Source organism: Amycolatopsis sp., from assembly GCF_036008905.1.
Lineage (GTDB): Bacteria > Actinomycetota > Actinomycetes > Mycobacteriales > Pseudonocardiaceae > Amycolatopsis.
Genome location: NZ_DASYMU010000225.1, coordinates 1 through 56655, shown reverse-complemented (window position 1 = coordinate 56655; position 56655 = coordinate 1). Strand labels below are relative to the sequence as shown.

57 protein-coding genes and 2 pseudogenes (1 of these 59 only partly in view) are annotated in these 56655 nt (G+C 68.2%); 24 read left to right on the top strand and 35 right to left on the bottom strand.

What is annotated here, in order from left to right; all coding sequences use genetic code 11:
• The 5 genes and pseudogenes from VGP60_RS36575 to VGP60_RS36555 all read right to left on the bottom strand — a co-directional run.
• Positions 1-225: the beginning of a GNAT family N-acetyltransferase gene (locus tag VGP60_RS36575; protein ID WP_327552779.1), read on the bottom strand. 288 nt of this gene lie to the left of the window's left edge; only the first 225 of its 513 coding nucleotides appear in the window; the start codon lies at positions 223-225; the stop codon falls past the left edge of the window.
• Positions 222-311, bottom strand: a pseudogene (locus VGP60_RS36570) (type I methionyl aminopeptidase); the annotation flags it as partial. The gene VGP60_RS36575 and the pseudogene VGP60_RS36570, both read right to left, overlap by 4 nt.
• 198 nt (positions 312-509) lie before the next feature.
• Complete coding sequence (locus VGP60_RS36565; RefSeq protein WP_327552778.1) at positions 510-1889, bottom strand: IS1380 family transposase; 1380 nt, start codon at positions 1887-1889, stop codon at positions 510-512.
• 169 nt (positions 1890-2058) lie between these two features.
• The gene (locus VGP60_RS36560) at positions 2059-3483 is read right to left on the bottom strand and encodes a S8 family peptidase (RefSeq protein ID WP_327552777.1); all 1425 of its coding nucleotides are present in this window, start codon (positions 3481-3483) and stop codon (positions 2059-2061) included.
• Positions 3484-3673: 190 nt separating this feature from the next.
• Positions 3674-3928 (bottom strand): SCO4848 family membrane protein, encoded by a 255-nt coding sequence (locus tag VGP60_RS36555; protein ID WP_327552776.1) that lies wholly within the window; start codon positions 3926-3928, stop codon positions 3674-3676.
• A gap of 43 nt (positions 3929-3971) precedes the next feature.
• On the opposite strand from VGP60_RS36555, the gene VGP60_RS36550 reads away from it, so the two are divergent.
• The gene (locus VGP60_RS36550) at positions 3972-5273 is read left to right on the top strand and encodes a peptidase M15 (RefSeq protein ID WP_327552775.1); all 1302 of its coding nucleotides are present in this window, start codon (positions 3972-3974) and stop codon (positions 5271-5273) included.
• On the opposite strand, the gene yhjD is transcribed toward VGP60_RS36550, so the two are convergent.
• The 4 genes from yhjD to VGP60_RS36530 all read right to left on the bottom strand — a co-directional run bounded on the left by yhjD (position 5227) and on the right by VGP60_RS36530 (position 8452).
• Positions 5227-6252 (bottom strand): inner membrane protein YhjD, encoded by a 1026-nt coding sequence (yhjD, locus tag VGP60_RS36545; protein WP_327552774.1) that lies wholly within the window; start codon positions 6250-6252, stop codon positions 5227-5229. The genes VGP60_RS36550 and yhjD overlap by 47 nt on opposite strands.
• A gap of 64 nt (positions 6253-6316) precedes the next feature.
• Entirely contained in the window at positions 6317-6832 is a 516-nt protein-coding gene (locus VGP60_RS36540) for a hypothetical protein (protein WP_327552773.1), read from the bottom strand.
• Position 6833: 1 nt separating this feature from the next.
• Complete coding sequence (trpS, locus tag VGP60_RS36535; RefSeq protein ID WP_327552772.1) at positions 6834-7868, bottom strand: tryptophan--tRNA ligase; 1035 nt, start codon at positions 7866-7868, stop codon at positions 6834-6836.
• A 116-nt stretch (positions 7869-7984) separates the two neighbouring features.
• On the bottom strand, positions 7985-8452 hold the full coding sequence (locus VGP60_RS36530) for a hypothetical protein (protein ID WP_327552771.1): 468 nt from the start codon (positions 8450-8452) through the stop codon (positions 7985-7987).
• A gap of 282 nt (positions 8453-8734) precedes the next feature.
• Between VGP60_RS36530 and VGP60_RS36525 the strand changes: the two genes are divergently transcribed.
• Complete coding sequence (locus tag VGP60_RS36525) at positions 8735-9487, top strand: serine protease (protein WP_327552770.1); 753 nt, start codon at positions 8735-8737, stop codon at positions 9485-9487.
• Between the two features lie 426 nt (positions 9488-9913).
• On the opposite strand, the gene VGP60_RS36520 is transcribed toward VGP60_RS36525, so the two are convergent.
• A complete protein-coding gene (locus VGP60_RS36520) occupies positions 9914-12469 on the bottom strand; it encodes a bifunctional FO biosynthesis protein CofGH (RefSeq protein ID WP_327552769.1) in 2556 nt (851 codons plus the stop codon).
• A 170-nt stretch (positions 12470-12639) separates the two neighbouring features.
• On the bottom strand, positions 12640-12975 hold the full coding sequence (locus VGP60_RS36515; RefSeq protein ID WP_327552768.1) for a hypothetical protein: 336 nt from the start codon (positions 12973-12975) through the stop codon (positions 12640-12642).
• A 236-nt stretch (positions 12976-13211) separates the two neighbouring features.
• Between VGP60_RS36515 and kynU the strand changes: the two genes are divergently transcribed.
• Positions 13212-14429: a kynureninase gene (kynU, locus tag VGP60_RS36510; RefSeq protein ID WP_327552767.1), complete on the top strand. Its 1218-nt coding sequence runs from the start codon at positions 13212-13214 to the stop codon at positions 14427-14429.
• Here kynU and VGP60_RS36505 read toward each other — a convergent pair.
• Positions 14426-15532 (bottom strand): MFS transporter, encoded by a 1107-nt coding sequence (locus VGP60_RS36505; RefSeq protein ID WP_327552841.1) that lies wholly within the window; start codon positions 15530-15532, stop codon positions 14426-14428. The genes kynU and VGP60_RS36505 overlap by 4 nt on opposite strands.
• 301 nt (positions 15533-15833) lie before the next feature.
• Between VGP60_RS36505 and VGP60_RS36500 the strand changes: the two genes are divergently transcribed.
• The 4 genes from VGP60_RS36500 (at position 15834) to VGP60_RS36485 (ending at position 19021) form a co-directional block, all read left to right on the top strand.
• Positions 15834-16904, top strand: a complete 1071-nt coding sequence (locus VGP60_RS36500; RefSeq protein WP_327552766.1) for a glycoside hydrolase family 19 protein — start codon at positions 15834-15836, stop codon at positions 16902-16904.
• Positions 16905-16981: 77 nt separating this feature from the next.
• A complete protein-coding gene (locus VGP60_RS36495; protein ID WP_327552765.1) occupies positions 16982-18034 on the top strand; it encodes an amidohydrolase family protein in 1053 nt (350 codons plus the stop codon).
• Positions 18035-18070: 36 nt separating this feature from the next.
• Positions 18071-18358, top strand: coding sequence for an alpha/beta hydrolase (locus VGP60_RS36490; protein WP_327552840.1), 288 nt, complete (start codon positions 18071-18073; stop codon positions 18356-18358).
• Between the two features lie 141 nt (positions 18359-18499).
• Entirely contained in the window at positions 18500-19021 is a 522-nt protein-coding gene (locus tag VGP60_RS36485; RefSeq protein ID WP_327552764.1) for a hypothetical protein, read from the top strand.
• Positions 19022-19162: 141 nt separating this feature from the next.
• On the opposite strand, the gene xth is transcribed toward VGP60_RS36485, so the two are convergent.
• Positions 19163-19981 carry an exodeoxyribonuclease III gene (gene xth / locus VGP60_RS36480; protein ID WP_327552763.1) on the bottom strand — a complete coding sequence of 273 codons (819 nt, stop codon included), beginning with the start codon at positions 19979-19981 and terminating at the stop codon, positions 19163-19165.
• A 39-nt stretch (positions 19982-20020) separates the two neighbouring features.
• Entirely contained in the window at positions 20021-20455 is a 435-nt protein-coding gene (locus VGP60_RS36475; protein WP_327552762.1) for an SRPBCC family protein, read from the bottom strand.
• A gap of 85 nt (positions 20456-20540) precedes the next feature.
• Here VGP60_RS36475 and VGP60_RS36470 point away from each other — a divergent pair, with 85 nt between their 5' ends.
• Positions 20541-21275: an MBL fold metallo-hydrolase gene (locus VGP60_RS36470; protein ID WP_327552761.1), complete on the top strand. Its 735-nt coding sequence runs from the start codon at positions 20541-20543 to the stop codon at positions 21273-21275.
• 12 nt (positions 21276-21287) lie between these two features.
• Here VGP60_RS36470 and VGP60_RS36465 read toward each other — a convergent pair whose 3' ends face one another.
• Entirely contained in the window at positions 21288-21605 is a 318-nt protein-coding gene (locus tag VGP60_RS36465) for an SH3 domain-containing protein (protein WP_327552760.1), read from the bottom strand.
• A gap of 193 nt (positions 21606-21798) precedes the next feature.
• Positions 21799-23022 carry an NADP-dependent isocitrate dehydrogenase gene (locus VGP60_RS36460; protein WP_327552759.1) on the bottom strand — a complete coding sequence of 408 codons (1224 nt, stop codon included), beginning with the start codon at positions 23020-23022 and terminating at the stop codon, positions 21799-21801.
• 197 nt (positions 23023-23219) lie between these two features.
• On the opposite strand from VGP60_RS36460, the gene VGP60_RS36455 reads away from it, so the two are divergent.
• Both VGP60_RS36455 and VGP60_RS36450 read left to right on the top strand, forming a co-directional pair.
• A complete protein-coding gene (locus VGP60_RS36455) occupies positions 23220-23672 on the top strand; it encodes a hypothetical protein (protein ID WP_327552758.1) in 453 nt (150 codons plus the stop codon).
• A 25-nt stretch (positions 23673-23697) separates the two neighbouring features.
• Positions 23698-24060 carry a DUF2203 domain-containing protein gene (locus VGP60_RS36450; protein ID WP_327552757.1) on the top strand — a complete coding sequence of 121 codons (363 nt, stop codon included), beginning with the start codon at positions 23698-23700 and terminating at the stop codon, positions 24058-24060.
• 6 nt (positions 24061-24066) lie between these two features.
• On the opposite strand, the gene VGP60_RS36445 is transcribed toward VGP60_RS36450, so the two are convergent.
• Entirely contained in the window at positions 24067-24588 is a 522-nt protein-coding gene (locus VGP60_RS36445) for a hypothetical protein (RefSeq protein WP_327552756.1), read from the bottom strand.
• A gap of 166 nt (positions 24589-24754) precedes the next feature.
• On the opposite strand from VGP60_RS36445, the gene VGP60_RS36440 reads away from it, so the two are divergent.
• A complete protein-coding gene (locus tag VGP60_RS36440; RefSeq protein ID WP_327552755.1) occupies positions 24755-25336 on the top strand; it encodes an HhH-GPD-type base excision DNA repair protein in 582 nt (193 codons plus the stop codon).
• On the opposite strand, the gene VGP60_RS36435 is transcribed toward VGP60_RS36440, so the two are convergent.
• Positions 25333-28398: a BTAD domain-containing putative transcriptional regulator gene (locus VGP60_RS36435; RefSeq protein ID WP_327552754.1), complete on the bottom strand. Its 3066-nt coding sequence runs from the start codon at positions 28396-28398 to the stop codon at positions 25333-25335. The genes VGP60_RS36440 and VGP60_RS36435 overlap by 4 nt on opposite strands.
• Before the next feature lie 98 nt (positions 28399-28496).
• Between VGP60_RS36435 and VGP60_RS36430 the strand changes: the two genes are divergently transcribed.
• The gene (locus VGP60_RS36430; RefSeq protein ID WP_327552753.1) at positions 28497-29363 is read left to right on the top strand and encodes an alpha/beta hydrolase; all 867 of its coding nucleotides are present in this window, start codon (positions 28497-28499) and stop codon (positions 29361-29363) included.
• A 104-nt stretch (positions 29364-29467) separates the two neighbouring features.
• On the opposite strand, the gene VGP60_RS36425 is transcribed toward VGP60_RS36430, so the two are convergent.
• Positions 29468-30112, bottom strand: a complete 645-nt coding sequence (locus tag VGP60_RS36425; RefSeq protein WP_327552752.1) for a spermidine synthase — start codon at positions 30110-30112, stop codon at positions 29468-29470.
• A 93-nt stretch (positions 30113-30205) separates the two neighbouring features.
• Between VGP60_RS36425 and VGP60_RS36420 the strand changes: the two genes are divergently transcribed.
• Positions 30206-30394 carry a DUF1918 domain-containing protein gene (locus VGP60_RS36420; RefSeq protein ID WP_327552751.1) on the top strand — a complete coding sequence of 63 codons (189 nt, stop codon included), beginning with the start codon at positions 30206-30208 and terminating at the stop codon, positions 30392-30394.
• A 1-nt stretch (position 30395) separates the two neighbouring features.
• Here VGP60_RS36420 and VGP60_RS36415 read toward each other — a convergent pair whose 3' ends face one another.
• Positions 30396-30914 (bottom strand): TrmH family RNA methyltransferase, encoded by a 519-nt coding sequence (locus VGP60_RS36415; protein WP_327552750.1) that lies wholly within the window; start codon positions 30912-30914, stop codon positions 30396-30398.
• A gap of 271 nt (positions 30915-31185) precedes the next feature.
• Between VGP60_RS36415 and VGP60_RS36410 the strand changes: the two genes are divergently transcribed.
• The gene (locus VGP60_RS36410) at positions 31186-32370 is read left to right on the top strand and encodes an MFS transporter (RefSeq protein WP_327552749.1); all 1185 of its coding nucleotides are present in this window, start codon (positions 31186-31188) and stop codon (positions 32368-32370) included.
• Here the strand turns inward: VGP60_RS36410 and VGP60_RS36405 are convergent.
• The 3 genes from VGP60_RS36405 to VGP60_RS36395 form a co-directional block, all read right to left on the bottom strand.
• Positions 32365-32670 carry a DUF3017 domain-containing protein gene (locus VGP60_RS36405; RefSeq protein ID WP_327552748.1) on the bottom strand — a complete coding sequence of 102 codons (306 nt, stop codon included), beginning with the start codon at positions 32668-32670 and terminating at the stop codon, positions 32365-32367. The genes VGP60_RS36410 and VGP60_RS36405 overlap by 6 nt on opposite strands.
• The gene (locus VGP60_RS36400) at positions 32667-33524 is read right to left on the bottom strand and encodes a bifunctional methylenetetrahydrofolate dehydrogenase/methenyltetrahydrofolate cyclohydrolase (RefSeq protein WP_327552747.1); all 858 of its coding nucleotides are present in this window, start codon (positions 33522-33524) and stop codon (positions 32667-32669) included. The genes VGP60_RS36405 and VGP60_RS36400 overlap by 4 nt, the downstream gene beginning before the upstream one ends.
• A 182-nt stretch (positions 33525-33706) precedes the next feature.
• A complete protein-coding gene (locus VGP60_RS36395) occupies positions 33707-34699 on the bottom strand; it encodes a DMT family transporter (protein ID WP_327552746.1) in 993 nt (330 codons plus the stop codon).
• A gap of 124 nt (positions 34700-34823) precedes the next feature.
• On the opposite strand from VGP60_RS36395, the gene VGP60_RS36390 reads away from it, so the two are divergent.
• Both VGP60_RS36390 and VGP60_RS36385 read left to right on the top strand, forming a co-directional pair.
• Complete coding sequence (locus tag VGP60_RS36390) at positions 34824-37349, top strand: TNT domain-containing protein (RefSeq protein WP_327552745.1); 2526 nt, start codon at positions 34824-34826, stop codon at positions 37347-37349.
• A 101-nt stretch (positions 37350-37450) separates the two neighbouring features.
• Positions 37451-38821 (top strand): M28 family peptidase, encoded by a 1371-nt coding sequence (locus VGP60_RS36385; RefSeq protein ID WP_327552744.1) that lies wholly within the window; start codon positions 37451-37453, stop codon positions 38819-38821.
• Here VGP60_RS36385 and VGP60_RS36380 read toward each other — a convergent pair.
• Positions 38818-39402: a pentapeptide repeat-containing protein gene (locus VGP60_RS36380; RefSeq protein WP_327552839.1), complete on the bottom strand. Its 585-nt coding sequence runs from the start codon at positions 39400-39402 to the stop codon at positions 38818-38820. The genes VGP60_RS36385 and VGP60_RS36380 overlap by 4 nt on opposite strands.
• A 112-nt stretch (positions 39403-39514) precedes the next feature.
• Here VGP60_RS36380 and VGP60_RS36375 point away from each other — a divergent pair, with 112 nt between their 5' ends.
• A complete protein-coding gene (locus VGP60_RS36375) occupies positions 39515-39871 on the top strand; it encodes an ArsR/SmtB family transcription factor (protein ID WP_327552743.1) in 357 nt (118 codons plus the stop codon).
• Here the strand turns inward: VGP60_RS36375 and VGP60_RS36370 are convergent.
• The 5 genes from VGP60_RS36370 to VGP60_RS36350 all read right to left on the bottom strand — a co-directional run bounded on the left by VGP60_RS36370 (position 39868) and on the right by VGP60_RS36350 (position 46240).
• A complete protein-coding gene (locus VGP60_RS36370; protein WP_327552742.1) occupies positions 39868-40371 on the bottom strand; it encodes a hemerythrin domain-containing protein in 504 nt (167 codons plus the stop codon). The two genes, VGP60_RS36375 and VGP60_RS36370, sit on opposite strands and share 4 nt — an antisense overlap.
• Positions 40372-40452: 81 nt before the next feature.
• Positions 40453-43797 (bottom strand): error-prone DNA polymerase, encoded by a 3345-nt coding sequence (locus VGP60_RS36365; RefSeq protein ID WP_327552741.1) that lies wholly within the window; start codon positions 43795-43797, stop codon positions 40453-40455.
• Positions 43798-43953 carry a hypothetical protein gene (locus VGP60_RS36360; RefSeq protein ID WP_327552740.1) on the bottom strand — a complete coding sequence of 52 codons (156 nt, stop codon included), beginning with the start codon at positions 43951-43953 and terminating at the stop codon, positions 43798-43800.
• Positions 43950-45539, bottom strand: coding sequence for a DNA polymerase Y family protein (locus VGP60_RS36355; RefSeq protein ID WP_327552739.1), 1590 nt, complete (start codon positions 45537-45539; stop codon positions 43950-43952). Before VGP60_RS36355 ends, VGP60_RS36360 begins: the two co-directional genes overlap by 4 nt.
• The gene (locus VGP60_RS36350) at positions 45536-46240 is read right to left on the bottom strand and encodes a hypothetical protein (protein ID WP_327552738.1); all 705 of its coding nucleotides are present in this window, start codon (positions 46238-46240) and stop codon (positions 45536-45538) included. The genes VGP60_RS36355 and VGP60_RS36350 overlap by 4 nt, the downstream gene beginning before the upstream one ends.
• A gap of 146 nt (positions 46241-46386) precedes the next feature.
• On the opposite strand from VGP60_RS36350, the gene VGP60_RS36345 reads away from it, so the two are divergent.
• The 6 genes from VGP60_RS36345 (at position 46387) to VGP60_RS36320 (ending at position 49598) form a co-directional block, all read left to right on the top strand.
• Entirely contained in the window at positions 46387-47205 is an 819-nt protein-coding gene (locus VGP60_RS36345; protein ID WP_327552737.1) for a transglutaminase domain-containing protein, read from the top strand.
• Between the two features lie 9 nt (positions 47206-47214).
• Positions 47215-47394 carry a hypothetical protein gene (locus VGP60_RS36340; protein ID WP_327552736.1) on the top strand — a complete coding sequence of 60 codons (180 nt, stop codon included), beginning with the start codon at positions 47215-47217 and terminating at the stop codon, positions 47392-47394.
• Positions 47395-47410: 16 nt separating this feature from the next.
• Positions 47411-47764 (top strand): hypothetical protein, encoded by a 354-nt coding sequence (locus VGP60_RS36335; RefSeq protein WP_327552735.1) that lies wholly within the window; start codon positions 47411-47413, stop codon positions 47762-47764.
• Between the two features lie 109 nt (positions 47765-47873).
• Positions 47874-48377, top strand: a complete 504-nt coding sequence (locus VGP60_RS36330) for a Fic family protein (RefSeq protein ID WP_327552734.1) — start codon at positions 47874-47876, stop codon at positions 48375-48377.
• A gap of 47 nt (positions 48378-48424) precedes the next feature.
• Positions 48425-49003, top strand: coding sequence for an ATP-dependent Clp protease proteolytic subunit (locus VGP60_RS36325; protein ID WP_327552733.1), 579 nt, complete (start codon positions 48425-48427; stop codon positions 49001-49003).
• Positions 49004-49016: 13 nt separating this feature from the next.
• On the top strand, positions 49017-49598 hold the full coding sequence (locus tag VGP60_RS36320; RefSeq protein ID WP_327552732.1) for an HD domain-containing protein: 582 nt from the start codon (positions 49017-49019) through the stop codon (positions 49596-49598).
• A gap of 497 nt (positions 49599-50095) precedes the next feature.
• Here the strand turns inward: VGP60_RS36320 and VGP60_RS36315 are convergent, their stop codons facing one another.
• Entirely contained in the window at positions 50096-50740 is a 645-nt protein-coding gene (locus VGP60_RS36315) for a GNAT family N-acetyltransferase (RefSeq protein ID WP_327552731.1), read from the bottom strand.
• Between the two features lie 136 nt (positions 50741-50876).
• Between VGP60_RS36315 and VGP60_RS36310 the strand changes: the two genes are divergently transcribed.
• A complete protein-coding gene (locus VGP60_RS36310) occupies positions 50877-51359 on the top strand; it encodes an NUDIX domain-containing protein (protein WP_327552730.1) in 483 nt (160 codons plus the stop codon).
• 120 nt (positions 51360-51479) lie between these two features.
• Here VGP60_RS36310 and purH read toward each other — a convergent pair whose 3' ends face one another.
• The 5 genes and pseudogenes from purH to VGP60_RS36285 form a co-directional block, all read right to left on the bottom strand.
• On the bottom strand, positions 51480-53042 hold the full coding sequence (purH, locus tag VGP60_RS36305) for a bifunctional phosphoribosylaminoimidazolecarboxamide formyltransferase/IMP cyclohydrolase (RefSeq protein ID WP_327552729.1): 1563 nt from the start codon (positions 53040-53042) through the stop codon (positions 51480-51482).
• Positions 53032-53655 (bottom strand): phosphoribosylglycinamide formyltransferase, encoded by a 624-nt coding sequence (gene purN, locus VGP60_RS36300; RefSeq protein WP_327552728.1) that lies wholly within the window; start codon positions 53653-53655, stop codon positions 53032-53034. Before purN ends, purH begins: the two co-directional genes overlap by 11 nt.
• A gap of 76 nt (positions 53656-53731) precedes the next feature.
• A complete protein-coding gene (locus VGP60_RS36295) occupies positions 53732-55267 on the bottom strand; it encodes a DUF6350 family protein (RefSeq protein WP_327552727.1) in 1536 nt (511 codons plus the stop codon).
• Between the two features lie 154 nt (positions 55268-55421).
• Positions 55422-56249 (bottom strand): DUF5336 domain-containing protein, encoded by an 828-nt coding sequence (locus VGP60_RS36290; protein WP_327552726.1) that lies wholly within the window; start codon positions 56247-56249, stop codon positions 55422-55424.
• 244 nt (positions 56250-56493) lie between these two features.
• Positions 56494-56655 (bottom strand): annotated as a pseudogene (locus tag VGP60_RS36285) (succinate--CoA ligase subunit alpha); the annotation flags it as partial.

Sequence of the window (56655 nt, the reverse complement as noted above, 5' to 3'; positions counted from 1 at the left end):
GACGAGCGCTCCGGCCGGTTCGCCGTCGATCTCGGCGACCCGGATGCCGGGGTTCCCCGCCATCAACCGCACCTGCTCGACCCGTCCGGACATCTTCGACCACGGCACGGAACCCCATTGCGCCTCGCTGCCGCGTGCGCTCAGCCAAGCGACGGCGTCGTCGAACATCTGGAGCAACGCGTCGTGGTCGCCGGGACCGCCCTGCCGGATTTGGATCTCGCTCATAAGGCTGTGAGGATACGAGGTCCTTCCGCGGTGATCGCGATGGTGTGCTCGACATGCGCGGCGCGGCTGCCGTCCGCGGTGTGCAGCTTCGTTCGACACCCACGAAAAATCCATGAAGGCCACGTTGAGGGACTCTGACCTGGATCCACCGAGTCGACATTCTGCGTGGTTTCGTTGATTTTGTGGATGGGTTGTTGATCTTGTTGTGTGGTGAGGACGTGCTGGTGCGGCTGGCGTCGCACCAGCACGTCCTCTGCCTCGGTCGGGGTTGGTCGCTCGCAGTGTCAGGTCGTGGCGGGTGGGTGGTGGGTAGAGGTGAACAGGCCGGTGTAGCTGTCGGCCCAAGGCCAGTTTCGGGGTAGATGGATCACGATGACGCGGGCGGAACGGGCGATGCGGGCGGCGATGGTCACGAGGTGACGGCGCAAGGTCGCGGTGCGGGCGGTGGCGTGGGCTCGACTGGTGAGGCAGCCGGTGGCGCGCAACAGGTTGTGGGTCAGCGCGGCGAGGGTGAGCCAGGCGGCGTTAGCGGCGAACCGGCCGCTGGGGAAGTGGGCCAGCGCCGAGTCGTTGAGGTCGGCGAAGACCTGTTCGATGGCGCCGGCGCGGTCACGGTGCTGAGCTTCGGCGGTGACCATGTCGAAGGCACTGTTGGTGAACACCGCCTGATGGCGGTAGGTGGGAAACAACGCGGCAGTGGTGTCACCGGTGGGTTGCAGGACACGGCGGACGAGGAGACGGGCGGTGATGTACTGGCCGTTGCGGGTGGTGTTGGTGAACGCGGTGTAGGTGGTTTCGGCGATCTCGGCGGTGTGAACCCACTGTTGGGTGTCGTTGTCGTAGACCGATTTTCCGTAGGTGATCTTCTGCCAGGCGTCCTCGGGGATGGTGGTGATCGCGGCGCGGACCGAGGGGTTCTGGGGCGCGGTGACCGAAAACAAGGCGCCTTCCTCGAGGATCGTGGCCAGGATGTCCCCGCTGTAGTAGCCGGAATCCATTCTCACCAGCAGGGTTCCGGTCGCGCCGCAGTTCTGTCGGGCGGTGGTGAGGTTCTTGCGGACGAACGACGTCGCGGCTCGGCGGGTGTTGGCGTTGCCGCCGCGTAGCCGGGTCCCGGTGATCACCGGTGCGCTGATCGGTGAGGACAGGGTCGCTGCGAGGAAGTCCAGGCCACGTATCCCGGTGTGACCGACCGCGGCGCCGTCTTTGCCGGGCCCGAACACCTCGGTGGTTTTCGAGTCGATGTCGAGGAACGCCAGCGTGGTGATTCCGGGTAGCAGCGGGGTCAGTGTTCGCAGGTTCGCCAGGACCTGGTTGGCCATGTTCTCCAGTTGCGCGACGTGGCCGAGGGTGAAGTCCCGCAGGAATGTGCCCAGTGTTGAGGGTGCCCGGATCCCGCGGAACAGCACCGGCAGTGCGCCGTGGCGCACCACGTCGAGGTCGTCGATCGAGTCCGCGCCGGCGACCATTCCGGCCACGATCGAGGATACTTTCGCTGCGGGGTTGGCTCCCGCTGTGGTTCCCAGCTTCACCAGTTCGTCGGTCAGTTCGGGTAGTCCGGCGTTCTGGGCCAGTCGCATCACTGGCACGAGTCCGGCGTGCGACACGAGGTTCGGGTCGTCGAACGTCGCTGAGACCGCGGCGGTGCTATGAGATAGTCGCATCTAGCAGATGCCCTCTTTCTTCAGGTGATCGTTTCCTTCGCAAGAACAATCATCCGAGGTCAGAGGGCATCTGCGTGTCACGACACGGCTTATATCAACACATCACACCGGTGGATCCAGGTCAGAGTCCCTCAATGTGGCCTTCACGGACCTACAACTAGCGGTGGGGCTAGCTGACTGCGTCCAGGGCGTTGACGAGGCCGTGGCCGTAGTAGGAGTTGTCGCGGTCCGGGCCGGAGCAGGTCGGTGCGGCGGTGCCGCAGGCGACGGGGTCTGCCTGGCCTTCGAGCAACGCTGTCAGCAGCCACGGACCGGCGAACCGGTACTTGCTCGCCAGCAGCGCGACGACACCGGCGGCGTGCGGGGACGCCATGGAGGTGCCGCACTTGGTGCCGTAGCCGCCGTTGAAGATGGTCGACAGCGGGCAGCCCGCACCCTGGCCGGCGGGCGGACGCTGGGTGCTGTCACCGCCGGGGGCGGTCACCTCGATGTCACCGAGACCGTAGTTGCTGTAGTACGACTTCGTGCCGTTGTAGCCGACAGCCGACACGGTCACGACGCCGTCCAAGCCCTTGGGCAGGATCGCGCAGCTGGAGTCGACGGCGTGCGGGCGGTTCGGGTCGGTGGTCTGCGCGGGGACGTCGAAACCGCTGTTGCCGGCGGCGGCGATGTTGAGCACGCCACGACCGGTGGAGTACGCGACGGCGCGACGGACGGCTTCGTAGGCGGCCGCGTCACCCGGCTCCTTCGAGCAGTAGAACATGCCAGGGTCGATGTAGTAGCTGTTGTTGGTCAGCTGGAACCCGTGCTGGCCCGCCCACATGAACCCGCAGACGGCCGACTCCGGGAAGATGTACCCGGCGTCGCTGACGACCTTGACCGACGCGAGCTTCACGCCCGGCGCGATGCCGGTGAAGCCACGGGCGGTGTCCTTGCCCGCGATGGTGCCCGCCACGTGCGTGCCGTGGTCGGACGTCGTCGGGACCCAGGACGCCTGGCTGGTGTCGGGGGCGCCGGTGAGGCAGCCCGCCGAGGCCTTCTTGTCGACGGCCGCGGTCAGCGCGGGGTGCGCCGGGTCGATGCCCGAGTCGAGCACACCGACGGTGACGGACTTGCTGCCCGGGTTGATCTTGTTCGCTTCGGGGGCGTGGATGGCCCGCATGTCCCACTGCTGGGCGCTGAGGTCGTCGGCGACGACGACTTCGGCGGTCTCCTCCAGCTGGCGCTGGGTCACCGCGGCGGAGCGGCGGCTCGCGGCGGCCGTCGGCGGGATCGCGACCTCACGGTCACCCGAGTAAGCGCGGTAGACGCCGATCAACTGCGCGAAGTTCGCGTTGCGCGAGGTGGCGACGGCGACCCCGATCTCGGAGTAGTAGGTCACCTTCGTCCCGCACTTGGCCTTCAGTTCCTTGTCCACCACGAACTGCGGGGTGTGGGGGTTGTAGAGCACCACGTAGCTGTACGCGTCACTGGTCGTGTCGCAAACGGCCTGCGCGGCCTCGGCCGGTGCGGCGTTCGCCACCGGGGCGGCCAGCAAACCGGCCGTGGCCACTGCGGCGACCGTCGGGGCCAGCCATCGTCGGATCCGGGACATTCCACCTCCACAAAGAGCGGGCTGCGTGCCCATGAGCGGTCCGCTCACGGGCACGCAGCCCGAAAAACCTGTATGAGGTGAACGTTAGGCAGTCGAACGACTCAGCGATGTCCCCCATTTGGGGGAATAGTCGTCTTTGGCGCCCAACGAAAGTAGGTGCGAGGTACATCCGAAAAGGTGAAGTTTTCCCCTATGGAGTCGGTTGCTTCTCGACGGCGCCACGAGCCGCCCGGAGCCCGCGCCAGCCGATCACGCCGATGATCGTGCCGAGCACGAACGACACCACGGTCAGCACCGCGTGGACGACGAAGTACGCCGTGGGCGTGCCATCCGGCGCCCAGGCGTTGTCGCTTTCCCACAAATTCTTGGCGAAGGTCACCCAGATAATCCATGACCAGACGCCGAACGCGGCGAGGAACAAAGAGGTACGACGAGACATCCGCATGACCCCGAGTATGCGATAAACCTCCAGGATCTACATTCAGCGGGTGCACAGCGCTATTCGCCGGTCGCTCCGGGTACTGGTTCCGCTCCTGTTGTCCGGTTCGTTCGCCCTCGCGGCGCTCCCGGCCTCCGCGACGAACGAGCCGTCGACAACTCCGAACGCACCCGTCGCCACCTGCGGGGTCCGCAACGCGCCACCGCCCCCGGTCGACACCTCCGAGAAACCGGCGCCGGGCAAGCTCGCCCCGGCTCCGCTGCCCGTCCCGGCGCTGCCGGTCGGCGGGCCCCGGATGGCCGAATGCGGAGACGTGCTGCCCGCCAACGCGCTGAACCCACCCGCGGGCACCACCGCGGCTTCCTGGGTGCTGCAGGACCTCGACACCGGCAACGTGATCGCGGCGAAGGATCCGCACGCGCGGCAGCGGCCCGCGTCGCTGATCAAAACGCTGCTGGCGCTGGTCGTCGTCACCGAGCTCAAACCGGCCGACATCATCGTCCCCACCAAGGAAGACGCCACCCAGGAGTGCACCTGTGTCGGCATCGCCGAGGGCGGGCAGTACACAGTGGACCAGCTGCTGCACGGCCTGCTGATGCACTCCGGCAACGACGTGGCCCACGCCTTCGCCACGAAGCTCGGCGGCGTGGATGTCGCGCTGGGCAAGATGAACGCGCTCGCCGCGAAGATCGGCGCGATGGACACCCGCGCCGCGACGCCGTCCGGGCTGGACGGCCCCGGCATGTCGACGTCGGCCTACGACCTGAGCCTGATCTTCCACGCCGCGATGGCGCAGCCGGAGTTCGCGGCCGCCGTCGGGACGAAGCAGTACCAGTTCCCCGGCTGGGCCGACAAGCCCGCTTTCCCGATCTACAACGACAATAAGCTGCTCGGCGTCTACCCCGGTTTCCTCGGCGGCAAAACGGGATTCACCGACGACGCCCGGCACACTTACGTCGGCGCGGCGCAGCGCGGCGGCAAGCGCGTGGCCATCGTGCTGATGCGCGGCGAGCAGAAGCCGACGAAGCTGATCGACCAGGCTTCGAAGCTGCTCGACTACGGTTTCGCGCTGCAGGCCGACAAAGCGGAGCCGGTCGGCGTGCTCGACTACCGGCCTGACAAGGTCGACGAGGCGAACCCGCCACCCGCCGACGGCTCCGCCGACAACGCCGCGCCGAACGAAGCAGCCAAACAGCCAGAGGACCCGTTCGGCACCACCGGCTGGATCATCACCCTCGTGGTGTCACTGCTGGTCATCGGCGGTTTCGTGCTCGGTCACCAGCGCAAGAAGGCCGAAGCGGCGGTCAACGACGACGACGCCCGAACCAGCCCAGGAGTGCGCCGGCGCTGAACGCCCCGGCGGTCGCGCTGAACGGGAACCGCGGCCGTTCGACGGCGATCCGCGGCCGGATGATCGCGGGCGGCGGCGGTTCGACGACGGTCACCATGTTCTCCTTCGCCGTCGCTGTCCAAGCGGTGACGAAAAGCAGGAACCGCGAAACCAGGTTCGCGAAGAACAGCAGCCCGAGGATCGGGCCGAACAGCACGGTGCTGGGCGAGTTGGTCACGAAGCCGAGGTAGACCGTGGTGACCTGCTTGAGCACCTCGAAGCCGATCGCGGCCATGATCGCGCCCTTGATGGCACTGCGCGCGCTGACCTTCTCCCGCGGCAGCCGCGCGATGACCCACAGGAACACCAGCGTGTTCGCGAGCAGGCCCAGCACGATCGTCGCCAGCCGCAGCAGGAACACCGCCCAGCTCTCGTGTTCCAGGCCGACCAGTTCGAGCAGGAGCTGGCCGATCCCGCTGCCGGCGGCGGCGAGCCCGAACGAAATGGCCAGCGCGAGCCCGAGCCCGGCGAGCCGGAGCAAGTCCTTGAGCGTGGTCGAAACCAGCGGCAGCTGCTGCTTTTCCTGACCCCACTGCGCGGTCAGCGCGTCGCGGAGATTGGTCATCCAGCCGATACCGGAGTACAGCGCCAGCACCAGACCGAGGATCCCGGTCCCGGCCCCGGCGCTCAGCGCGGCGTTGACGATGCTGTTGAGGAAGTCGCTGAGACCCGCGGGCGCGGAACTGGTGATGCCGTCCCGGATCTGATCCAGCACCACGGTGTTGCCGCGCAGGACCATCGCGGTGATCGAGAACCCGACCATCATCAGCGGGAACAGCGAAAGCACGCTGAAGTAAGTGATCGCGGCGGCGTAGTGGTTGCCGTAGCGCTCGGTGAAGGCGTCATTCGCGCGGACCAGATGATCGAGCCACGCGTACTTCCGCCTCAGTCGCGGGAGCAGCTTCTCTTTTTCGGGGCCCTTCGCGTCTTCCGTTGCCACTCACAAACGTTAACCAGCCAGGCACGACTTCGCAGCGCGAGCAAGGCGGAACGCCGAGTGATCCTTACAGCGAGTCGAAAAAGGCGTCCCTGACCGGCCGGAGCAGGCCGCGTTCCGGGCCCGAGAGCCAAGTGCCGTTTTCGTGGTACTCGATCAGCTCACCGACCAGCCGCTTGGCTTCGTCGTCCAGCTCGGAGTAGACCTCGTTGAACGCGCCGACCGAGCCCGCGCCGGTCTGGCAGCAGCCGAACAGCACTTCACCGCTGAACTTCTTCGGAATCGACACGAGCTCGCGCCACGCCAATGCCGCGCCCCGGCCCAGTTCGGCGTCCGGGAAATACTCCAGCGCCTCCATGGTGTCCTCGTAGGCGCCTTCGTCCTCCTCGGCCCGCATCGAACCGATCAGGGCGACGACGGCGTCGACCCCGCCCTTGCCGCGGATCTGCTTGACCAGGCCGATGTAGCGGAACATCTGCTGGTTGGCCAGTTCCTCGGCCTCCGGGTCGTCGGGGACGTCGTGGAACAGGTTCCCGGTTTCGTAAAGCTCGGCGCGCCACGAGTCGAAGTCTTGGATGGCCATGTCAACGCGCCGGGGGGAGGAATCCGACCCGGTCGTAGACCTGGGTGAGGGTCTCGGAGGCGACCTCGCGGGCGCGCTCGGCACCGCGGGCGAGGACCTTGTCCAGCTCGGCCACGTCGTCCATGTAGGACCTCACGCTTTCCTGGAACGGGGTGACGAACTCGACGAGGATGCCGGCGAGGTCGACTTTCAGGTCACCGTAGCCTTTGCCCTCGTACGCCGTCTCGAGCTCGGGGATGGAACGTTCGGTCAATGCGGAGTAGATAGTCAGCAGGTTCGCCACGCCCGCCTTGTTCTCCGCGTCGAAAACGACCTCGTGGCCGGTGTCGGTGACCGCGGAGCGGATCTTCTTCGCCGAGCGCTTCGGGTCTTCCAGCAGCTCGATCAGCCCGTTCGCCACGGACGCGGACTTGCTCATCTTCGACGTCGGGTCCTGCAGGTCGTAGATCTTCGCGGTGTCCTTGACGATATGCGGCTCCGGTACGACGAACGTCTTGCCGAAGCGGTTGTTGAAGCGCTGCGCGAGGTTGCGGGTGAGCTCCAGGTGCTGGCGCTGGTCCTCGCCGACCGGTACCGCGTGCGCCTGGTAGAGCAGGATGTCCGCGGCCTGGAGCACCGGGTAGGTGAACAGCCCGACGCTCGCCCGGTCGGTGCCCTGCTTGCTGGCCTTGTCCTTGAACTGCGTCATCCGGCCGGCCTCACCGAAACCGGTCTGGCATTCGAGAACCCAGCTGAGCTGGGCGTGCTCGGGCACATGGCTCTGCACGAACAGTGCCGAACGCGCCGGGTCGACGCCGATCGCGAGCAACTGGGCGGCCGAAAGCCGGGTCCGCTCACGCAGCACCTTCGGGTCCTGCTCGACGGTGATCGCGTGCAGGTCGACCACGCAGTAGAACGTCTCGTGCGTGTCCTGCAGCTTCACCCACTGGCGCAGCGCGCCGAGATAGTTGCCCAGGTGGAACGAGTCGGCCGTCGGCTGAATGCCGGACAGCACACGTAACCGGGTGGCGCTGGCTTCCGCAGCTTCTTCAGACACGTAAGGATTGTTTCAGGCGGCTCGGGCGGTGGTGGCGGCGAGGTCCCACCAAGAGCCCAGGAAGAGACCGACCGGTCCACCGGACGAACCCGTCATCGGGGTGCAGGTCCTCGCGACTACGCACGGGTCGCGGTCTTGCGGTGCGCCCGCAGCGCTAACAAGAGCCCCTTGTACGTGAACACGAGAGCGCCCGTGGCCAACACTACTGTCACGAGCCGGAGCAGCACTTCGAGGACGCCGGGCACACCGATTTCGAAATACATAACGACGGTGAAATACACACCAGGGTCCACCAAGTCGTACACAGCGGAAAGCACCTGCAATGTGCTGATGCCGCAGACTATGGCTGGCGCCCACGGCCGGCCTGCTCGCACCTTCCAGGCGGAGAACACCCAGAGCACGACCAGCAGCAGGGCGAGAATCACCGAGCCGACGCCATCCGCGATGCGCCGCCCGAGTTCCAGGCTGACGTCGAGCCGCGCTGCGGTCTTGGCAACGATCGCGTTGGTGTTCACCACGCTCAAAATGACGCGCAGCAAGAGAACCGCGGCAGCAACGACACAAAGCTTGACGGACAGGTCCATCGACTTCGACGCCTGTGCCGAGAAAGCCGGGCCATACCTCGACGGCGAAACTGGGCTCGGATTCGTCGCCATAGCGCCCGAACGTACTCGGCGAACGCCCTGCGGCGGGAGGGAAATGCCGAACCGTTAGGAGACCGGCCGTTACGCCGAACGGCCCCCATAGGCCAAAGGGACTAAACGGTTAAACAGCCCATACTTCCGTGGGTTCTGCCGGTCCGCCGAAGTTCCTAGCGTTTTGCCTGTCCGGATGACTCCTCCGGGTTACGCAAAGGAGACAACGTTATGAAGGCAAAGTCCCTGCTCACGGGCTTGTTCATCGCGGCGGTCACCGCACTTTCCGGGTTGGCCATGCCCGGCGCGGCGGTCGCGGCACCCGAGCCGACCGGTGTCCAGCCGAACATCGTCGGCGGCGGGAACGCCAGCCAGGTCTACTCGTTCATGGCCTCCCTGCAGTCGAGCAGCGGCGGTCACTCCTGTGGTGGCACGCTGATCAAGGCGAACTGGGTCGTCACCGCGAAACACTGTGGGACGCCTTATCAGGTGCGGGTCGGCACCACGAACCGGTCGAGCGGCGGCACTGTCGCCAGGGTCGCGGCCCGGGTCGCGCACCCGACGGCCGACCTCGCCCTGCTGCGGCTGTCCACCTCCGTGAGCCAGGCGCCCGCCGCGATCGCCGCCTCTTCGGGTGCGGTCGGCACCGCGACCCGGATCATCGGCTGGGGCCAGACCTGTGCCCCGGCGGGCGGTTGCGGCGCACCGACCACCTTGCAGCAGCTCGACACCTCGATCGTGACCGACAGCCGGTGCCTCGGGATCAGCGGCGCCAGCGAGATCTGCACCAACAACCCCGGCGGCGACAAGGGCGCTTGCTACGGCGACTCCGGCGGCCCGCAGATCAAGCAGGTCAACGGTGTCTGGCAGCTGATCGGCGCCACCAGCCGCGCGGGGAACAACAACTCAACCTGCGCGACCGGCCCGTCGATCTACGTCGACGTCTCGTACTTCAGCAGCTGGATCGCCCAGAACAGCCAGTGAGGCCCTGGCCCGGCCCGGGTCGCCCCACCTCCCCCGGGGCCGGCGCGGGCCGAGCAATGAGGTCAGGGAACCGGGCTGAAGTTCGAACAGTTCCTCGAGGATCCGCACCGCGCGGAGCGAATCAGTTCGCTCCGGGCGGCTGCGGCCGCTACGCCAATAGCTCAGCGTCGCGATGCTGACTCGCACGCCGTGGCGGGCGAGCCGGGCCCGCACCCGGTCGAGGCTCAACCCGCTCGACGCGATCGCGTGGTCCAGCGCTCGGGGAAAAGGGGTTTCCGTTCGGGTCGCCATACCGTCGACCTTCGCGTTTCCGCTCAGCGGAAACAATCAGGGCGGCACTAGGTATCGGCACCCAATCAACCCCGGAAACATGTCGACACTTTCCCCGTGAGCCCGGGAAAGTGTCGACATGTTCCGGCGGTTGGGCTACAGCGTGGGCGCGAGAGTCCGGCCGTAGGTGGTGGTCCGCTGGCGCGAGGGACGCCCGGCCAGCGACGCGAGGTGGTCGAGCTCCGCGGTGGTCCGCGAGGAACCGTGCTCGGACCCGGCCATCCGCGAGATGGTCTCCTCCATCAACGTGCCGCCGATGTCGTTGACGCCGCCGCGCAGCACCTGCGCGGTGCCCTCGTCACCGAGCTTGACCCACGAGCACTGCACGTTGTCGATCCGGCCGTGCAGCGACAGCCGCGCAAACGCGTGCACCGCCCTGTTGTCCCGCACGGACGGCCCCGGACGCGCGACGCCCGCGAGGTAGATCGGCGCGTTGTTGTGGATGAACGGCAGCCCGACGAACTCGGTGAACCCGCCGGTGTCCGCCGCGATCCGCGACAGCACCCGGAAGTGCCCGACCCAGTGGCCCGGATGGTCCACATGGCCGTACATCATCGTGCTCGACGACTGGATGCCGAGCCGGTGCGCGGTGGACACGACGTCGATCCACGTCTGCGCCGGCAGCTTGCCCTTGGTGAGGACCCAGCGGACCTCGTCGTCGAGGATCTCCGCCGCGGTGCCCGGGATCGAGCCGAGCCCGGCGTCGCGCAGCTCGGTGAGCCACTCCTCGACGCTGACGCCCGCCTTCGACGCCGCGGACACGATCTCCATCGGCGAGAACGCGTGGACGTGCATATCCGGCACGGCCTTCTTGATGGCGCGCACGATGTCGGCGTAGTAACTGACGGGCAGCTTCGGGTCGATGCCGCCCTGCATGCAGACCTCGGTCGCCCCGGCCGCCGCCGCTTCGACGGCGCGCGTGGCGACCTCCTCGACCGAAAGCCGGAACGCGTCGGCGTCCTTCTCGCGCTGCGCGAAAGCACAGAACCGGCAGCCGACGTAACAGACGTTGGAGAAGTTGATGTTCCGGTTGACGACATAGGTGATGTCGTCGCCGACGACGTCCTTGCGGAGTTCGTCGGCGAGCCTGGCCATCGTCTCCAGCGCTTCGCCGTCCGACGTGATCAGCGCGAGCGCGGCGGCGGCGTTGGACTCGTGCAGCAGCGCGGCCGGGTCGGTGGAGGCGAGCCGCAGGCCCTCTCGCACATCGCTGTCGAGCCGTTCGGGCGCCTTCGCACCCGACCGGCCGCCCTCGGGCACCTGGTCCTTCAGCATCTCCCAGTCGCCGTAGACGCTGTCGAAGTCACCACGCCGGTCCGAAGTGCGGCCCTCGGTGTCGATCGTGGTGTTGAGGTCGGCGCGGCCCACGGTCTCCAGGCCGCCGTCCGGCTCCTGCCACGGGTGGCCGACCACGGGCGCGTCTTCGTTCGCCAGCCCGGTTTCGACGTCGACGAGCGCGTCGATATGCGGCTTGAGCCGGATGTCGAGCCACTTCTCGGCGGCCTTGACGTACTTCGGGTACACCGCGAGCCGCTCGCGCAGCACGAAGCCCGCTTCGGCGGTGACCTCGCGGAGCTGGTCGATCTTCGGCCACGGGCGCTCGGGGTTGACGTGGTCCGGGGTGACCGGCGAAACGCCGCCCCAGTCGTCGATCCCGGCGCGCAGCAGCAACGCGTGCTCGTCACCGACGAGGTTCGGCGGCGCCTGGACGCTGACCCCCGGCGGCATCAGCAGGCGGCCGACGGCGACTGTCGCGGCGAGGTCCTCGATGTCGGCGTCCGGGGCCGAGCGCATCGCGGTGTCCGGCTTCGCGCGGAAGTTCTGGACGATGATCTCCTGGATGGACCGGAACTGCCGGGCCCGCGAGCGGATCGCGTGCAGCGACTCGGCGCGCTCCGTCAGCGTCTCGCCGATACCGACCAGGATGCCGGTGGTGAACGGGACACCGACGCGCCCGGCGTCGTCGAGCACCCGCAGGCGGACGGCGGGCTCCTTGTCGGGGCTGCCGTAATGCGGGCCGCCCTTCTCCGACCAGAGCCGCGTCGCGGTGGTCTCCAGCATCATCCCCATGCTCGGGGCGACGGGCTTGAGGCGCTGCATCTCCTCCCAGCTCATCACGCCGGGGTTGAGATGCGGCAGCAGGCCGGTCTCCTCCAGCACCGCGATCGCGCAGGCGCGGACGTAATCCAAAGTGGAGTCGTAGCCGCGCGCGTCGAGCCATTCCTTCGCCTCGGGCCAGCGGTCCTCCGGCCGGTCCCCGAGGGTGAACAGCGCTTCCTTACAACCCTGCGCGGCGCCCGCGCGGGCGATCTCGAGGACCTCGTCGCGTTCGAGGAACATCGAGTGCAGTTTGCCGGGGACGGTCACGAAGGTGCAGTAATGACATCGGTCCCGGCAGAGTCTCGTCAGCGGGATGAACACGCTGCTGCTGTAGGTCACGACACCACTGCGGCCTTGATCCGCGAGGTGGGCGTCGCGGACCTTGCGGGCAGCGGTCAGGAGTTTTTCCAGATCTTCACCACGAGCATGCAACAGCACCGCGGCCTCGGAGACATCCAAGGCCACACCGTCGGCGGCACGGCGTAACGCCCTGCTCATCGCGGAGGGGCTGGGCTTCGGCTCGGGCGGGGTGATCAGCACACGGTCAGCCATGAACAGAGCCTACGGCCGCTCAGCAGGTTCCGGCCGCCGATACCGCTGTGAGGGATTCCTCCTCCACGCGGGAATAAAACCGACCCTGACCTCGGCGGCGAAGTTTAGCCCGCCCGTCACCCACCGCCGCCCTCAACGGCGACGCTGTTTTTGATCCCGAAAACGCATTTTCAGGGGCGACGCGGGGTCAGCATGGGGTGGGTGGGCTCTTCGGGCCGGACGGGGATGGGGGCTGTGTCTGCGGCGGCCGAGCGGGCCTTGCGGCGCTGGCGGAAGACACCGGCCGTCATCCCGACGATGCCGAGTGCGACGGCGACGAGCCCGACCGGGCCCAGCAGCCCGAAGGTGACCGCGTCCGGTTCCGCGTGGACGGTCGTCCCGGCGCTCTGCGCGAAAGCCGCGCCCGAGCCGACGACCAGCAGCCCGGCCGGAACCGTGACGAGCACTGCCGAGGCACGCGCCACGCGCATCGTGGTCCGCACCAAGAAACCTACTGGGTTGTGCACCGGAGTGCCTCCCGCGCCGTTTATTGCCCTGCACGAAGCCTGTCACCCGAAAGGGGGATCGTCTTCATGTTGATGGTGAAAAAGCTACCGAGCGTGTCAAGACCGAGGACCTGAACTGACTCGGGTGAACAGGGTAGCGGCCGGAGGAGTACCCACTTCGACGGGCTTGGGCCTGCTGCGTAACCCATGGTCAGCGGCCCGCGGCTAGATTGGGGCCGCCGGCTGACGAAAGGGCCATGGTGACCCCCATCACTCGCGCTCATTTGGAGCACTGGGACGAGACCGACGAACTGGGCGTGCTGCGCGAAGAATTCGTGCTCCCCGACGGCTTGATCTACCTCTGCGGCAACTCGCTGGGCGTGCTTCCCCGCGCCGCGAGCGAGCGTGTGCGGACGACCGTCGACGCCGAATGGGGTCAGGGCCTGGTGGGCAGCTGGAACACCGCGGGCTGGTTCGACAAGCCGGTGACGGTCGGAGATCGTCTCGCCCGCCTTGTCGGCGCCGACTCGGGCGAGGTGCTCGCCGCCGACTCGACTTCGGTCAACCTCTTCAAGGTGCTCTCGGCCGCGCTCGCCCTGCACCCGGATCGCAAGACCGTGGTCGCCGAAGCGGACAGCTTCCCGACAGACCTCTACCTGCTCGACGGCGTCACGGAGATGCTCGGCGGCTACGAGCACCGACTCGTCGAGAACGTGGAAGGCGCATTGGACGACCAGGTCGCCGTCCTCCTGGTCAACCACGTCAACTACCGCACCGGCCGCCTGCGGGACATGGCCGCGCTGACCGAACTCGCGCACCGCCACGGCGTACTCACGGTCTGGGACCTCTGCCACAGCGCGGGCGCGCTCCCGGTGCACCTGAACGCCTGCGAAGCGGACTTCGCCGTCGGCTGCACCTACAAGTACCTCAACGGCGGCCCCGGCTCCCCCGCCTTCGTCTACGTCGCCCGGCGCCACCAAGAACGGGCGCGCCAACCGCTTTCCGGTTGGATGGGGCACGCGTCGCCGTTCACCTTCGACGTCGGCTACACGCCGTCCGACGGTATTCGGCGGTTCAGCGCCGGCACCCCGCCGATCGTGTCCTATGCGCCCCTCGAAGCGAGCTTGGACATCTGGGATCGCGTGGACCTCGACGACGTCCGCGCCAAGAGCGTGAAACTGACCGGCCTGTTCATCGAACTCGCGGCCGGCCTCGACGTGGTTTCGCCCACCGATTCCACGCTCCGGGGGAGCCAGGTTTCCTTACGCCATCCGGAAAGCTACGCCGTCATGCGCGCGCTCGTCGACCGCGGCGTGGTCGGCGACTTCCGGGCGCCGGACATGATGCGGTTCGGTTTCACGCCGTTGTACACGCGCTACACCGACGTCTGGGACGCCCTCGAAATCCTGCGCGAAATCCTCGCCACGGAAAGCTGGCGCGATCCGAAATACGCCGTCCGCGCGAAGGTGACCTAGGCCGTGAAATGCCTACTTATCCCGAGCCACAACGCGATCACGAGGTACGGCACGGCAAATAGCGCGTAAATCGTGCTGTTGGCGAAACCCGCGGAGCCGGCGGCATACGCGCCGTAGACACCGACCGTCGCCAAATCCGTGCCCAGCCCCGCCAACGACGTCACGGTCGCCCGGCTCGGGCCGGAGATCGTCCCCTGGAGCCGGGCGTCGGCCACCACGGTCGCCATCTGGAACGCGCAGTACGCCGCCGCGAGCAGGACGAAGCCCAGCGGGTGGCCACTGAGCGCCCCGGCCGCCAAGGCGAGCGCGGCGGCCGCGACCGTCCCGGCGAACACCTTCCCCGGCATCCGCTCCCCGACCGGCGCGAGCAGGCCACCGGCCGTGACACCCGCCCACAGCAGCAACATCAGCCACGGCACGGCTTCGACCGTCACGCCGGTGTCGATGGCCAGGAGGGCGTCGTACTCCTCGAGCGCGCCCCAGATCGCCGTCAGCGCGGGGATGATCAGCAACAGCCGCCGGACCGAACGACTTTCGCGGGCTTCGGTGAGTCCGGCCTTGAGCGTCTCGAAATAGCCGAGCTCGTTTTCTTCGCCGGATTCCGCCGCGCCGTGCTCGGTGAACCGCAGCCCGATGACCGCGCCCGCCACGCAGGCCAGGACGCTGGCGATACCCAGCGCGACATAACCGCCGACGGCGAACACCGGCCCGGCCGCGGCTGTCGACGCCATCACGGCGACGAACCCGCAGGACCGCGCGCGCCCCATGATCCTGGCGTACTTGTCCGAGGCCTTTTCGTGCTCGAGTTCTTCGTAGACAAGCGCTTCCAGCGCTCCGGACTGCAGCGCGCTCGTCGCGCCCCACAACACGAAACCGGCCGCGAACGCCCAGTACGAAGGTGCGAAGACCCACAGCGCGAAGCCCGCGCCCTTGAGCAGCGGCGCGCCCGCTAGAAGCAGCCGCCGCGAGACCGCGTCCGCCCAGACGCCGGAGGGGACCTCCAGCACGATGCCCGTGACCGCCCAGATGACGAACAGTGACGAGATCTCGGCGACGGACAGCCCGGAGTCCGTGAACAGCACGACATACACCGGGTAGAGCAGCGCGAAGTCATCGAAGAACGAGTAGCCGTAAAGGGTGACGGCCAGCCGTTTGGTGCGTGCGGCGGGCGCGGGACTGGAAGGTCAATGTCGCCAGGTCATAGCTCGATACTAGTGCTAGCCCGCGCGTCAACCGTTTTGTCCGATCTTCACCGGACGCCGGGCAACCCTGACAAATTCGGCCAACCCTGCCGCCGGCCCTTGGCTTCCGGGGCAAATTGGTCTATACCTGACTGGTATAGACCAATCGATTTCCGCTCTCCGCGTCACCGCCGACGATCTGCGCATCACGAGGAGTAAATCAGTGTCGATACAACGCATAATGGCATCTCTCTTGGCCATCGTGGCCGCGGGAGCGATGGCCATCCTGATCCCGTCGTCCGCCGCGACCGCCTCGGTAGCCGCGGCCTGCGCGGGCGGATGGAATTCCTCCGCGGTCTACACCGGCGGCAACGTCGCCTCGTACAACGGCCACAACTGGTCCGCCAAGTGGTGGACCCAGGGCGAAACCCCCGGCACCGTCGACGTCTGGGCCGACCAAGGCACCTGTAGCGGCGGCTCGACCCCGCCCGGAACCAGCTGTTCGTACCCCAACTGGGTGGCGGGCCAGAACTACGTCGTCGGCAACATCGTCAAGTACACCAACGGCCAGTACTACCGGGCCAAGAACGACAACCCGGGCTACGACCCGGTCATCAGCACCTGGTTCTGGGAACCGTTCACCTGCGGCGGCCCCACCGACCCGCCCAGCACCTCCGGCTTCGTCGTCAGCGAGTCGCAGTTCAACCAGATGTTCCCGAGCCGGAACTCCTTCTACACCTACAGCGGCCTGACCGCGGCGCTCTCGGCGTACCCCGGCTTCACGAACACCGGCAGCGACACCATCAAGAAGCAGGAAGCCGCCGCGTTCCTCGCCAACGTGAACCACGAGACCGGCGGCCTGGTCTACATCGTCGAGCAGAACACCGCGAACTACCCGCACTACTGCGACACCAGCCAGTCCTACGGCTGCCCCGCGGGCAACGCGATGTACTACGGCCGTGGCCCGATCCAGCTGAGCTGGAACTTCAACTACAAGGCCGCGGGTGACGCGCTCGGCATCAACCTGCTGAACAACCCGAACCTCGTGCAGACCGACTCGGCCGTCGCGTGGAAGACCGGTCTTTGGTACTGGAACACGCAGAACGGTCCCGGCACGATGACCCCGCACAACGCGATGGTCAACAGCCGCGGCTTCGGGGAAACCATCCGGAGCATCAACGGCAGCATCGAGTGCAACGGCGGCAACCCCGCCCAGGTCCAGAGCCGCATCGACGCCTACCAGCGTTTCGTGCAGATCCTGGGCACCACCCCCGGCGGCAATCTGTACTGCTAGTACCTCCAGGGAGACAACCGAGTGAGGGTGCGGCCGCGCGGGCCGCACCCTCACTCGGTTTTTGGCACGCTGAAGGCATGACAGTGCTTCGTGTACGTGGCCGCGCCCTTCCGGCGGGCGAGTACGTCGATCTTTATGCCGACGGCGACCGGTGGACCACCGATCCCGTCCCCGGCGCCGAACTGGTCGCCGAAGGCTGGCTGCTGCCCGGTCTGGTCGACGCCCACACGCATCCCGGCGCCAAGGAGCCCGGCGACCCGCTGGACGAAGACACGCTCCGCGCCGACCTGCACGAGCACGTCAACGCCGGGGTCACCGTGATCCGCTCGCCCGGCCTGGCCGGCGACCCGCCCGCTTGGTTCGGCAACGACCCCGACGTCCCACGCGCCACCCACGCGGGCCCGTGGATCGCGCAGCACGGCCAGTTCTTCGACGGCTGGGGCCGCCGCCCGGCGCACGACGAACTCCCCGCCGTCGCCGCCGCCCAAGCCGCGCGCACCGGCTGGGCCAAACTGATCGCCGACTGGGGCATCGACGACGACCCGATCCCCCTCGACGTCCTCACCGAAGTCGTCACCTTGGTCCACGCCGTCGGCGGCCGCGTCGCCGTGCACTCCCAGCAAGCCGCAGGCGGCGCGAATGCCGTCGCCGCCAAAGTGGACTCACTGGAACACGGCATGTGCCTGGCGCCGGACCTGCTCGCGCAGATGGCCGCCCAAGGCACCGCCCTGACCCCCACCCTCCAGGCGCTGACCGGGTCACTGGACGAAGCACGCGCGAAACCGTCCAGCCCCCGCCGAGACTGGTACGTCAACGGTGCCGGCGCGCACCACGCCCTCGTCGCCTCCGCCGCCGAAGCCGGCGTCACCCTCCTGGCCGGCACCGACTCCCACCCCCACGGCCGCGTCGCCGACGAAATCCGCGCTTTCGCCGCCGCGGGCATGACCCCGCACGACGCCCTCGGCGCCGCCTCCTGGACAGCGCGGGCCTACCTCGGCTACCCCGGCCTGATCCCCGGCGCCCCCGCCGACGTCGTCGTCTACGACGAAGACCCGAGAACCGACTTCGACCAGCTAGCCGTCCCCCGAGCCGTCATCCTCCGAGGCCTCCTCGCCCACCGCCGCCCCTAACTCCGCCAAACACCCGAAGGCCAGAAGTACTACCTACTGGGCGTCGACAGCAACGATGACGGGAAAGCCATTCTCGCCAAGGGAAATCCCGATACCGCCACGAACGTCGCGTCGTACGTACCCGGCACCACCTCCGACCTGGCCACGTTCGGCGACGAAGCCAGTCGGGGCGACATCATGCATGCCGCTGCGGAACGCGCCGGCTCGCCCTCTACTTCGGTCATCACTTGGCTCGAATACGACGCGCCTGACGGCCTGACCAATGCTGTCAGTTCCGGGTGTCGGTGGCGCGCTCGATCCGCTCGGCCCCGATCCCGCGGCTGAGGGATTCGGAGGACGAACCTTTCAGTCCGATCCAGGAACCAGCATGGGCGGACTACCCACCTCCGCGGCTCATGGTTAGTACTGGAACCGTAACAACCCGTCACTCGAAGGCATGGGACTAGTCATCTCAGGAAGCGCGCCGTGAAACACAAAGGAATGTCAAGCAACATCATCCACGCCCTGGCAGCGTTGTGGCTGACGGCTGTCGGCATGTTGACACTTGCCGGATGCGACTCGACCTCGGGAGATGCCATGTCACGGACCATCACACTCGCAGAAGCGAATATCAAGGTAGATGAGTACGCAGAGAACGCCCGGCAAGCAATAGCACCAAACCTCGAATTCCGAGTACAAGAGAAACAGACTGACGCGCCGTGTTCCAACTCCGACGGCAGTCCGGCACAAGACCGGCGAGACTCCAGCCTGAGCTACGAATTACAAGGCATATCGGCGGACCAAATACCTGGCTACTTCGAAGCACTCCGCACCTGGTGGGTCGCACATGGATTCACGATCACAGATGAAAATCCCGGAAACCGCTTCCTCCGAGGCGAAAAGAAGGACGATGGATTCAGCATGGCTATGCAATCCAACAATCTGGGGCAAGTTTATCTAACGGTCAACTCCCCATGCGTGTGGCGAAATGGGACACCGGAGCCATAGCGCGCCACTTTACCCAACGCCCAAGCACGTGGCTCATGTGTTTCGCGGGTTAGAGCACCGCGAAACACTCACGAGAGTGACCAACAGCGGCGCCGCACTTTCCCGCCAAAGTGCCCACCGTCAACACGTCCACCCTCGTACCTATCCCGGGAAGTCCCAGTCGAAGGTCGCCGTCACCGGTGCGTGGTCGGACCACCGCTCGGCGTACGTCTCCGCCCGCTCCACCACCACGGACTTCACCTTCTCCGCCAGCCCCGGCGTCGCGACCTGCAGGTCGATGCGCCAGCCGGCGTCGTTGTCGAACGCCTTCCCGCGGTAGGACCACCAGGTGTACGGGCCGGGGCCTTCCGGATCGAGTTTCCGCTGGACATCGACGTACCCGGCCTCGTCGTACACCCGGCCGAGCCAAGCGCGTTCTTCGGGCAGGAACCCGGACTTCTTCTGGTTCGTCTTCCAGCTCTTCAGGTCGACTTCGGCACGCGCGATGTTCCAGTCGCCCACCACCAGCACCTCACGCCCGGACGCCTCGGCCTTCGCGCGCAGCTCGACCAGGTACGGCAGGAACGCGGCCATGAAGCGCTCCTTCTCCTCCTGGCGCACGGTGCCGACATCCCCGCTCGGCAGGTACAGGCTCGCGACGATCACGCCCGGCAGCTGCACCTCGAGATACCGGCCGCTGCCCTCGAACTCGGCCTCGCCGAAGCCGATCCGCACGGCTTCCGGCTCCTGCCTGCTGTACACCGAGACGCCGTTACGGCCCTTCGCGAGCGAAGGCGCGTGGAAGCTGTACCAGCCTTCGGGGGCCGCGACCGCGGCCGGCAGCTCGGCCAGTTCGGCGCGCACCTCTTGGCAGGCGACGACGTCCGCGCCGGTGGCGCCGAGCCACTCGGCGAAGCCTTTTTTCGCGGCGGCACGGAGGCCGTTGACATTCACAGTGGAAACGGTCAGCACCCACCGCACGCTACCGGCACCCACCGACAATCTTCCCGACGCCCACGCTCAGGGGTTCAGCTTCTCCGACAGGGCGATCTCGTACTTCCTGGCGATCTTCCGCAGTTGCGGCCCCATCATGGGCTCGATCAGGCGCAACGGCCCGCGCGTCTCGATGGCGACGTCGCAGATCACTTCGGTGCCTTCGCCCGCGGGCCGGAGGTGCCAGGCGCCGGACACGGTGATCATGCCGGTGTCGAGCGTGCGAAACGCCACCTCGTCAGGGCTCTTCGCTTCGACGAGTTCGACTTCGCTCTGCTGTTCGTCGCGGCCGACCCGCACGAGCTGGCTGTACTTCGCGCCGACCACTCCGACATCGCCGGAGACGAGTTCGGAAGTGAGCACGTCGAAGCGCCAGTCGGCCTGGTTGGTGAAATCGACGAGATAGGCGTAGACCTCTTCGGCCGGTTTCGCGGTCACGACCCGGGTGTGGACTTTCTTCATCGTGCGCCTCCGAAGCCTGGGTGGTCACTGTAGAAGTCGTGGAAGGTCAGTGCCCGTTACCCGCCCGGTCTGAAACACTTCCGTGGTGAGCGAAATTACCGTGTTGGGAAGCTGCGGGGCGTGGCCGGAGCCCGGCCGGGCGTGTGCCGGATTCCTGGTGTCCCACAACGGTTATCGGGTGCTGCTGGACCTCGGTTACGCCGCGCTGCCCCGGTTGCTGGAGCACTGCCCGGACGGCGCCGTGGACGCGGTCGTGGTGACGCACGCCCATCCCGATCACTGCGTCGACGTCAGTGGGCTGGCCCGCGTCCGTCACTACGCCGGCGACACGTCGAAAACGCCGTTGTACTGCGCACCCGGGGTGCTCGACGTCCTCGCGATGCTCGAACCGAGGCCGCATCCGAGCACCGTTTTCGACGTCCACGACCTCGACGGGACTCGCGAACTCGGCCCGTTCCAGGTGAAAACCCACCGGTTGCCGCACCACGTGCCGAACTTCGGCGTCCGCCTCAGCGCGCCCGGATTCACTGTCGCCTATACCGGTGACAGCGGGCCGTCGCCGGTGCTCGCGGAGCTGGGCCGGGACGCCGACCTGCTCATCTCCGACGCGACGCTCCAGGGTCCGTCGCCCGAATCCGAACCGCGCTACGTCATGACGGCCGCGGAGGCGGGCTTCTGGGCCTCGAAGGCGGGTGCGAAACGCCTGCTGCTGACACATTTCTGGCCGGGTAGCGACCGCTCGGTGTCGGTCAAGGAGGCACGAGAGGTCTTCGGCGGCGAGGTCATCGCCGCCGAAGAAGGGCTCGTCATCACCCTTTGACCCAGCCGCGACCTAGCCGCACTTGGAGCCGGCGAGCGGCGTCAGGAACTCGGTCTTGGCCCACTTGTTGTCCGCGATCTTGCGGAAGCCGTCCTGAACCACCGGCTGCGCGTCGATCTGCGCGTCCTTGTTGTACTTCCCGACGATCCCGGCGTCGGCGGCCGGTGCCGAACGGGCGTTGAGGACGTCGGCCACCACGGTCACCTTGCAGCCCGTCGGGGAACTGCTGGCGTCCGCGGCCCGCTTGTCGGCGCCGGTCACGTAAATGATGCCGATACCGACGAGCACCACGACGATGATCAGCATGCGCTTCGGAATGCCCAGGATCACGTGCGCTCCTCAGAGGCAGAAGTTGTCCTCCACCAGGGTAGACACACAGTTGGCCGGACAACAGGTGCGACCGGGTCAACCACCCGTAGGCGCCAATACTGCCACCCTGCGATCACGTTGAGTAACCACTGTCGAGCAAGAAAAGAGGCGCGCGCCGGTCATCCGGTACGCGCCTCTTTCGAGAAACGACTACTCAGCCCTGCGCGATCTTCTTCGCGAGGTTGTCGTCCAGCGTCGCGAGGAAGTCCTCGGTGGTCTGGAACGGCTGGTCCTTGCTGATCAGCAGCGCGAGGTCCTTGGTCATCTTGCCGCTCTCGACGGTCTCGACGACGACCTCCTCCAGCTTGTTCGCGAACCCGATGAGCTCCTGGTTCGAGTCCAGCTTGCCGCGGTGATCGAGGCCCCGGGTCCACGCGTAGATCGACGCGATCGGGTTGGTCGAGGTCGGCTTGCCCTGCTGGTGCTGGCGGTAGTGCCGGGTGACCGTGCCGTGCGCGGCCTCGGCCTCGACGGTCTTGCCGTCCGGCGTGCGCAGCACCGACGTCATCAGGCCCAGCGAGCCGAAGCCCTGCGCGACGGTGTCGGACTGGACGTCACCGTCGTAGTTCTTGGTGGCCCAGACGTAGCCGCCCTCCCACTTCATCGCCGCGGCGACCATGTCGTCGATCAGGCGGTGCTCGTAGGAGATGCCCTTGGCCTCGAAGTCGGCCTTGAACTCGGCCTGGTAGATCTCCTCGAAGACGTCCTTGAACATGCCGTCGTAGGCCTTGAGGATCGTGTTCTTCGTGGAGAGGTAGACCGGGTACTCCCGGTCGAGGCCGTACTGCAGCGACGCGCGCGCGAAGTCCTCGATGGACTTCTTGTAGTTGTACATACCCATGAGGACACCGCCGCCCTCGGGGAACTGCGTGATCTCCATCTCGACCGGGGCGGAACCGTCGGCCGGGGTGTAGGTCAGCGTCGCGGTGCCGGGGCCGGGGACCTTGAAGTCGGTGGCCTTGTACTGGTCGCCGTGGGCGTGCCGGCCGATGATGATCGGCTTGGTCCAGCCCTGCACCAGGCGCGGGATGTTCGAGATGATGATCGGCTCGCGGAACACGACGCCGCCCAGGATGTTGCGGATGGTGCCGTTCGGGCTCCGCCACATCTTCTTCAGGCCGAACTCCTCGACGCGGGCCTCGTCCGGCGTGATGGTGGCGCACTTGACGCCCACACCGTGCTTGAGGATGGCGTTCGCGGAGTCGATGGTGATCTGGTCGTCGGTGCGGTCCCGCTCCTCGATGCCCAGGTCGTAGTACTCAAGGTTGAGGTCCAAGTAGGGGTGAACCAGCTTGTCCTTGATGAACTGCCAGATGATGCGGGTCATCTCATCACCGTCGAGCTCTACGACGGTGCCCTGGACCTTGATCTTGGTCATGAGCGGCGGTGCTCCTCTCTGCTTAAGGGTCGGACCCTGCAAGCAGGTCCTCACGCGGATCTTCGCGTCTGTCTTCAAGACTTCTGGTAGCGGTACAAGCGTACTGGTAAACGGTCCTGAATGCTTCCAGTGGTGGCCTGGATCAAGTCTCTCAGCAGGCGCTTGTGTGCGAAGTCACCGGGCAGGAGCATGGGGCGATGCGAACGCCCGGTGTCCGCGCGGTAGCCCTTCTCGCCCTCACGCTCTCGGCATGCACCGCGGACGAGACCCCGGCCCCCGCGGCCAGCCTGGCACCACACGTGGACTGCGACCACCCGCCGGCACCCGAAAGTACGGGCATCCAAGGTGAGGCGAGCAGCGGATCGGTCGTCGCCTGGGTCATGGCCGACAAGTCCCATGGCCTGCCCGTTGGCGAAACCCTCAAAATCGTCTGGCGGATGACCGGCGCCGGCGACGCCCGGTTCTCCGCCACCGGCCCCGGTTCGGCGACGGTCGCCCCTGCCTGGGGCCCGGAACCCCATGGCGGCTCGACGTTCCAGTACCCCGGCGACGAGTGGGGCACCGGCTTCGCCTTCCCCGCGCCGGGTTGCTGGACCATCCACGTCACACGGGACGACATGACCGGCACGCTGAGCCTGCCGATCACGTGAACACCCGGAGTGGCACCCTCGACCCATGGGACTGTTCACGGTTGAGGAAGCCAAAGCCGAGCTCGCACGACTCCTGCCGATGCTGGACGAACTGGTGTCCCTCCGCGCCGACGCCGCCGAACTGACGGCGTCCCTCGCGCCGGGAGGAACACCGACCACGCTCGGCGGGCTACCCGAGTTCAAGGCCGCGCAAGCCCGGCTCGACGAGCTGATGACGAACGTCCAGGAGACCGGCGCCCAGCTCAAGGGCTTCGCCCCGCTGCTCATCGACTTCCCCGCCGAACTCGACGGCGTCGACGTCCTGCTGTGCTGGATCGAGGGCGACGCGGAACTCTCCTGGTACCACCGCGCCGACCTCGGTTTCGCCGGGCGGCGACGCCTGCCCTAGGGCGTGTCAGGCCTCGAAGTGGACTTCGCCGCGCGACGCGGGCGCGGTGGCGCTGCCGCAGCGCTGCTCGAAATCGGCGTCCAACGCGGTGAGCTTGCCACCGGCGTCGCGTTCGATCCGGTCGATGGTGAACTCGGCGAAGTCGGTGCCGCAGCCGAATCCGCCGGACACCACCAGGATTCCCGGGCCACCCGGGTCCAGAAGGCGGTTGCGCACACCTTCGTAGGTCCCCACCCGCAACGGCACGAAGCCGGTCGCGTTCAACTCGACCCGGACGTAGTTCCGGCCGTCCATCGTCGAGGCGTCGACCTTCACGATGTTTTCGTTCTCCCAGACCATGAACTCGTCCGCGGGCGTTTCCCAGCGATGACTGTTCGACACCGGCCACGCGCCGGTCTCCGAAGAGATCTCGAGGCTCGCCGACTCCGTGGTGTCCGCCATCGCGACCGGCGCGACGGCACCGCTCATCGCCAGAACGACCGGCAGCACCAAGAGCGCACGCCGAAACCCACCCTGCACAACGGTCATTTCCATCTCCCCAGTTCGTCCGCCCGATCGGGCGCTCACATCACCTTGTCGGTCACGGCTCATCTAGTCAAGACTATTCGAGTGCTTGCTCGAATAGTCCGAGGAGTACTCCGACGTCGAGCAGGGATGAGGCCGCCGTATTCCGGCATTGTGTAAGACTGGTCACATGATGCGCGCGTTGTGCCTGACCGGCGATCCCGTCGCCGACAAGCTCCTCACCGACGACCCGTTCGCCCTGCTCACGGGCATGCTGCTGGACCAGCAGTTCGCGATGGAACTGGCCTTCGCCGGGCCGCAGAAGATCGCCACCCGGATGGACGGCTTCAGCATCACGAAGATCGCGGAGTCCGACATCGAGGAGTTCGTCGAGCTCTGTGTCACCAAGCCCGCGATCCACCGCTACGGCGGTTCGATGGGCCGTCGGGTGCACGAGCTCGCGTTGCACGTGGTCGAAAACTACGACGGTGACACCGAGGGGATCTGGACGGCGGGCCGTCCGAAGCCCGACGGTCCCGAGGTGTTGAAGCGGCTCAAGGCCCTGCCGGGCTTCGGGGAGCAAAAGGCGAAGATCTTCCTGGCGTTGCTGGGCAAGCAGCGCGGGGTCCAGCCGAAGGGCTGGCGTGAAGCCGCGGGTGCCTATGGCGACCGCGGCTCGCGCCGGTCCATCGCCGACGTCATCGACGCCAAGACGCTCGTCGAAGTCCGGGCGTTCAAGAAAGCCGCGAAAGCCGCCGCGAAGGCAGGCTAAAAACCCAGTGCTTCGCGGGCGGCCGCGGCCCAATGTGGCGCTCCGGCCTTGTCCGCGATCGCTTGTGCCCGCCGGTAATGGTCCGTGGCTTCGTCGCGCCGTCCGAGAGCGGTGGCGAGGTCGCCGAGGTACTGCGCCGCCGGGCCGAGGGTGAGCAGGCCACTGCCCGCACCGGCGAGTTCTCCGGACGCGGGGAGCAGCTGGACGTAGAGGCGTTCCATCGTCGGCCGGTCGTGGTTTTTCCGGGCTGCCACGGCATTCAGGCAGGTTCGGACTTCGAACAGCAGGTCGTGCGGGTAGTCCGGGCCAGGCAACGCATCAGCAGGGTCGAGAGAGCGCAAGGCGAGCGGGAGGATGCCGTCCTCCAGACCGGACATTCCGGTGCCGCTGAGCCGGGAAGCCGCCGCGCGGTAAGCGGTCCGGGCCTCGGCCAGACGACCGACCACGGCGAGCCGGAGCGCGGCGTACCAGTCGGTGAACACGCCGACCACGGGCAGTTCGTGGCGCTCGGCAAGCAGATCGGCGGCGGCCGCGTGCCTGTCCGCGGCCTCGAAATCGGCGAGCGCGGAACGGGCCTGGATGAGGATCAGGCGCGCGAGTACCTCGAAGGTCACCAAGCCGTGCCGGGTCGACAAGGCCAGCAGTTCTTCGCCGATCCGAGCGCGTCGCGGGGCGAGTCCGGCCCGGTGGAAGGTCTGCATGAACCGGCCGTTGAGCGCGTAGGCCAGCAGGAGCGGGTCGTCCAGGTCGCGGGCGAGTTTCTCGGCTTCGTGCGCCGCTTCGCTTCCCCGCGGCCCGGCGTCGGCACGCCGTTCCATCGCGATGGTGATCAAAAGCCGCGCGCGCTCGGTCTCGCGATCGGCGGGCAGGGTGATGAGCGTGCGTTCGGCAGCGGCCACGAGCACGGCGGACAACGCTTCGTCGTCGTTGACCGGCCAGATCGCGGGAACGTCGAAGGAACCGAGCACGCCCGCGGTCAGCAGCGGATCGCCGATCGCCTCGGCCGCGGCGACCGCCTCCGCGCGGTGACGCCGTGCCTGCCGCAGATCGCCGGTCACCGCCAGCGCCCGGACCAGGCCCATGACCGCTTCGAGGCGGGTCCTGGCGTCGACGTCGTCCGAGCGGTCCAGCGCCGCGACCGTTTCCCGCCACAGCCGGGCGGCTTCGTGCGAGGCGAACCGCCGCTCCGCTCGTTCGGCTGCCGCGCGGGCATAGTGCGCGGTCCGGCTCGCCGTGGCCCGGCTTCCGGCGCGCACCAAGTGGTGGGCGATCTGCTCGACGTCGTCAGGACGCGCCGCTTCGATGAGCTCAGCGGCCGTGGCATGCCACCGGGCCCGCCGCGCGTGCGTGATGTCTTCGTACAACGTGTCGCGTACCAGCGCGTGGGCGAACCGGAGGCGCTCGCTGTCCTGCTCGACCAGGAATCCTGTGAGTAGCGCGGCTTCGACGGAGTCCAGGACGTCGTTTTCGTTTCCCGCCAAGGGAATGAGGATGTCAAGGTCGACGTCCTGGCCGAGAACCGCGGCTTGCCGAAGATGGGTTCGCGTGGTCTCGCTGAGCTTGGCCAGCCGCTGCCGGATGACATCACGGACTCCGGCAGGCACGGCGTGGGCCACGTCGCCCTCGGTTTCCCAGAGCCGGATGAGCTCACGGACGAAGAACGGGTTGCCCCCGCTGCGGGCGTGAATCCGGCGACTATCCAGCTCGCGGTCGGTGATGGCCCCGACCAGTTCGTGGACCTGTGGTTCGGTCAGGCCGCCGAGATAGATCCGGGCCGGTTCGGTGCGGGCGGCACGGCCCAAGGCTTCGGTCAGCCCGGCGGAGATCTCGGTCGACCGATACGTGCCGACGATCAGCACCGCCCCCGCGCCGGGATCGGTGGCCAACGCCGTCAGCAGCGCGAGGGTCTCCTCGTCCGCCCAGTGCAGGTCGTCGAAGACCACCACGACCGGGCCGCGTTTGGAAGCCAGGTACGAACCGATCGCCCGCTGCCGGTGGAACCGCGCCGCGGCGGGATCACCACCGGGATCCGGGAGGCTCGAGGTCCACGGCCAAGCCACCGGAGCACCCGGGAGTTCAGGGCTGGCGCCCCACGCGATCGTCCAGCCGCCGGTTTCCAGGTGCCCGGTCAGGGTTCGGGCCAACGCCGTCTTGCCCGCGCCGGCCGCGCCCGACACCAGCGCGAGTCGCGGTCGGCCGGTCGCCACGGCAGCCGTCGAAGCGTCTGTCAGTTCGGCCAGTTCACGGACGCGGCCGACGAACGGCCGCGCGTGACTCGCCAGCTTTGGGGGCGGTGGAGCGCTGAGGTGCGGCGCCTGGGCGAGGATGTCCGACTCCAGCTGCCGCAGGCTCGGCCCGGGGTCGACGCCGAGTTCGGTGCGCAGGACGTCGCGCGCCCGGCGGAGCGTGGCCAGCGCGTCGCCCTGCCGTCCCGTTTTGTAGAACGCCAACGCGAGCAGCCGCCAGCCGTCCTCGCGCAGTGGATGGCTCTCGACCTGGGCTTGGAGGTCGGGCACCGATTCGGCGACCAGTCCCATGGCCAACGCCGCTTCGGCGCGACGTCCGATCGCGAGTAGCCGCAGCTCGGTCAGTCGAGCGGCCTCGCCGTGGGCCCAGTCGTGCTCGGCGAACTCGGCATACGCGGGTCCGCGCCAGAGCGCGAGCGCTTCGTCGAGCAGCGCGCGGGTTTCCCCGGCTTTGCCGGCGGCCAGCAACGTGGCTGAGTCCGCGACGGCGGCTTCGAAGCGCCAGGCGTCGACGTCCTCGGCACGCAATGCGTACCCGGGCGGTGTTGTGACCAGCAGCCGGGCGGGTGTCCGAGGCGGGCGATCGGGCTCAAGGGCTTTCCGCAGCGCGCCGACGAAAGTCTGGACCGTGCCGAGCGCGCCTTCGGGGGCTTCGTCCCAGAGGTCGTCGATCAGGCGGGTGACCGGCACGACCCGGCCTTTGGCGATCAACAGCCTGGCCAGGACGGCCCGGTGTCGCAGGCCCTTGAGGTTGACCGGCCCGTGCTCGTTCGCGGCCTCCAGCGGGCCCAGCACGCCAAAGCTCACCACCGGCACGCCGACAAATCTATCCCGCCCGGCTGAGTCGCCGCTGATCCAGCGCTGATCGGCGGCATTGACGATGGCCGGGTACGACCGACCAGGAGGAGAAACCCATGATCACCGGATTCACCCAGCGGCGCGTCACCGTTGCCGACGGGGTCGAACTCAACGTCGCTGTCGGCGGCTCGGGCAGCCCCATCGTGTTGCTCCACGGCTTCCCGCAGACACACCTGATGTGGCGGCACGTAGCCGCCGACCTGGCCGCCGATCACACGGTGATCTGCCCCGACCTGCGTGGCTACGGCGACAGCGACAAGCCTGCCGACGATGGCGAGACGTACTCGAAGCGCACCATGGGCGCCGACATCGTCGCTCTCGCCCAAGCTCTCGGCCACGACCGCTTCGCGCTGGTGGGCCACGACCGGGGCGCGCTCGTCGCCATCCGCGCCGCGCTCGACCACCCCGACACGATCACCCACTTCGCGTCGCTGGACGTCCTGCCGACGCTGGACATGTGGGACGTCATGCACGGCACCACCGCGGCCGTCGGTTTCCACCTCTACCTGATGGCCCAGCCGCCCGGACTGCCCGAACGCATGATCAGCGCCTCCGCGGACGCGTTCTTCGGGCACTTCCTCGACATCTGGGCCAACGACCCGAACGCGATCCCCGCCGACGTCCGCGCCGAGTACCTGAAGGCGTCGCGTGAGGCTGTTCCCTCGATCGTGGCGGACTACCGGGCCTCAGCGGGCATCGACGTCGAGCACGACCAGGCCGATCTTCGGGCGGGCACCAAGCTGCGGATGCCGGTGGCCGTGCTGCAACAGGACTGGGGCAGCGCGCTGGGCTTCGACGCCGCCGCCCGGTGGCAGGCCTGGGCACCCGACCTGGAGCACAACACGGTGACCTGCGGGCACTTCATGGCCGAAGAGTCGCCCGCCGAAATCGTCAAAGCCCTACGCGACCTGCTCACCCGGTAGCCCTGGTCACCAGGGTCGTGAGTGGCTACGAGTGTTAGAACACTCGTACGCACTCACGAGGGGCGCTGGGTCGGGAGTCGCCACCCACCCAGCCACACGCGGCTTCACAACCGCGCGAGCCAGACCACGTCCGGTTCGCCTTGCGGCACCGGCACTTCCAGCACCTGCACCTCGTTGAACCGCGCCCTCAGCCGTCGCGTGAACGCTGGGCTCGCCTCGGCGCTCCACACCGCGAGCACCCCGCCCGGGCGCAACCTTGTCGCGAGCCGCACCAGCCCCGCGGGCCCATACAACGAAGCGTTCCCGTTGGTAACAGTCCACAGTGGACCGTTGTCGATGTCCAGGCACAGCGCGTCGAACCGCTCGTCGGTCGTCGCCAGCCACTCCACCAGATCGGCTTGAACCACCGTGACGCGCTCGTCGGCAAGCGCGTCACCGTGGACGTCTCGCAAAGGACCGTTGCGGTTCCAGTCGATGACGGAAGGTTCGCGTTCCACCACGACGATTTCCCCGACGCCCGGGTGATCGAGTGCGGCGCGCAGGGAGTAGCCGACGCCGAGGCCGCCGATCAGCATGCGCGCCTTGCCCGGCACCATGTCCGCGGCGACCGACACCAGCAGCCGCTCCGACTCGCCGTTTCGGGTGTCCATCAGGAACACCCCGTTGGCGATCACCTCGAAATCGTCCCCCACGCGGCGCAGCAGCAGCCGTCCGCACACCCCGTCCACGTCTTCGAGCACCTCGGTCATCCGGACACTTTAAGGGAAAACGCTCGGTGAATCAGACATCTCGACGGGGGCGTCGGGGCGTTTTATCCTGGTATCGGCCAAAGGAGGTCAGCGATGTACGCGACCGTGGGAGACCGGATCCTCATGCACGGGCGGACCGTCGGCGCCGGCGAGCGGCACGGGGAAATCATCGAAGTGCGGGGCGGTGACGGCAAGCCGCCGTACCTTGTCAAATTCGCGGACGGCCAGGAGAACCTGATCTTCCCGGGGTCCGACTGCGAGATCGAACTGCACGCGCGCTGACTCACAGCAGCCCCGCGAGTTTGTAGAGCACGAGACTGCCTGCCACCGCGACGTTCAAACTCGAGCCGATGCCGACCATCGGGATTTCGACGACGGTGTCGAGCAGGTCGAGCGCGCCCGGCGGGATGCCCTGCTGCTCGTGCCCGAGGACGGCGATCGTGCGCCCGCGCGCCACGGGGAGGTCGGCGAGCCGGATGGATTCGTCGGCGAGTTCGACGCCGACGACGGCTGTGCCCGCCTGCCGTTCTCGCGCGAGCCAGCCGAGCGGGTCGTTGACCCAGTGCACGCACGCGGGCCGGCGCAGGGTGTTGCCGCGGCGCAAGGCCTCGGGCACCCACGGGAATTTCGGCACAGCCATGCACGCGCCGACGGCGTCACAGGTTCTGAGCAGGGTCCCGAGGTTCGCGCCGTGCAGTGGCCAGAGCGGCGCGACGACGAGATGTCCCCAGCAGGAATGTGCCTTGCGGCGCCGGGCCGACCGCAACTCGGACGGGGTGCGGACCCGGATCGACGGGCTCACCTGAGCTGAGGCGCGGAGCCTCCAAGTTCGATGGTCATGACCCCGATGATAGCCGCCGCGTGATCAAATCCACACTCCCTTGCCCGCCGACCCGTTGCGGCACAACGGCTCGGCCCATGGTGTCCATCCTCACTCCCGCCCGTGATAACGAAACACCCCCTCTTCTCGGTTGAATACCCGTAGGGACAGCTCAGCGACGCAGTTGCCGCTCTCGGCTGTCCTTTGTTTGTGTCAGCCATCTAGATCGATTCAGTACCTCGAAAGGAGAGCCGTGCCCGTCGCGTTAATCGCGCTCGCCATCGGTGCCTTCGGCATCGGCACCACCGAGTTCGTCATGATGGGCGTGCTGCCCCAGGCCGCCGCGGACTTCGGTGTCTCCATCCCCTCCGCCGGCTACCTGATCACCGGTTACGCGCTCGGCGTCGTCGTCGGCGCCCCACTGCTCACGGCGTTGGCCGTAAGACTTCCTCGCAAGACCATGTTGCTGGCGATGATGGGCCTGTTCACTCTCGGCAACGTCCTGTTCGCGATGTCGCCGAACCAGGAGATCGGGGTGGTGTTCCGCTTCATCGCCGGGCTCCCGCACGGCGCGTTCTTCGGCGCGGGCGCGGTCGTCGCGTCCAGCTTGGTCGAAAAAGGCAACCGGGCGAAGGCCGTCTCGATGATGTTCATGGGCCTCACACTGGCGAACGTCGTCGGCGTCCCGCTCGGCACGCTGCTCGGCCAGAAGGTCGGCTGGCGCGCGACGTTCCTCGTGGTCGCCGTGATCGGGCTCCTCGCGATCGGCGCCATCGCGAAACTCGTCCCGCACCAGGGCAGGCCCGTCTCTCCCTCGCTGCGTGGCGAACTGGGCGCGTTCCGGCGTCCGCAGGTGTGGCTCGCGCTCGCGATCGTCACGTTCGGCCTCGGCGGCGTGTTCGCTTGCCTGTCGTACATCGCACCGATGCTGACCGACGTCGCCGGCTACTCGCCGACCAACGTGACGCTGCTGCTTTCGCTGGCCGGTATCGGCATGACGATCGGCAACTTCCTCGGTGGCAGGCTCGCGGACAAGGCACTCATGCCCGGTCTGTACGCCTCGCTGCTCGCGCTGGCCGCGGTGCTGGGCATCTTCACCATCACCGCGCAGGGCAAGGTCGGCGCCGCGATCACGATCTTCTTCGTCGGCCTCGCCGGGTTCATGATCGGCCCGATGATGCAGGCACGGATCATGGAAAAGGCCGGCGGCACACCGTCGCTGGTCTCGGCCGCGGTGCAGTCGGCGTTCAACATCGCCAACTCGATCGGCGCCTACCTCGGCGGCCTGGTCATCGCCGGTGGGCTCGGCCTGCTCGCCCCGAACTGGGTCGGCGCCGTGCTGGCCGTGATCGGTCTCAGTATCGCCGTGGTTTCCGGCGGGATGGATCGCCGAGAGGACCGCGAAGCGAACCAGCGCGTGCCCGCCATGGCGTCATGACGAGGTGTCGAACGGTCCGCCCGTGATGGTGAACGTCAGGAACAGGATCAGCGCGGCGAGACCCGCGTAGCTGACGAAGTCGACGATCCGGCCCCGGATCGCCAGCAGACCGGCCCGATCCTCGGGCAGGACGATTCGCAGCACACTGGCGACGAGCAGGGCACCGCCGATCAGCGCGGTGCCCTGCCGCCAGTGGTACTGCCCGATGCGCAGCGCCGCGACGGCCACGATGAGCATGACCACCGCGAACGGCAGCTGGCTCAGCGTGAAACGGCCCTTCTGCGGGTGCGCGGCGCTCATCGGTTCTCGAGCGAACGCTCGGCGGCTTCGACGACCTGGCTGACCAGCATCGCCCGCGTCATCGGCCCGACCCCGCCCGGATTCGGCGAAAGCCAGCCGGCGACCTCGGCGACGCCGGGCGCGACATCCCCGGTCAGTTTGCCCTCGACATGCGAGACGCCGACGTCGAGCACGGCGGCACCGGGCTTGACCATGTCGGCGGTGATGATCCCCGGCACGCCGGCCGCGGCGATCACGACGTCGGCGCGGCGGACTTCACCGGCGAGGTCGACAGTGCCGGTGTGGCACAGGGTGACGGTCGAGTTCTCGCTGCGGCGCGTCAGCATCAGGCCGAGGGTGCGGCCGACGGTGATCCCGCGGCCCACGACGGTGACGTTCGCGCCGTTGAGCTCGACGCCGTGCCGTTTGAGCAGCTCGATGATCCCGTACGGCGTGCACGGCAGGAAGCCGACTTCACCGAGCACCAACCGGCCGAGGCTGACTGGCGCGAGACCGTCGGCGTCCTTCGCCGGGGCGATGCGCTCGAGGATCCGGCCCGCGTCGAGATGCTTCGGCAGCGGGAGCTGGACGATGTAGCCGTGGCACTCGGGGTCGGCGTTGAGGTCGTCGACGACGGCTTCGAGCTTTTCCTGGGTGATGTCGGCCGGCAGATCGCGGCGGATCGAGTTGACCCCGATCTTCGCGCTGTCGGAGTGCTTCATCTTCACGTACGAGTGCGAACCGGGATCGTCGCCGACCAGGACGGTGCCCAGCCCCGGCGTCACCCCCCGCGCGGCGAGGGCCGCGACCCGCGGCTTGAGCTCCGCGAAGATCGCGTCCTTTGTAGCCTTGCCATCCAGAGTCTGCGCCGTCACAGGCTCATTATCGCGCATCGCGAATGCGTAGCCAGACCGCGCCTTCCCGAATCAGCTGCGGACTGCGAGAGGGGCGGCCTGCCTCCTCATTAGCGGGCCTTCGGCCGTGGCGCGACCTTCAAGGGATCAAAAGATCGTGGGTCACCTTCGCCGTGGTCATTGTCAGCGGTGAGCTCAGCCCATCAACGTGGTGCGCGCGTCAGTGTCGGCACAAGAGCTATGCCGACGGCGACCAGCGCGATCGCCGCACCCACCAGCGTCGCCGTCGCGAGGTGTTCGCCATGAGCGGGCACGAAGACGTCCAGCAGGACAGCCCCGATCAGCTGACCGGCGATCGCCGAGAGCCCCAGCAGCAGCACGCCGATCCACTCGACCACGAACGAAGCCAGCGCGATGAACAGGATCCCGACCAGCCCGCCCAGGTAGAGCACCGGATTGTGCGGGAACGCCGTCGGCCCGCCGCGCAGCACCAGCGAAACCACCCAGCCGAGCAGCAACACGCTCAGCCCGGTGACGAAGTTGACCAGTGTCGCCGTCATCGCGCTGCCCGAAGTCGCCCCGACGCGGCCGTTGTACGCCTGCTGGACGGCCATCAGGACCCCGGCGACCAGCGGCAACGCGAGCAGCCAGAGCCCGGCGCCGTGGCTGCCGAATCCGCCGGACAGCGAACCGCCCACCGCGGCCAGCGTCAGCAGCGCGCCGAAGACGCGAAGCGGCGTCAACGGCTGTGGCCCGGCCGGGCCGAGACCCGCGCGGTCGACGAACAGCCCGCTCACCGTCTGACCGGCGACCGCACCGACGGTGAACATCGCGACGCCGAGGATCGGCACGGTGATCGACTGCCCGGCGACGAAGGTCGCGCCCGCGAACCCGCCGAGCAGATGCCACGGCCGCAGCGTCTGGTTCCTGACGGCGTCACGGAGCTTCCGGAGCCCGAGGCGCATCTTCGGGGAAAACGATAAAACGACCAGCAGTACGAGCAGTCCGCCGCCGAACGAAATGACCGCGGCGAGCATCGAATCGTGGAGTTCGCTGCCGAGTTGACCGTTCACCCGGCCCTGTACCGCCATCGCCAAACCGGACACGACCGCGAGGCCGACGCCGAGTGCCTTGTTCGCTTTGGGTGATCTTTCGGTCGCACCCTGTGGTGCCGAGGCGGTACTTGCGGTAGCCATCACCGTGATTGTCCGCCAGACGGCGGGTCGACCGCCTCCCCGGTGTGGTGATCTATGACCTTTAGCACCCTGAGTAGAGCGAGGTCAGAGGCATTCACCCGGGGTTTCGAGCCGTAATACTCACATGCGGGGTGCACACCGGCGATTAAGCAGTCAAAATGTTCACGTGGCACAACCGACGACCCAGCTGAACGCGACCGAGCAGGACACCCTGGTCAAGCAGATCGGCCTCGCGCTGCTCCGTGCTGCCCCGCGCGATTGGCGCCGGGTAACCGCGGAGTACCGAGCCGTCGGCCGGTACCACGAGATGACCGGGGAGATCATCAACGAAGATGGCACCGCCCAGGACTGGGTGGCGACGCACGACATCGCGACGCTGTTCGGCAGGCTGCGCGCCGGGATGTACCGCGACGGCCGCGGGACCTGGTTCAACGCCCGATACCAACTGGACCACCCCTCCAGCTACAACCTCGAGTACAACCGCGACGAACCGAAGTGGGACCTCATCCCGCCGCCGCAGGCGTACTCCGACGAACTCCGCATGTTCCCTCGTTCGGAGGACAACGTCCCCGAATGGCTGATCCGGCGGATGTCCGGGCTCGCCCCTGAGCAGCCCGGCCAGCCCCGGTTCCGGATCGCCCGCATCTTCGACACCGTCGGCCCGGCGGGCCGCCCGGTGATCAACCGCCCGGATCTCGAGGTCGAGGAGCAGGACCGCCTGCTCGAGTACCTCGACTCGGCGCCACTCGTGGTCTCCGACCGCGGCTACGACGTCGACAGGCTGGCGGCGACGCCCGAAGCGACCGTCCCGGTCGCCTTCCACAGTGACGGGCTCTGGATCTGGCCCGCCGCGGTGAACTTCTACCTGCGCCAGTACGGCGTGTCCCCGGAGCCGGACCTGGTCGAGCACGTGCGGGCGGTCGGCTTCAGCCTGCCCGACGTCGACGACCAGACCCTGCAGGCGGCCGGGGCCTATCTCCAGCCGCCGCGTCCGCCGGGCCCGCCGCCGGTTCAGCCGCTGCAGGGCTCGACCCCGCCGCCCGGACCACCCGCGCCCGCGCCGCTCGCGGCCCAGGCACCACCGCCTCCCCCGCCTCCGCCTCCGCTACCGCCGGTAGTCGCGCCGGTGGCCATCGAAGAACCGCCGCCGGCTCCTCCGGTCGCAGAGGAAAAGGTCACGGCGCCGGAGTACGACGAGCTGGAAGCGACCCAGTTCCACGACCAGACCGAGTTCGCCGAGGCGTTCGGGGACGACCAGCCGTTCGAAGAGCATTTCGACGAGCAGGCCCAGTTCGCCGCCGAGCCGGAGTTCGACGAGCGCGGCTTCGTCGAGGACGCCGAGCCCGAGCCGGAGTACCAGCAGCAGGAGCAGCCGGTCGCCCACGGCATGGGGACCAATGGTTCGGGCCCGGGCGTCGACCAGGCGACGATGTACACGCCGGCGCCGCAGATCGATCCCGGTCCGCCGACCATGTTGTCGGCGCCGATCCAGCAGTCACGGCCCGAGCCCGCGCCCTACGCGCAGGCACCCGCTTCACCGCCGCCACCGCCGATACCGATGGAGGCGGCGGTCGAGCCGCCTCCGGTCCAGCACGCCGCGCCGCCGGTACCGGTCGCGCAGCAGCAGCCCGAGCCGGAACCCGAACCCGCGCTGCCGCCGCTCGAACAACTGCAGGCCAAGCTCGACGAGCTCGACATCCCGGACAACATCTACCGCATCGGCGAACCGGCCGAGCGCGGCTGGAGTGTCGAGCAGGTCGAATCGGGCTGGCGTGTCGGCTGGTACGACGGCGAGCTCGCCAACCCCGCCGTTTTCGGTGACGCCGGGGACGCGGCCGCGTTCATGCTGGGCAAGCTGCTGCTGGCCCCCGACGGCCGGATCGACGAGGTCCCCGAGGAGCCCGAGCCCGAAGTAGAGCCGCAGCCATCGGCATCGGTGATGGCCACGCTGTCACCCGAGATCGCGACGGGCGTCTCGGCGAGCCACTCGCTCGCCGACGCCGACACCGTGGCGCATCCCGACCAGCCGGCCCGCGGTGGGCTCAACGACTTCGACGACGGGATCGACGGACTGCCCGCCGCGCCACTGCCGTCGAGGACGCCGCCAGCTGCGCCGCCTCCGCTGCCGCCACCACTGCCGCCTCGGCGGGAGCCGCCGCCCCCGGCGCCGACGGTCGCCGTCCAGCTGCCGCCCACGCCTCCCCCGGCGCAGGCACCGGCACTTCCGCGCCGCGCGGAACCCGTCCGGCCCGCGGCCGCGGCGGCGCCCGAACAGCGTCCGGCGTCGGGCAACCAGCAGTGGCCGATCTACCCGATGTCCGGCGAGCCGCCGTTGACGCTGTTCCGCGGCAAGGAACTGCGTGAGCTGCCCGCGGGCAGCGAGCTCGACAGATTCGGCGGCCCGAACGGCAACCTGACCTACGCCGCCGGGACCCCGTTCCACGAGCGTTCGCTGGTGCCGGAATGGGCGAACCGGCCGTACCACGTGTACCGCGTGCAGCGGCCGATCGAGTCGCTGTACGGAATCGCGATCCCGTGGTTCGAGCAGCCCGGTGGCGGCTCGGCGTACCTGCTGCCCGCGTCCATCGAGGATCTCGTCGCCGCCGGCGATCTCCTCGAACTCGACCCGGGCGACCCGCCCATCGACTGACCGATTTGTCGGCCTCCCTACCTTCGACGGTGTTTCGCCCGATTCGTGCTCCCTAGGGTTACTCGCACTGAGTGGCACTGTGGAGCATGGGGTGGAGCCAAATGGCAGGGATACGTCGACGTGATGTGCTGACGGGTGCGGTCGCGGTCGCCGGTGCGGCCGCGATCGGGCTCAACCCCGCGGCGGCCTCGGCCGCCACCCGGCAACACCCGGGGGCGGTGCAGGAGCCGCAACTGCTGTTCGGCGACTACCCCGTGGTGGCGCGGGTGCGCGCCCGCCGCGCGCTGGAGCACCTGCGAGTGCTCAGCGACGACATCGGCCCGCGGATCGCCGGCACGGCCGGGGAACACCGTGCCAAGGACTACCTCGCGGGCGTGCTGCGCAAGCTGCGTTACCAGGTGACCGTGCAGCCGTTCCCGGTCGCCGACAAGTACCTCGGTGAGATCCGGCTCGGCCGGGACAGCTGGCAGACCGGTTCCTCGCCCCAGGGCACGCAGGACGTCACGAGGGAAGCCGACGTGGTCGACGTCGGCTCGGGTGCGCCGGAGACCTTCCCGGCGGACGTGACCGGCAAGGTCGTGCTTTACGCGGCGGTGACGAACGACCCGAACGCGTACCTGCTGGCCGCCGAGCGGGGCGCCGTCGCGGTGCTGATCGGCAGGCTGAACGCGACACCGGACCGCAAGCTGTCGGCGTTCTCACCGACGTTGGCCACGCCGGTGCAGATCCCAGTTCTGGGCTTGGCCCAGGTGCAGGTGGAGCGACTGCGCGCCAAATTGGCGGCGGGCCGGGCCCGGATCCGGCTTTCCTCGGTGCACCACAAGAACTTGACGAGCTACAACGTGATCGCCGAGCGACCGGCCACGCTGCCCGGCCCGGACAACGGCGTGGTGATGGTGAGCGCCCACTACGACAGCGTCCCCGGCTCCCCCGGCGCCAACGACGACGGCAGCGGCACCGTGCTCTGCCTCGAACTCGCGCGGGTGCTGCGCTATCTGCCGACGAACAAGGCGATCCGGTTCGCGCTGTGGGGTTCCGAGGAGTACGGGCTGGTCGGCTCGCGGTACTACGTCAACAACCTCTCCGACGCCGAGGCCGGCCGCATCGCCGGGTGTCTCCAGAACGACATGGTCGCCACCAGTTACGACCCGGCGAACATCTACTGGCTGCTGTCGGTGGACGGCGCCGACAACGCCGTCACGCAAGCTGTCGGCGCGGCCGCGGGACGGCTCGGCTACACCCCGCGGACGAAGGGCCCGGTGGCCCGCGGTTCCAGCGACCACGTGCCGTTCTTCGAGCGCGGGATCGCGTCGGGCAACTTCAGCTGGCGTGGCGAGGGCGGCCCGGCACTGCTGGAGCCGACCTACCACACGCCGGAGGACACCATCGCCGACAACGTCAGCCTGGAGCGGCTCCAGGTGTCCCTCGAGCTGATCGGCGCCGCCGCCTACGACCTGCTGCGGCGCCACTAGTGCACGACTAGGCCGCGCGCGGCGGCGAAGGCGATGGCGGTTTCCATGTCGACGTGGGCGCCCGCGAGGTTCGCTTGGACGAGCCCGTTGGCGTCCAGCTTCGCCCCGCGCAGGTCCGCGCCGCCGAAGCGCGTGCCGTGCAGCCGGGCGCCGGTCAGGTCGGAACCGCGCAGGTCGGCGTCGGTCAGATCGGCGTCGACGAAGTTGGTCTCGCGGAAGCGCAGCTTGGAGAGCCCCGCCTTCTTGAGCCTCGCGCCGCCCAGGCTCACGAGCGAGAAGTCGCAGTCGGTGAGCTTGATCGCCTGCATTCGGCAGTCCACAAAGGACGATCCGAGGAACGAGCAGCCCGCCCAGTTCGTGTCGGCGAGCACGCTGCGGTCGAAGGTGCAGGAGCGGAACGCCGACGCCTCGTGCCAGGACTCGCCCAGATCGGTTTTGGTGAAGTCGCAGTTGTCGAAGGTGCAGGCCCTGGTGCGGAGCCCGCGGAGGTCTGCCTCCGAGAAGTCGCACCGGACGAACTGACGTTTTTCCCACTGTTCCCGGGGAAGCACCGCGTCGCGGTAGTCCTCGCCGGTCTCGATTTCGCCCACGTCGGCAGGGTGTCACATCGGACACAGGCCGCGGGCTTCGAGGGCCTTCTTTGCTAGGCGCAGTTCGACGTTCATAGAACACCGAACGACGTACTATGGAGCCATGAAGCACCCGCAGGTCCATCCCGACACCGACCAGCTGAAACTCACCGAGGTGATGGCCGCGCTCAGCGACCCCATCCGCGTGGGCCTCGTCCGGCTGCTGTCGGACGACGTCGAACGCGGCTGGGGCGAACTGCGGGCGCCGGTGGCGAAGTCGACGCTGAGCCACCACCTGAAGGTGCTCCGCGCCGCGGGCCTCACCCGCACCCGCGAGGAGGGCACCCGGTGCTTCGTCCGGCTCCGCCGCGACGACATCGCCACCCGCTTCCCGCACCTGCTGGACGCCGTACTGGAAGCCGCCGACAACGAAGACGTCGGCCACCAGGTCGGGCTCGTCAGCGATTCGGTAACGGCCTAATCCAGCTCGGGCACCAGCAGGAAATCGGGCTTCGACACGTCCCAGTCCGGCCTGCTCACCGCGTTCAGCGCCGAGACGAGTTGCCGTTCCTCATAGGTGAAATGCGTTTCCAGCAACGAAGAAAGCCCGTCCAGCTCGGCTCGGATCGACGCCGGATCCGACTCCGGCCCGAGGTCGCTGAGCAGCTTCTGCAGGTTGCCGAGTAACCAGCTCACCATGTTGTGATCGCGTTTCAGCTCTTCGAGCACCGGCCGCAGTTCCGGGAACTGGTCCGCCAGCACGAGAAACGCGCCGCCGTCCTCGCCGGTGTGATGCCGATGCACCGCCGAGCAGAACGTCAGGCAGTGCGCCTGCAGCTTGCGCGGCAGGCCGCCGTGGCCGTCGAGATAGGCGTCGACGTCTTCGCGGAGTTGTTCCAGCTCTTCGCGGAGCCAGATGTGGACTTCGATCAGTTGATTTCCGAAGGCGCGGACGCGGCCATACGGTTCGTTGTGCTCCAAGGGTTTCTTCCCATTGGTTCGGCGCCTCCATGCCCACGGCGGGCCCTGTTGCCGGGTGCACGCGACGCTGGAACGAGGATATCAGTGGAAGTCGCGGGACTTCGCCGTGATCCGCATCGGCAGGTGCTGCAGCCGGTCCGCCAGGATGTTGACCACCCCTTCCGTCCGCTCCACCGTGCCGCGGATCAGCAGCGCCGGACTGGACCGCGCGATCCGGTGGTAGCGCCGCCACAGGCCCATCGTGCAGATGACGTTGACCATGCCCGTCTCGTCTTCGATGTTGAGGAACGTGATCCCGCCGGCCGTCGCGGGCCGCTGCCGATGCGTCACCGCGCCGCCGACGAGCACCCGGCTGCCGTCCGCGACCTCGAGCAGCCTGGCCGCGGTGACCACGCCGAGCGCGTCGAGACGCTCACGGATGAACTGCGTGGGGAAGCTGTCCGGTGAAAGCCCGGTGGCCCAGACGTCCGCCACCGCGAGATCCACTTCGTCCATGCCCGGCAGGGCAGGCGAGTGCACCCCGACCGTGCTGCCCGGCAGTTTTTCCGGGCGCTCCTGGGCCACCGCGCCCGCCGCCCACAGCGCTTCCCGCCGCTCGTGGCCGAAGGATCCGAACGCTCCCGCTGTCGCCAGCGCCTCCACCTGCGGAGTGGTCAGCCGGACCCGCCTGGCGACGTCGGCCATATCGCTGAACGAACCGTTCTCTTCCCGCTCGGCCACGAGCTTTTCCGCGAGCGGCTGCCCGATCATCCGTACCCCGGAGAGTCCGATGCGGACAGCGTGTTCCTTGTCCTCCAAGGGTTCCAGCGTCGCGTGCGGAAGGCTGGCGTTCACGTCCGGGCCCAGCACCGTGACGTCGTGCCGCCGCGCGTCGGCGACCAGCGACTGCGGCGAGTAGAACCCCATCGGCTGCGCCCGCAGCAGCGCCGCACAGAACGCGTCGGGGTGGTACAGCTTGAAAAAGGCGCTCGCGAACACCAGATAGGCGAAGCTCAGCGCGTGGCTCTCCGGGAACCCGAAGTTCGCGAACGCCTTGAGCTTCTCGAAGATCTTCTCGGTGAGTTCCAGGGTGACGCCGTTGGCCGCGGCGCCGTCGAAGAACCGTTGCCGCAACCCTTCCATCTTCTTTTCGGATCGTTTGGAGCCCATGGCATGGCGCAGTTCGTCGGCCTCCGCGGCGGTGAAATTCGCGATGTCCAAGGAAATCTGCATCATCTGTTCCTGGAACAACGGCACGCCCAAGGTCTTGTCGAGCGCGTTCTTCAGCAGCGGGTGATCGTGCTCCCACTTCTCCTTGCCGCTTTTCCGGCGGATGTAAGGATGCACCGAGCCGCCTTGGATCGGGCCTGGCCGGATCAAGGCGACTTCGACGGCCAGCTCGTAGAAGGTCACCGGTTTCAACCGGGGCAAGGTCGCGAGCTGCGCCCGGCTTTCCACCTGGAACACCCCGATCGCGTCGGCCCGGCACAGCATCTCGTAGACCTTTTCGTCCTTGAGGTTCAGCTTCGCCAGGTCGATCTCGATGCCCTTGTACTCGCGCACGAGGTCGATCATGTAGTGCAGCGCGGAAAGCATGCCGAGCCCCAGCAGATCGAACTTGACCAGCCCGACGGACGCGCAGTCGTCCTTTTCCCACTGCAGCACACTGCGGTTCTCCATCCGCGCCCATTCGATCGGGCAGATCTCGCTCACCGGCCGGTTGCAGATGACCATTCCGCCGGAGTGGATGCCGAGGTGCCGGGGAAAGTCCTCCAGCGCGGCGGCCAGCCCGATAACCGATTCCGGGATGTCGTGATCGTGGTCTTTTTCCGTGGACCGCAACGCGCCCCAGCGGTCGATCTGCTTGGTCCACGCGTCCTGCTGACCCGGTGGATAACCGAACGCCCGCGCCGCGTCACGCACCGCGGAACGGGACCGGTAAGTGATCACGTTCGCCACTTGCGCGGTGCGCAGCCTGCCGTGTTTTTTGTACACGTACTGGATTACTTCCTCGCGGCGATCCGATTCGATGTCGAGATCGATGTCCGGATAACCGTCCCGGTCCGGGGCCAGGAACCGTTCGAACAGCAGTTTCCACCGCACCGAGTCGACCTTCGTGATACCCAGCGCGAAGCAGACGGCCGAGTTGGCCGCGGATCCCCGGCCCTGGCAAAGGATGTTGCTGCGACGGCAGAATTCCACGATGTCGGAGACGATCAGGAAGTACCCGGGAAAGCGCATTTTTTCGATGATCTTCAGTTCGTGGGCGAGCTGGGCGTAGGACTGCTTCCGTTCTTCCTTGCTGTGATCCCGATATTGCACGGCCGCCCCCGCGTAGGTCAGCTTCCGGAGGTACTTGACCTCGTCGTCCCCTTCCGGGACCTCGAACGGCGGCAGCTCCGGGGCGACCAGGTGGAGTTTGAACGCACACTCCATGCCGAGCAACGCGGCCCGTTGCACCGCACCGGGATAGTCCTCGAAGAGCCTCGACATCTCCTCCCCGGAACGCAGGTACGCCATCCCCGCCGAAGGCAACCAGCCCTCCATTTCGTCGAGACCGCGCCGCGCCCTGATCGCCGCCAGCGCGGCCGCGAGCCGTCCCCGGTCCGGAGTCGCGTAATGCGCCGCCGTGGTGGCGACCGTGGGCAAGTCGAATTTCTTGGCCAGCTCCCACAACGCGTCGTTGTGCTCAGTGTCGGTCGGTAGCCCGTGATCGGTCAGCTCGACGAAAACCCCGTCGTGGCCGAACAAGTCGACAAGTCGGCGAAGCTGTTCGGCAGCGGCTTCCTCACCACCGGAGAGCAAAGCCTTACGCACCGCGCCTTTGCGGCAGCCGGTGAGGACCACACACTTCCCGGCGACTTCCTTCGCGACAGCCTCGATGTCGTAGACCGGCCTTCCCTTTTCCGCCCGCTGTTTCGGAGGCAGGTCCTGGTCGTAACCGTGGAGCTGGCCTTGGGTGATCGCCCGGCAGAGACTCGAGTACCCCTCCTGTTTCCTGGCGAGCAGGAGCAGATGCTCGCCCTCCGGATCGGCGATCCCGTTCTGCGGCCCGGAAAGCCCGAAACTCAGCTCGGTGCCGAACACCGTGCGGATGCCGAGATCCCTGGCCGCTTCGGCGAACCGCACCACGCCGTACATGCCGTCGTGGTCGGTGAGCGCGATGGCGTCCAGCCCCAGCCGCGCCGCCTCCTCCACCAACTCCTCGGGATGGCTCGCGCCGTCGAGGAAACTGAAGTTGGAATGGCAGTGCAGCTCGGCATACGGCGTCCGTTCCGTGCCACCGCAGTCGTCGTCACCCCGCAGTTCTTCGAGGTCCGACGGCCGGAAGTAACCGTCGCGATGCCGCCCCCACGCCGGGCTGTCGTTGCCGTCGCCGGGCGGGGACTCGCCGGAGAGTTTCCGCTCGAGCTCCTTCCACGGCACCGGCGGATTGTCGTATCCCACTTAGTACTCCCGGTTCTCCGGCGCCGACCTCGGCGGCGGAATCCGGGGACCGAAGGAATCCCAGGGCGCGTCGGCGACTCCGCGTTGCAGGGGCAGGGAAACCTCCGTCTCCAGCCACTTCCACAAATTGCGCGAGTACTCCTCGTCCATGCTCAATCGTATATCCCTTCAACCGTCCACAAAGGATTTATGCCACCCTCGCGGAGCAACAGCACCGCGAGGTTGTCCTCCAGCAGGACCTGCAGGCGGATCCGGCTGTTGACCCCGGGCTTGACCCACCACTGGACGTCCGCCGGCCACGGTCCCGCCCAGTTCACGACCCGCCGCCCGGGGCCGCCGTCCCAGCTCACCCAGGCCGGTTTCCCGGTGAGCTCCCGCCGGTGGGTCAAGCCGACCTCCCTGGCGTCGGCGTCCACCACCCGCGCGGGCATCGGCCGCTCGGGCACGATCGACGGCGAAGGTGCGGGCACCCGGCCCGGCCACGGCGCGGCCGGCGGCGCCGAGAGGGCCCGCCGATCACCCCATGGCACCAGGTGGACCCGTTCGCCGGGCCCGCGCCCGCCGTCGAGCAGCGCGGTGAACACGCTTTCCGGCCCGAGCAGGCCCTGCACCCGGACCAGCGCGCGGCCAGCCTGCTCGGCCGCGAGGCTGTGTTCCTCGCTCATCCCGCCGGATCCGCCCTGCCACAACCCGAGTTGCAGGGACCGGCCTTCGACCGTTTCCTCCGGCTCCAGCCGCAACTGGGAGACGCCGGCTGTCGGCCTGCCCCCGGGCGCGGCCTTCAGCCAGCCCTCGAACTGCCAGCGCACGCGGTCCGCGATACCTTGCGGGGTAAGGGGTTCCGCGCAGCGCCACACCCGGCGCAGCTCGTCACCGTTCTCCGTGACGGCGTAGATCCCGAGCCGTGTGCAGGCGAGCCCCCGCCCGGAAAGCCCGGCGTGGAATTTCACGCCGAGGGTCTTCGCCATGAACGCGGCGGCGTCGACCCGGTCGAGCGCGGGGTCGAACGACTCGGTGATCGACAGCTCCGGTGGCGGTTTGCGGCGCAGCGGCGGACGCTCGGAGTGCCCCTTGGCCAGCCGATGCGCGAGCACACCGTCTTGCGAAAAGCGGGAGGCGACGTCCCGCTCGGTGAGCTCGGCGAAGGCGCCGATCGTGCGCAAACCCAAGCGGTGCAACAGATCCACGAGCTCACCGCGCTCCGAGCCCGGCTGGTTCAGCTCGCCGATGTTCAACGGAGCGAGGAACTCCGCGCCCTCGCCCTTTTCGACCAGCTCGGACCGGCGGGCGGCCAGCGTCGCCGCGAAAAGCCCGTCGGACACCCCGACCTGACACTCCACGCCCGCCGCGCTCGAGACGTGGTCGACCAGCAACTCGACCAGCCGATGCTCCCCGCCGAAGTACCCCGACGCCCCGGAAACCGGCACCGCGACCACCCCGGGTCGCACCACCTCGACCCCGACGATCAGCTCCTCCACCGCGGCGGCGACCGGCTCGAAAAGCCGGGCGTCGCGGCCGTCGTCCTCACCGAACACCGCCAGCTCGGGACACTTGGCCTGCGCCTCACGCCGCCGCATCCCGCGCCGCACCCCCGCGGACCTGGCGACAGCCGTGCACGCCACGACCCGGTTCGCCGAAAACACCGCGGCCGGGAGATGCGCGGGCACGCCTTCCGCCGCGCCGGCGGCGACCGCTGGCCAGTCCGGGCACCACAAAACCAGCATGCGCACTGGGAGGCTCATCCGACCTCCAATGCCCGCAACGGCACGGTCCGCTCCAGCCGCGCTGTCTTTCCCGACGGCCCGGGCAGCAGCAACTCGTCACGCTGCGGCCGCGAGGACGCGCCCCGCCCCTGCGTCCGCACCACGACGTCACGCGCCCGCAACCGGCCACGCCCACGCTTGAGCCCGGCCCACTCCCCCGGCTCACACCGCAGTTCGAGCTCGGCCCCCGGCCAGCCCCCGAACGACAGCAGCACCGCGCCCCGATGCCGTGCCCGAGCCGAAAGCCGCCTGGCGACCTGCGGATTCACCTGGATACCGCCGACCGCGACGACGTCTATCCCCTCCAGCAACGCGGCCGTCACCGCGGCGAAATCGGCCCCCGGCTTGGGCACCAACGCGAGCCTGCCGACTTCGACCCCGAACTCCGACGCCGCGACCAGCCCGAGCGCGGGCACCCCGACCACCGCGGCCCACGCCCCGTTGGCCGTGGCCCCCGCCAGCAACGCGAGCAGCAGCGATGTCGACCCGAGGACCGCGACAGTGCTCCCGCGCCGAAGCCCCGTCGTGGGAAACAGACCCGCCAGCTCAGGCAGAACGGGAAGCACCCCACCCGTCGCCTGAGCGTGCTCGGCCGTCTTCGCGACCCCGCTCGCCGTGCTCACCCCCGGCAGCGACGCCAAGCGAGCCACCGGGGCGTCCGCCACCACACCAGCCGTCACCGGTCCGCCTCCACCATCACCGCCACCCGCGCCACCGCGCGAACGACGTCGAATGTCACCGTGGGGAAGACGGTTTCTCGAACGCCTGTTCGATACCTCAGATAGAACACTTGTTCGACTTGGATGTCAACCCTACGATCTTCGCCATGGGAACGCTCCTCGACTACGCCACTCCTGGCCCGTTCACGCGCCTCGACAGCGTCAGCCCGGCGGCACTCGAACCGATCGCCACCACCCCGGTGGAGATCTGCTTTCCCGTCCACGACCTGGTCATCCAGCCGGGCGACGCGACGGCGGCCGATCTACCGCCCGAACGCTTCGACGAGAACCAGACCCGCCCCGCTTCGGTGTTGGTCCAACGCCTGCTCGCACTGAACCCGGCCCCGCTCACCACCCCACGCGAACCACTCGAACGAGTGATAGGCACCTGCCGCCACTTCGCCGTCCTGAGCTGCGCGCTCCTCCGTCACCGCGGCATCCCCGCGCGCGTCCGCTGCGGTTTCGCCACGTACTTCCAGCCGGGCCAAGGCCTCGACCACTGGATCACCGAGTACCGGGACGACTCCCGCTGGATCCGCGTCGACTCCGAAATCCTCGGCCAGTCAGTGCTGGAACACCCCCACGACCTGCGCCCCGGCGAATTCCTCACCGGCGGCGAAGCCTGGATCGCCTTCCGGCGCGGAGAAATCGACGACTCCACCTTCGGCGTCCACGGCACCGAAAACTGGGGAGCCGCCGAGATCCGCGGCAACGCCGTCAAGGACCTCGCCGCCCTGAACAAGGTCGAATCCCTGCCATGGGATGAATGGGGCCGCATGACCGAGGCCTACGACGGAAAAACCGGCCCGGACTACGACGAACTCCTCGACGAACTCGCCGAGGTCTGCGCCTCCGACGACCCGGCCGCCGTGTCCGCCCTCTATGCCCACAAAGACCTGCGCGCCCCGGATTCCCTGCTCACCTAGGCTGCCTGCGTGGTTGATGAAGGACGTCCGCAAACCTGGTCCTGGGCCGATGTCGATCCGGCGACCCATCCCTTCGATCCCGATTCCGTCGCGGGAGTGATCCGGGGCTTGCCACTCGCCCAGCTAAGGCCGCCGACGCCCTACGTCTACGGCCCGGACTTCTCCACACGATTCGTTCGGCACCCCTGAGCAGACGCTGGAGGTGATGCGTGAGGCGTTGCTGGAATGGCGCGGCTGGCTGGAGGAGCTCGCCGAGCGCTTTGACAGCTTCCTGCCGATCCCGCCTGACGACCAGCTCGCGGCCTGGGAACGAGCGGTGGCTCAACTGGTGACCGTCGTCGCCATTCGAACCCGAAGCGAGGCGGGCTGGCACTTTCATTGTGAAAGAGTGCTGTCCTGGTTCCTGGAACGTGCCGGAATTCCCTCTGCTCAACACCGCGCTTTGATCGACGACGCCATCGGTGGCCGATTCGAAAGCGGGCTCGAGCCGGAACCGGCGATCACCGAAGCCATAGCCAAGGACCTGGCCACGACCTTGACCACCGGATCCAATGGTTGATCACCTGCTTACCTGGCTTCAAATCCGTGACCAAGTCGACTGGGAGAGCGCGCCCGAGATTCGGAAAACGGGCAATAACCATGACGGCGTCGCCAACTTCGTCAATTCCATGGTGCGGCAACGAGACCCCGACCGCGCACGCCGTCTGCTCGCCGCGCTGGAGCAAGTACGGACCGCGGGACGTGAGCCGCTCACGTTCGCGCTTTTGTCGTCATGGCAACGCGAAGTCCTCGGCGAAGAACAACTCGTTTTCCGGACCGTCCCGGCTTTCGCCAAGCGCGGCCGCGAACGGTACGGCCTGCACCCGGACACGCCGCGGGTTTTCGATCACTGCCTTACGCAGAGCGCCGGCCCACTGCCGCTCGCCGCACGAGCCGCCCGCGCCTATTTGGACGTGGCGTTCTTCCACCCGTTCCCGGACGGCAACGCCCGCGCGGCGATGCTCGCGCTCTATTTCGTCCTCGCTCGCGAAGAAGTCTTGCTCGGCCAAGCCGCCCCGATCCTGCTGACAGTCCGTCGCGCCGACGACGCGGCTGGAGCCTTCGCGCTGGCGCATCTGATCGCCGTCTTGGCCAACGCCGTGATCGCCAGGAGCGAACCGGCCACGCCCTGAGCGAACGACGCCCCTCCCGCCGCCTTCCACGCCCTACCGTCGGCACCATGACCCTGGCACCCGAAATGCAGGCCCCGAACGCCTTGTCCCTCAACGACTCCGTCTACGAACAGCTCCTGCACGACCGGATCGTGTTCCTCGGCACGGAGGTCACCGATGAGGTGGCGAACCGGCTCATCGCGCAGTTCCTGCTGCTGGCCGCCGACGACCCGGACAAGGACATCACCTTCTACATCAACTCGCCGGGCGGTTCGGTGACCGCGGGCATGGCCATCTACGACACCATGCGGCTCGTCAAACCGGCCGTGGCCACCTGGGGCCTCGGCTTCGTCGCGTCCATGGGCCAGTTTCTGCTTTCCTCGGGTACGCCGGGAAAACGCCACCTGCTGCCCAACACGCGGATCGTGATGCACCAGCCGTCCGCGGGCATCGGCGGTGCCGCCACCGACATCGCCATCCAGGCCGAGGTGTTCGGCAAGATGAAACGCCGGATCGCGGAGATCACCGCGCGGCAGACCGGCCAGTCCGTGGAGCGGATCACCACCGACGCGGACCGCGACCGCTGGTTCGACGCCGACGAAGCACTGGCCTACGGCTTCGTCGACCACATCGTCGGCGAAGCCTGACTACTGTTTCGGCGTGACTTCTGTTTCCTTGCGCCGAGCCCTGGCCGATCCCGGCGTGCGCCCGCTGCCGGATCGAGCCGTGGCCCTGCTGGAAGAACTGGAAGCGCCACCCAGGCTCGCCGCGCACCTGCGCTTGGTTCACGAGGTGGCCTGGCACCTGACCGAGTGGGTGACGGCGAACCATCCGGCGGTGGAATTCGACCGGGCGGCCGTGCTGTTCGGCGCGGCCACCCACGACATCGGCAAGACGGTCCACCTCGCCGAGCTGTCCGGCCCTGGCTCCCTTCACGAGCAAGCAGGTTACGAACTCCTTGTGGCACAAGGCATCGACGGGCGCCTGGCTCGGTTCGCACGTAGCCACGCGTCTTGGGGTGCCGATCTCGACGTGGAGGATCTGCTGGTCAGCCTCGCCGACAGGATCTGGAAGGCCAAGCGGGTCGCGGAGTTGGAGCAACTCGTCGTGGATCACCTTGCCGCGGCGAGCGGGCAGGAGTCATGGGAAACGTTCATGGCGCTGGACGACGAACTCGACCGGATCGCGGCGGACGCCGACCGCAGACTCGCCTTCCAAGCGAGCTACCCCGTCAGCGCCTGAGACGCTTCGGCCGCGACGCTCGCCGCTGTGTCCACAAAGGACGTGAGTGTGACTGTCCGCAGTCGTGACAGCGGCGGCTGCGCGATGCCCAGCTTGTCCGCCGCCCGGCCGAAGTGCACTTGCCGGAACGATCCTGCTTTATTGAAAGGCAAACGTGGCGTGGCTGGAGAGCGAAGCTCCGGCACTGTGGCGAGAAAGTGCGCTCCGGCTTGTCTCCCGATGTCGTGACGGCCACCTTGTGGAACTCGGAGCCGCTCAAGGTGGCCGTCACCGCGTTCCCGGCGACGATCCTGCCGGATACTTCCGCTGGTCAGGTGAGGGTCGTGAGTGGCAACGAGTGTTCTAACACTCGTAAACACTCACGACCCCCACGCGCCTGACCGCCGGAACGCTATGAAGGGTCCCTTCCTCCCGAAGATCGACGGCGACCACGCACATCTGAACGCCCAGTTCATCGTCTTCGAAATCCGCGCCGCCGCCCGCCCCGCCGAGCGCGTTTAGCGGGCTAAACGTCCTTGCGCAGGTGGGAGCCAGGTTGGGCGGAGGTGAAAGGTGAAACCGGCTCGCGTCAGGTTGGCCGCACTCAGCGAGCCGGGGATGGCAGTCGCGACGGCCAGCGCGCAACCCGCGTCAGCGGCCATCCGGAGCCGATGTCCGAGCAATCGAGGCTGAGCGCCCTTGCCTCGGTGAGCGCGCAACGTCGAGGCGCCGCCGAGCACAGCGACATCGCCGTGGACGGTCATGGCCGCCGCCGCGATCGGGACGTCGTGCTCGAGCAGCAGGAACCGCCGCACCTCAGGACTCCGATGTTCGGCTTCGATGAACGCCGCGACCGTGCCTTCGACCTCGTAACCTGCCAGCAGGATCCGCGCGAAACCAGCATCGCCGTCCTCCACGTCCGGCGACGCGGTGTGCTCACCGAGCCTCCGCACGGCGAGCCCGCGATCGGCCACCCGCGTGAAACCTGGCAGCTCCAGCTCGGAAGAGCCGATCAACGCCGGACGCACGCCGTCCCAGACCGGATCACCGACGAGTTCGACCGCCGCGGCCAGGTTCTCCGGCTCGACACCGGACACCGTCGACAAGAAGCTCAACGCCGGATCCGTGACGAGCACCGCCAGCAAGCCGTCCTGCTCCAACACGCGGAACCGCCCCGGAAGTCCTGCGTAGGTTGCGGCCGCGCAGGCTAGCTCGGTCCGTTGATGAAGGGCTCGTTCCGCGCTGCGCATTACCGAATCCGAGCACGCGCCGCGCCCTGCCGCACGGCAGGATGGGCGGGTGGCAGGTAAACGCAGTGCCGGGATCTTGTTGTTCCGCAGGTCCGAGTCGGGTGTCGAGGTGCTCCTCGGGCATATGGGCGGGCCGTTTTGGGCACGCAAGGACGCGGGCGGCTGGTCCGTGCCGAAGGGTGAGCTTGAGCCGGATGAGGCTCCCGAGGCCGCGGCCCGGCGGGAGTTCCAGGAAGAGCTCGGACTGCCGGTCCCCGCGGGGGAGCTTCTCGAGCTCGGCGAAATCAAGCAGTCCAGCGGCAAGGTCGTGACGGCCTGGGCGCTGGAGGGCGACCTCGATCCCGACGCCGTCGTCCCGGGAACGTTCGAGATGGAGTGGCCGAGAGGCTCCGGGCGCATGAAGGAGTTCCCCGAAATCGACCGCGTCGGCTGGTTCGAGCCCGAGCAGGCCCGCGAGAAGCTCGTCGCAGGCCAGCGCCCGTTTCTCGACCGCCTCGCCGAAGTACTTGCAACCCCTAACGAGCGCGATTAGCCCGCGAAACGCAAGCCAGCGGGGTAAGACGAAGGCCGGGGCGGCTAGCGGCCACCCCGGCCCCGTCGAATTACTTGCGCACGCTAACGAGCGCGATTAGCCCGCGAAAGGCGCTTGCGGTCAGTGGGCGAAGTGGCGGGTGCCGGTCAGGTAGAGGGTGACACCGGCGGCTTCGGCGGCGGCGATGACCTCGGGGTCGCGCACGGAGCCACCGGGCTGGACGACGGCGCGGACACCGGCGTCGATCAGCACCTGCAGGCCGTCCGGGAACGGGAAGAACGCGTCCGACGCGGCGACAGCGCCCTTCGCGCGGTCGCCCGCACGCTGCACGGCGAGCCTCGACGAGTCGACGCGGTTCACCTGGCCCATCCCGGCACCGACGGTGGCCAGGTCGTCCACCAGCAGGATCGCGTTCGACTTGACCGCCCGCACCGCGCGCCACGCGAACTCGAGGTCCGCCAGCGTCGCCTCGTCGGCCGCCGTCCCTGTCGCCAGGGTCCAGTTCGCCGGGTTGTCGCCCTCAGCGGCGATCGTGTCGACGGTCTGCACGAGCAGCCCGCCGGAGATCGGCCGGAACTCGATCGGGTCCGGGTTCTCCAGCGGCGCGAGCTTCAGCAGCCGGATGTTCTTCTTGCGGGTCAGCACGTCCAGCGCGTCGGCGTCGAAGTCCGGGGCGAGCACGACCTCGGTGAACACCTCCGCGATCTGCTCGGCGGCCGCGAGCGTCACGGTCTGGTTGGTGGCGATGACGCCGCCGAACGCGGAAACGGGGTCACACGCGTGCGCCTTGCGGTGCGCCTCGGCGATGTCGACGCCGGCCGCGATGCCACACGGGTTGGCGTGCTTGATGATCGCGACGGTCGGCGCGGCGAAGTCGTACGCGGCGCGGCGGGCGGCGTCGGTGTCGACGTAGTTGTTGTACGACATGGCCTTGCCGTGCAGCTGCTCGGCGTGCGCGAGGCCACCGCGCCAGTGCTTGTACAGCGCGGCCTGCTGGTGCGGGTTTTCGCCGTAGCGCAGGATTTCCCCGCGCTCCCAGGTCGCACCGGTGAAGTCGGGGAAGCCGGAGTCGTCGGCGGGCGCGTAGGAGTTCGCGAACCACGAAGCGACCGCGGTGTCGTAGGCGGCCGTGTGCGCGTAGGCCTGCGCGGCGAGGCGCTTGCGGTCGTGCAGACCGAAACCGCCCTCGGCGACGCGCTCGAGAACCCAGCCATAACGCGAAGGGTCGACAACGACGGCCACACAGCCGTGGTTCTTCGCGGCGGCACGCACCATCGCCGGGCCGCCGATGTCGATGTTCTCGACACAGTCCTCGGGGCTCGCGCCCGAAGCGACGGTCTGGGTGAACGGGTACAGGTTGACCACCAGCAGGTCGAACGGCGCGATGCCGAGCTGCTTCAGCTGCTCGACGTGGTCGGGCCGGTCCATGTCGGCGAGCAAGCCCGCGTGCACCCCGGGGTGCAGCGTCTTCACGCGGCCGTCGAGCGACTCGGGGAACCCGGTCACCTCTTCGACCGGCGTCACCGGCACACCCGCGTCGGCGATCGCCTTGGCGGTGCCCCCGGTCGAGACGATCTCCACCCCGGCGGCGTGCAGCCCCGTCGCGAGCTCGATCAGACCGGCCTTGTCCGAGACGCCGATCAGGGCACGCCGAACCGGACGCAGCTCATCCTTAGTGCTCACGAAAAATCACCTTTCGTCCATCGACTGTGCAGCCACCACGGCCAAGTCTTTCGATCGTTTCCACCAGCAGCCGCCGTTCGACGGCCTTGATGCGCTCGTGGAGAACGGCTTCATCGTCATCGGCTTCGACGACGACGGCTTCCTGCGCGATGATCGGCCCGCTGTCCATGCCCGCGTCCACGAAGTGCACCGTCGAACCGGTGACCTTCACGCCGAGCTTCAGCGCGTCGGCGACGGCGTGCATGCCGGGGAACGACGGGAGCAGCGCCGGATGGGTGTTGATCACCCGATTGGGGAACGCGCCGAGAAAGTCCGGACCGAGGATCTTCATGAACCCCGCGGAAACCACCAGGTCAGGCCGATACGCGGTGACGGCCTGGGTCAGCGCCTTGTCCCACGCGGCCCGGTCGGCGTGGTCGGCGACGCGCACTGAGAAGCTCGGGAGGCCCGCGCGTTCGGCCCGCGACAGCGCCTCGACGCCGTTGCGGTCCGTGCCGACAGCCACGACCTTCGCCGGGTAGTTCGGCTGCTGGGTCGCGTCGAGCACGGCTTGCAGCAACGTGCCGGAGCCGGACGCGAGCACGACGACCTTCGCCGGGATGGGCAGGTCCAAGCGACTGGCCAGAACTAACTCCTTGGCGGGGCGTGCGTGCTCGGACGCACAGCGATTCACCTGGTCGTACTTAACCCTAACGGTCGGGCTCCGGCTCGCTTTCGGCGACGGACCCCGCGGTGGATTCGGTCACATCGGCGCCGGCCGCCGGCTCGGGCCCGGCGACGTCCACTTCGGACTCGAACTCGTCGGATTCTTCAAGCGCCACAACGTCATCGTGAAGCAACTCTTCGTCGAGTTCGATCTCTTCATCGTCCGACAGCTCGTCGTCCACGAGTTCGTCGGCGGCATCGTCCGTGAGTTCGTCCGTGAGCTCGCTGTCCTCGGCTTCGCCGTCTTCGAGTTCCGTGCCTTCAGTCTCGTCGGCTTCCGTCTCCTCGGAGTCGTCTGCTTCGGCGAAGGCCCCTTCGGCGGTCTCGTCAGGCGGCGCGGGCGGCTCGTGCGGCCCGGCGAAGAAGGCGACCATCCCGCCCGGGATCACGATCCAGCAGAACGCGACGACCGACGCGACCCCCACCGGCACGCTGACCGGGTCGAAGGGCCCGTCGCCGAGCTGTCCACCGGCGAGAGTGCCCAGCACCACGCAGCCGAAGCCGACGATCGCGCCCGCGACACCGACCGTCCGCAGCCGGGCGACCGGTTCGGCGTCGACGTTGCGCACCGACCAGCCGACCAGCACACCGACCGCGGCAGGCAGGAGCACCAGCACCGGCCACCAGGCCGCGCGATGATCGGGAATGCCCGCGAGCAGCGGCACGCCGGGCACCGAACCGCCGGAGAAATCGAGCGGGCCGACCGTGACCGTGCCCATCGAAAATCCCGGCCCCGCCGCGAACGACAGACCGGCGACGATCGCGTTGGGCAGATAGCCGAGGGAGAGCAGGAAGAGCCCGAAGCTCGTGCCGAACCCCGGCTCGTACAGCTCACGCAGGGTGGACGTCGACAGCGCCAAGCTCAGCGTGAAGACCACGGCACCGCTGGCCAGCAGCCCGGCCAGGCCGAGCACCCCGGCACGGATCCCACGCAGGGCGAGCGGGTCGAGATAGTCCTGGGCGGCACTGATCAGGCCGGCGCGCTTCGCGAGCCCGGCTGTGGCGGCCAGCGCGGCGAAGAGACCGGGTACGAAGAACGCGGTGACCGCCTCGGCCTCAAAGACCCCACCTCGCGAAATCAAGGCGATGACCAGGCCGAACAAGGCGTGCGCGCCGGTCAAGACGGCGACGACGGCGATCGCCTGCCGCGGCTCGTGCAGGCCGAGACGCTGCGCGGCACCGGCCGCCGTACGGGCGATGAGCACGGCCACGCCGATGGCGGGCAGCAGCGGCAGCATCCCGAGCCGGTGACCGGTGATGTCGAGCGGCACCTGATGGGCGGCGAGCCAGCCCGGCCCGGCCGAGGCCAGCACGCTCAGCGTCGAGAACCGGGTCCGGTCCGCGGTGACGGTGACCAGCGCGAACACCGCCGCCACCAGCGCGTAGCCGGTGATCAGCGGCCCGAGCGCGGCGGCGAGCAGCACCCGGACCCGGGTGGCGCGCGAAAGGTCGAAACCGGGCTCCGGATCGCTCAATCGCTCGTCGCCCGGCGGGAGCGCCGAGGGCGTGAGCAGGTCCATGATCTGCACCCTCGCATCCGGCCGCGGCCGTCGCGGTGAGCCACGCCGCCCAAACCTTGCCTCACAGGTCACACCCACCCGGACGGGTTGTCCGTGACAGAAAAAACACCCCATGGCGACTTTGCGTCACCACGGGGTGTTCCTGTTTCGAAGATCAGCTCTGCTGGCCGAAACCACCGGGCGGCGTGCCCGGCGACTGCTGCTGGCCGCCTTCAGGCGACGAACCCGGCTGCTGGAAGAACTGGCCCTGCTGCGGGGCGTAGGTCGTGGACTGCTGCGGCGGATTCGGGGTGACCGGCGGCGAGTACGTCGTCGGCTGGTCGGACTGGCCCTGCCCGGGCTGGCCGCCCTGCTGACCCGGACCGGGCTGACCCGGACCCGGCTGACCGCTCTGGCCCGGCTGCTGGCCGAACCGCGGCGGCTGCTGGCCGTACTGCTGCTGCGGGCCGCCCTGGCCGAACTGCTGGCCGTACGGGTTCTGCGGCGCCGACGGCTTCGCCGCGGGCAGCTTGACGACGCCGTGCGCGAGCAGCAACGAACCGACCGCGACCGCCATCTGCACGATGCCCAGGATCAGCACCACGACGACGATGCCGGGGGTGCTGGCGTCCGACGAGATGCCGATCACGGTGTCGATCACGTCGAACGCGCCGAGCACGCTGAACAGCGCCGCGAACGGCAGCGCCTTCGGGCCGTTGGGCAGGACGTGCAGCCCGGCCAGCAGACCACCGACCAGGAAGAACGTGGTCGAGCCGCCGACACCGCCCGCTTCGTCCGAGAAGCCGAGGAAGTACTGGATCAGGCCCAGTGCCGCGACGCCGAGCGCGAGCAGCAGCGGCAGGTTCGGGGAGCCCGCCGAACCGCTGGGGGCGGCCGGGGGCGGGGGCACCGGTGGGAAGGATCCCGTGCCGGGCGCCGGCTGGTAGGGCTGCTGGGAGCCACCCTGCTGGGGGTAGCCAGGCCCGCCGCTAGGGAAGGTCATCCGATGCTCTCCTGTCGTTGACCGGCACCCCGGGAGCACGCGGGACACCCGGGACAAACGAGGCGCCTTGTGATGATGGAACGCTAGCGCACAGACGGACAAGCGCCGCCTTGGGTATCGGACGGATGAACGCCGCACCCGGTTCCGTTTTCCGGCGGAATGTGTCGTGGGTCGTACGGGGTCGTCAAAGAAAGAGCCGGACATCGAAAGATCGATGTCCGGCTCTTCGGTGCCTTACGGCGAACTAGTGCAGGCTGTTGTACAGCTCGCGGGCCAGTTCGGCGGTGGCGCTCGGGGTCTTGCCGACCTTGACGCCGGCGGCCTCGAGGGCCTCCTGCTTCGCGGCGGCCGTGCCCGAGGAACCCGACACGATGGCGCCGGCGTGGCCCATGGTCTTGCCCTCCGG

Coding starts and splice junctions, on each gene's coding strand:
- VGP60_RS36565 (WP_327552778.1), bottom strand. CDS start 1,889: ATGCGACTATCTCATAGCACCGCCGCGGTCTCAGCGACGTTCGACGAC.
- VGP60_RS36560 (WP_327552777.1), bottom strand. CDS start 3,483: ATGTCCCGGATCCGACGATGGCTGGCCCCGACGGTCGCCGCAGTGGCC.
- VGP60_RS36555 (WP_327552776.1), bottom strand. CDS start 3,928: ATGCGGATGTCTCGTCGTACCTCTTTGTTCCTCGCCGCGTTCGGCGTC.
- VGP60_RS36540 (WP_327552773.1), bottom strand. CDS start 6,832: ATGGCCATCCAAGACTTCGACTCGTGGCGCGCCGAGCTTTACGAAACC.
- VGP60_RS36530 (WP_327552771.1), bottom strand. CDS start 8,452: ATGGACCTGTCCGTCAAGCTTTGTGTCGTTGCTGCCGCGGTTCTCTTG.
- VGP60_RS36525 (WP_327552770.1), top strand. CDS start 8,735: ATGAAGGCAAAGTCCCTGCTCACGGGCTTGTTCATCGCGGCGGTCACC.
- VGP60_RS36520 (WP_327552769.1), bottom strand. CDS start 12,469: ATGGCTGACCGTGTGCTGATCACCCCGCCCGAGCCGAAGCCCAGCCCC.
- kynU (WP_327552767.1), top strand. CDS start 13,212: ATGGTGACCCCCATCACTCGCGCTCATTTGGAGCACTGGGACGAGACC.
- VGP60_RS36495 (WP_327552765.1), top strand. CDS start 16,982: ATGACAGTGCTTCGTGTACGTGGCCGCGCCCTTCCGGCGGGCGAGTAC.
- VGP60_RS36475 (WP_327552762.1), bottom strand. CDS start 20,455: ATGAAGAAAGTCCACACCCGGGTCGTGACCGCGAAACCGGCCGAAGAG.
- VGP60_RS36460 (WP_327552759.1), bottom strand. CDS start 23,022: ATGACCAAGATCAAGGTCCAGGGCACCGTCGTAGAGCTCGACGGTGAT.
- VGP60_RS36455 (WP_327552758.1), top strand. CDS start 23,220: ATGCGAACGCCCGGTGTCCGCGCGGTAGCCCTTCTCGCCCTCACGCTC.
- VGP60_RS36450 (WP_327552757.1), top strand. CDS start 23,698: ATGGGACTGTTCACGGTTGAGGAAGCCAAAGCCGAGCTCGCACGACTC.
- VGP60_RS36445 (WP_327552756.1), bottom strand. CDS start 24,588: ATGACCGTTGTGCAGGGTGGGTTTCGGCGTGCGCTCTTGGTGCTGCCG.
- VGP60_RS36440 (WP_327552755.1), top strand. CDS start 24,755: ATGATGCGCGCGTTGTGCCTGACCGGCGATCCCGTCGCCGACAAGCTC.
- VGP60_RS36430 (WP_327552753.1), top strand. CDS start 28,497: ATGATCACCGGATTCACCCAGCGGCGCGTCACCGTTGCCGACGGGGTC.
- VGP60_RS36425 (WP_327552752.1), bottom strand. CDS start 30,112: ATGACCGAGGTGCTCGAAGACGTGGACGGGGTGTGCGGACGGCTGCTG.
- VGP60_RS36420 (WP_327552751.1), top strand. CDS start 30,206: ATGTACGCGACCGTGGGAGACCGGATCCTCATGCACGGGCGGACCGTC.
- VGP60_RS36405 (WP_327552748.1), bottom strand. CDS start 32,670: ATGAGCGCCGCGCACCCGCAGAAGGGCCGTTTCACGCTGAGCCAGCTG.
- VGP60_RS36395 (WP_327552746.1), bottom strand. CDS start 34,699: ATGGCTACCGCAAGTACCGCCTCGGCACCACAGGGTGCGACCGAAAGA.
- VGP60_RS36390 (WP_327552745.1), top strand. CDS start 34,824: ATGCGGGGTGCACACCGGCGATTAAGCAGTCAAAATGTTCACGTGGCA.
- VGP60_RS36385 (WP_327552744.1), top strand. CDS start 37,451: ATGGCAGGGATACGTCGACGTGATGTGCTGACGGGTGCGGTCGCGGTC.
- VGP60_RS36375 (WP_327552743.1), top strand. CDS start 39,515: ATGAAGCACCCGCAGGTCCATCCCGACACCGACCAGCTGAAACTCACC.
- VGP60_RS36355 (WP_327552739.1), bottom strand. CDS start 45,539: ATGAGCCTCCCAGTGCGCATGCTGGTTTTGTGGTGCCCGGACTGGCCA.
- VGP60_RS36345 (WP_327552737.1), top strand. CDS start 46,387: ATGGGAACGCTCCTCGACTACGCCACTCCTGGCCCGTTCACGCGCCTC.
- VGP60_RS36335 (WP_327552735.1), top strand. CDS start 47,411: ATGCGTGAGGCGTTGCTGGAATGGCGCGGCTGGCTGGAGGAGCTCGCC.
- VGP60_RS36330 (WP_327552734.1), top strand. CDS start 47,874: ATGGTGCGGCAACGAGACCCCGACCGCGCACGCCGTCTGCTCGCCGCG.
- VGP60_RS36325 (WP_327552733.1), top strand. CDS start 48,425: ATGACCCTGGCACCCGAAATGCAGGCCCCGAACGCCTTGTCCCTCAAC.
- VGP60_RS36295 (WP_327552727.1), bottom strand. CDS start 55,267: ATGGACCTGCTCACGCCCTCGGCGCTCCCGCCGGGCGACGAGCGATTG.
- VGP60_RS36290 (WP_327552726.1), bottom strand. CDS start 56,249: ATGACCTTCCCTAGCGGCGGGCCTGGCTACCCCCAGCAGGGTGGCTCC.